The sequence below is a fragment of the Senegalia sp. (in: firmicutes) genome (genome assembly GCF_052088025.1).
Classification (GTDB): domain Bacteria; phylum Bacillota; class Clostridia; order Tissierellales; family SIT17; genus Anaeromonas.
On the sequence record NZ_JBQCYD010000008.1, the window covers coordinates 1 to 57,671 of the forward strand.

Annotated in this window: 49 protein-coding genes, 1 other RNA gene, 1 pseudogene and 1 other annotated feature (1 of these 52 running past the window's edge); of the genes and pseudogenes, 6 read left to right on the top strand and 45 right to left on the bottom strand. The window is 29.3% G+C overall.

Features of this window, described 5'->3' with window-relative positions; all coding sequences use genetic code 11:
- Nucleotides 1-6: 6 nt before the first annotated feature.
- Nucleotides 7-813 carry a GTP pyrophosphokinase gene (locus ACTHUW_RS03220; protein ID WP_442197220.1) on the bottom strand — a complete coding sequence of 269 codons (807 nt, stop codon included), beginning with the start codon at nt 811-813 and terminating at the stop codon, nt 7-9.
- 47 nt (nt 814-860) lie between these two features.
- Entirely contained in the window at nt 861-2,252 is a 1,392-nt protein-coding gene (gene asnS, locus ACTHUW_RS03225) for an asparagine--tRNA ligase (RefSeq protein ID WP_442210692.1), read from the bottom strand.
- Nucleotides 2,253-2,299: 47 nt separating this feature from the next.
- Nucleotides 2,300-2,517, bottom strand: a binding site (T-box leader).
- A gap of 86 nt (nt 2,518-2,603) precedes the next feature.
- On the opposite strand from asnS, the gene ACTHUW_RS03230 reads away from it, so the two are divergent.
- Nucleotides 2,604-3,596, top strand: coding sequence for a lipoate--protein ligase (locus ACTHUW_RS03230; protein WP_442210694.1), 993 nt, complete (start codon nt 2,604-2,606; stop codon nt 3,594-3,596).
- Between the two features lie 28 nt (nt 3,597-3,624).
- On the opposite strand, the gene lpdA is transcribed toward ACTHUW_RS03230, so the two are convergent.
- The 16 genes from lpdA to ACTHUW_RS03310 all read right to left on the bottom strand — a co-directional run bounded on the left by lpdA (nt 3,625) and on the right by ACTHUW_RS03310 (nt 23,291).
- A complete protein-coding gene (lpdA, locus tag ACTHUW_RS03235; RefSeq protein WP_442199226.1) occupies nt 3,625-5,004 on the bottom strand; it encodes a dihydrolipoyl dehydrogenase in 1,380 nt (459 codons plus the stop codon).
- A gap of 11 nt (nt 5,005-5,015) precedes the next feature.
- Nucleotides 5,016-6,350 carry a dihydrolipoamide acetyltransferase family protein gene (locus tag ACTHUW_RS03240; protein ID WP_442199225.1) on the bottom strand — a complete coding sequence of 445 codons (1,335 nt, stop codon included), beginning with the start codon at nt 6,348-6,350 and terminating at the stop codon, nt 5,016-5,018.
- 14 nt (nt 6,351-6,364) lie between these two features.
- Nucleotides 6,365-7,345 carry an alpha-ketoacid dehydrogenase subunit beta gene (locus tag ACTHUW_RS03245; RefSeq protein ID WP_442199224.1) on the bottom strand — a complete coding sequence of 327 codons (981 nt, stop codon included), beginning with the start codon at nt 7,343-7,345 and terminating at the stop codon, nt 6,365-6,367.
- The gene (gene pdhA, locus ACTHUW_RS03250; protein ID WP_442199223.1) at nt 7,345-8,433 is read right to left on the bottom strand and encodes a pyruvate dehydrogenase (acetyl-transferring) E1 component subunit alpha; all 1,089 of its coding nucleotides are present in this window, start codon (nt 8,431-8,433) and stop codon (nt 7,345-7,347) included. The genes ACTHUW_RS03245 and pdhA overlap by 1 nt, the downstream gene beginning before the upstream one ends.
- Before the next feature lie 120 nt (nt 8,434-8,553).
- Nucleotides 8,554-10,278 (bottom strand): phospho-sugar mutase, encoded by a 1,725-nt coding sequence (locus ACTHUW_RS03255; protein WP_442199222.1) that lies wholly within the window; start codon nt 10,276-10,278, stop codon nt 8,554-8,556.
- A gap of 91 nt (nt 10,279-10,369) precedes the next feature.
- Nucleotides 10,370-10,876, bottom strand: a complete 507-nt coding sequence (locus ACTHUW_RS03260) for a DUF2179 domain-containing protein (protein ID WP_442210695.1) — start codon at nt 10,874-10,876, stop codon at nt 10,370-10,372.
- 90 nt (nt 10,877-10,966) lie between these two features.
- Complete coding sequence (locus ACTHUW_RS03265; protein WP_442199220.1) at nt 10,967-11,545, bottom strand: ANTAR domain-containing response regulator; 579 nt, start codon at nt 11,543-11,545, stop codon at nt 10,967-10,969.
- Between the two features lie 60 nt (nt 11,546-11,605).
- On the bottom strand, nt 11,606-12,937 hold the full coding sequence (gene glnA, locus ACTHUW_RS03270) for a type I glutamate--ammonia ligase (RefSeq protein ID WP_442199219.1): 1,332 nt from the start codon (nt 12,935-12,937) through the stop codon (nt 11,606-11,608).
- Nucleotides 12,938-13,079: 142 nt separating this feature from the next.
- The gene (locus ACTHUW_RS03275; RefSeq protein ID WP_442210697.1) at nt 13,080-15,458 is read right to left on the bottom strand and encodes a glycogen/starch/alpha-glucan phosphorylase; all 2,379 of its coding nucleotides are present in this window, start codon (nt 15,456-15,458) and stop codon (nt 13,080-13,082) included.
- Between the two features lie 4 nt (nt 15,459-15,462).
- Nucleotides 15,463-16,947 carry a 4-alpha-glucanotransferase gene (gene malQ, locus ACTHUW_RS03280; RefSeq protein ID WP_442210699.1) on the bottom strand — a complete coding sequence of 495 codons (1,485 nt, stop codon included), beginning with the start codon at nt 16,945-16,947 and terminating at the stop codon, nt 15,463-15,465.
- Between the two features lie 26 nt (nt 16,948-16,973).
- Nucleotides 16,974-17,801 carry a carbohydrate ABC transporter permease gene (locus ACTHUW_RS03285; RefSeq protein WP_442210701.1) on the bottom strand — a complete coding sequence of 276 codons (828 nt, stop codon included), beginning with the start codon at nt 17,799-17,801 and terminating at the stop codon, nt 16,974-16,976.
- Nucleotides 17,801-18,664, bottom strand: coding sequence for a carbohydrate ABC transporter permease (locus ACTHUW_RS03290; protein ID WP_442210703.1), 864 nt, complete (start codon nt 18,662-18,664; stop codon nt 17,801-17,803). The genes ACTHUW_RS03285 and ACTHUW_RS03290 overlap by 1 nt, the downstream gene beginning before the upstream one ends.
- Nucleotides 18,665-18,717: 53 nt before the next feature.
- A complete protein-coding gene (locus tag ACTHUW_RS03295; protein WP_442210705.1) occupies nt 18,718-20,055 on the bottom strand; it encodes an ABC transporter substrate-binding protein in 1,338 nt (445 codons plus the stop codon).
- Between the two features lie 53 nt (nt 20,056-20,108).
- Nucleotides 20,109-21,131, bottom strand: a complete 1,023-nt coding sequence (locus ACTHUW_RS03300) for a LacI family DNA-binding transcriptional regulator (protein WP_442197204.1) — start codon at nt 21,129-21,131, stop codon at nt 20,109-20,111.
- Between the two features lie 106 nt (nt 21,132-21,237).
- On the bottom strand, nt 21,238-22,017 hold the full coding sequence (locus tag ACTHUW_RS03305; RefSeq protein WP_442197203.1) for a DUF975 family protein: 780 nt from the start codon (nt 22,015-22,017) through the stop codon (nt 21,238-21,240).
- Between the two features lie 92 nt (nt 22,018-22,109).
- A complete protein-coding gene (locus tag ACTHUW_RS03310; protein WP_442197202.1) occupies nt 22,110-23,291 on the bottom strand; it encodes a dicarboxylate/amino acid:cation symporter in 1,182 nt (393 codons plus the stop codon).
- A gap of 158 nt (nt 23,292-23,449) precedes the next feature.
- Between ACTHUW_RS03310 and ACTHUW_RS03315 the strand changes: the two genes are divergently transcribed.
- On the top strand, nt 23,450-24,076 hold the full coding sequence (locus ACTHUW_RS03315) for a cell wall hydrolase (protein ID WP_442197201.1): 627 nt from the start codon (nt 23,450-23,452) through the stop codon (nt 24,074-24,076).
- A gap of 45 nt (nt 24,077-24,121) precedes the next feature.
- Here the strand turns inward: ACTHUW_RS03315 and ACTHUW_RS03320 are convergent, their stop codons facing one another.
- On the bottom strand, nt 24,122-25,582 hold the full coding sequence (locus tag ACTHUW_RS03320; RefSeq protein WP_442210459.1) for a 4Fe-4S dicluster domain-containing protein: 1,461 nt from the start codon (nt 25,580-25,582) through the stop codon (nt 24,122-24,124).
- 234 nt (nt 25,583-25,816) lie between these two features.
- Here ACTHUW_RS03320 and ACTHUW_RS03325 point away from each other — a divergent pair, with 234 nt between their 5' ends.
- Both ACTHUW_RS03325 and ACTHUW_RS03330 read left to right on the top strand, forming a co-directional pair.
- Nucleotides 25,817-26,521 carry an alpha/beta hydrolase gene (locus ACTHUW_RS03325; RefSeq protein WP_442199474.1) on the top strand — a complete coding sequence of 235 codons (705 nt, stop codon included), beginning with the start codon at nt 25,817-25,819 and terminating at the stop codon, nt 26,519-26,521.
- A 29-nt stretch (nt 26,522-26,550) separates the two neighbouring features.
- On the top strand, nt 26,551-27,201 hold the full coding sequence (locus ACTHUW_RS03330; RefSeq protein ID WP_442199473.1) for a TraX family protein: 651 nt from the start codon (nt 26,551-26,553) through the stop codon (nt 27,199-27,201).
- Nucleotides 27,202-27,258: 57 nt separating this feature from the next.
- On the opposite strand, the gene ACTHUW_RS03335 is transcribed toward ACTHUW_RS03330, so the two are convergent.
- On the bottom strand, nt 27,259-28,524 hold the full coding sequence (locus ACTHUW_RS03335) for a Glu/Leu/Phe/Val family dehydrogenase (protein WP_442197197.1): 1,266 nt from the start codon (nt 28,522-28,524) through the stop codon (nt 27,259-27,261).
- A gap of 295 nt (nt 28,525-28,819) precedes the next feature.
- Here ACTHUW_RS03335 and ACTHUW_RS03340 point away from each other — a divergent pair, with 295 nt between their 5' ends.
- Both ACTHUW_RS03340 and ACTHUW_RS03345 read left to right on the top strand, forming a co-directional pair.
- Nucleotides 28,820-28,990, top strand: a complete 171-nt coding sequence (locus ACTHUW_RS03340; RefSeq protein WP_442212483.1) for a hypothetical protein — start codon at nt 28,820-28,822, stop codon at nt 28,988-28,990.
- Nucleotides 28,980-29,174 carry a helix-turn-helix transcriptional regulator gene (locus tag ACTHUW_RS03345; protein WP_442197195.1) on the top strand — a complete coding sequence of 65 codons (195 nt, stop codon included), beginning with the start codon at nt 28,980-28,982 and terminating at the stop codon, nt 29,172-29,174. Before ACTHUW_RS03340 ends, ACTHUW_RS03345 begins: the two co-directional genes overlap by 11 nt.
- A gap of 67 nt (nt 29,175-29,241) precedes the next feature.
- Here the strand turns inward: ACTHUW_RS03345 and ACTHUW_RS03350 are convergent, their stop codons facing one another.
- The 25 genes and pseudogenes from ACTHUW_RS03350 to grdD form a co-directional block, all read right to left on the bottom strand.
- The gene (locus ACTHUW_RS03350) at nt 29,242-30,564 is read right to left on the bottom strand and encodes a SulP family inorganic anion transporter (RefSeq protein ID WP_442210467.1); all 1,323 of its coding nucleotides are present in this window, start codon (nt 30,562-30,564) and stop codon (nt 29,242-29,244) included.
- Between the two features lie 205 nt (nt 30,565-30,769).
- Nucleotides 30,770-31,747, bottom strand: a complete 978-nt coding sequence (locus ACTHUW_RS03355; RefSeq protein ID WP_442197193.1) for a DapH/DapD/GlmU-related protein — start codon at nt 31,745-31,747, stop codon at nt 30,770-30,772.
- A 116-nt stretch (nt 31,748-31,863) separates the two neighbouring features.
- Nucleotides 31,864-32,703: an exodeoxyribonuclease III gene (locus ACTHUW_RS03360; RefSeq protein WP_442199471.1), complete on the bottom strand. Its 840-nt coding sequence runs from the start codon at nt 32,701-32,703 to the stop codon at nt 31,864-31,866.
- Nucleotides 32,704-32,844: 141 nt separating this feature from the next.
- Complete coding sequence (locus ACTHUW_RS03365; protein ID WP_442197413.1) at nt 32,845-33,819, bottom strand: aromatic acid exporter family protein; 975 nt, start codon at nt 33,817-33,819, stop codon at nt 32,845-32,847.
- Nucleotides 33,820-33,923: 104 nt separating this feature from the next.
- A pseudogene (locus ACTHUW_RS03370) lies at nt 33,924-34,031 on the bottom strand (M48 metallopeptidase family protein); the annotation flags it as partial.
- A 50-nt stretch (nt 34,032-34,081) separates the two neighbouring features.
- Nucleotides 34,082-35,527, bottom strand: a complete 1,446-nt coding sequence (locus tag ACTHUW_RS03375) for a VanZ family protein (protein WP_442197411.1) — start codon at nt 35,525-35,527, stop codon at nt 34,082-34,084.
- Nucleotides 35,528-35,935: 408 nt separating this feature from the next.
- Nucleotides 35,936-36,264: a transfer-messenger RNA gene (gene ssrA, locus ACTHUW_RS03380) on the bottom strand.
- A gap of 13 nt (nt 36,265-36,277) precedes the next feature.
- Nucleotides 36,278-36,739, bottom strand: a complete 462-nt coding sequence (gene smpB, locus ACTHUW_RS03385) for an SsrA-binding protein SmpB (RefSeq protein ID WP_442197410.1) — start codon at nt 36,737-36,739, stop codon at nt 36,278-36,280.
- A gap of 57 nt (nt 36,740-36,796) precedes the next feature.
- Nucleotides 36,797-37,882, bottom strand: a complete 1,086-nt coding sequence (locus ACTHUW_RS03390) for a GIY-YIG nuclease family protein (protein WP_442210462.1) — start codon at nt 37,880-37,882, stop codon at nt 36,797-36,799.
- 74 nt (nt 37,883-37,956) lie between these two features.
- Nucleotides 37,957-40,092 (bottom strand): ribonuclease R, encoded by a 2,136-nt coding sequence (gene rnr / locus ACTHUW_RS03395; RefSeq protein ID WP_442199115.1) that lies wholly within the window; start codon nt 40,090-40,092, stop codon nt 37,957-37,959.
- Nucleotides 40,093-40,196: 104 nt separating this feature from the next.
- The gene (locus tag ACTHUW_RS03400) at nt 40,197-41,003 is read right to left on the bottom strand and encodes a Mur ligase family protein (RefSeq protein ID WP_442199116.1); all 807 of its coding nucleotides are present in this window, start codon (nt 41,001-41,003) and stop codon (nt 40,197-40,199) included.
- Nucleotides 41,004-41,131: 128 nt separating this feature from the next.
- Entirely contained in the window at nt 41,132-43,141 is a 2,010-nt protein-coding gene (locus ACTHUW_RS03405; RefSeq protein ID WP_442197405.1) for a sodium-translocating pyrophosphatase, read from the bottom strand.
- A 34-nt stretch (nt 43,142-43,175) separates the two neighbouring features.
- Nucleotides 43,176-43,415: a preprotein translocase subunit SecG gene (secG, locus tag ACTHUW_RS03410; protein WP_442197404.1), complete on the bottom strand. Its 240-nt coding sequence runs from the start codon at nt 43,413-43,415 to the stop codon at nt 43,176-43,178.
- 143 nt (nt 43,416-43,558) lie between these two features.
- Nucleotides 43,559-44,848 carry a phosphopyruvate hydratase gene (eno, locus tag ACTHUW_RS03415; RefSeq protein ID WP_442199117.1) on the bottom strand — a complete coding sequence of 430 codons (1,290 nt, stop codon included), beginning with the start codon at nt 44,846-44,848 and terminating at the stop codon, nt 43,559-43,561.
- Between the two features lie 27 nt (nt 44,849-44,875).
- Nucleotides 44,876-46,414 (bottom strand): 2,3-bisphosphoglycerate-independent phosphoglycerate mutase, encoded by a 1,539-nt coding sequence (gene gpmI / locus ACTHUW_RS03420; RefSeq protein WP_442210464.1) that lies wholly within the window; start codon nt 46,412-46,414, stop codon nt 44,876-44,878.
- A 13-nt stretch (nt 46,415-46,427) separates the two neighbouring features.
- Nucleotides 46,428-47,174: a triose-phosphate isomerase gene (gene tpiA / locus ACTHUW_RS03425; protein WP_442197401.1), complete on the bottom strand. Its 747-nt coding sequence runs from the start codon at nt 47,172-47,174 to the stop codon at nt 46,428-46,430.
- A gap of 11 nt (nt 47,175-47,185) precedes the next feature.
- Complete coding sequence (locus tag ACTHUW_RS03430; RefSeq protein ID WP_442197400.1) at nt 47,186-48,379, bottom strand: phosphoglycerate kinase; 1,194 nt, start codon at nt 48,377-48,379, stop codon at nt 47,186-47,188.
- An 80-nt stretch (nt 48,380-48,459) separates the two neighbouring features.
- The gene (gene gap, locus ACTHUW_RS03435; protein ID WP_442197399.1) at nt 48,460-49,467 is read right to left on the bottom strand and encodes a type I glyceraldehyde-3-phosphate dehydrogenase; all 1,008 of its coding nucleotides are present in this window, start codon (nt 49,465-49,467) and stop codon (nt 48,460-48,462) included.
- Nucleotides 49,468-49,510: 43 nt separating this feature from the next.
- Nucleotides 49,511-50,536: a sugar-binding transcriptional regulator gene (locus ACTHUW_RS03440; protein WP_442197398.1), complete on the bottom strand. Its 1,026-nt coding sequence runs from the start codon at nt 50,534-50,536 to the stop codon at nt 49,511-49,513.
- Between the two features lie 157 nt (nt 50,537-50,693).
- Nucleotides 50,694-52,064, bottom strand: coding sequence for an RNA polymerase factor sigma-54 (rpoN, locus tag ACTHUW_RS03445; RefSeq protein WP_442197397.1), 1,371 nt, complete (start codon nt 52,062-52,064; stop codon nt 50,694-50,696).
- Between the two features lie 137 nt (nt 52,065-52,201).
- A complete protein-coding gene (locus ACTHUW_RS03450; RefSeq protein WP_442197396.1) occupies nt 52,202-53,137 on the bottom strand; it encodes an ABC transporter permease in 936 nt (311 codons plus the stop codon).
- On the bottom strand, nt 53,137-54,306 hold the full coding sequence (locus ACTHUW_RS03455) for an ABC transporter permease (protein WP_442197395.1): 1,170 nt from the start codon (nt 54,304-54,306) through the stop codon (nt 53,137-53,139). The genes ACTHUW_RS03450 and ACTHUW_RS03455 overlap by 1 nt, the downstream gene beginning before the upstream one ends.
- Nucleotides 54,296-55,795 carry an ABC transporter ATP-binding protein gene (locus ACTHUW_RS03460; protein ID WP_442197415.1) on the bottom strand — a complete coding sequence of 500 codons (1,500 nt, stop codon included), beginning with the start codon at nt 55,793-55,795 and terminating at the stop codon, nt 54,296-54,298. Before ACTHUW_RS03460 ends, ACTHUW_RS03455 begins: the two co-directional genes overlap by 11 nt.
- A gap of 116 nt (nt 55,796-55,911) precedes the next feature.
- Nucleotides 55,912-56,979: a BMP family lipoprotein gene (locus tag ACTHUW_RS03465; protein ID WP_442197394.1), complete on the bottom strand. Its 1,068-nt coding sequence runs from the start codon at nt 56,977-56,979 to the stop codon at nt 55,912-55,914.
- A 141-nt stretch (nt 56,980-57,120) separates the two neighbouring features.
- Nucleotides 57,121-57,671: the 3' end of a glycine/sarcosine/betaine reductase complex component C subunit alpha gene (gene grdD, locus ACTHUW_RS03470; RefSeq protein WP_442197393.1), read on the bottom strand. 628 nt of this gene lie beyond the right edge of the window; the window shows 551 of its 1,179 coding nt (coding positions 629-1,179); its start codon lies off the right edge, out of view — the gene reads right to left on this strand; it ends in the stop codon at nt 57,121-57,123.

Consider the following 57,671-nt stretch of genomic DNA (forward strand, 5'->3'; position numbering starts at 1 on the left):
GAGTACCTATAATAGTATTTGTATATCATATTGTGATGCTAATTTATCTAATTTCTTTTTAAAATATCTAAGTTCATAGAAATTTCCTCGCTCTTGTATGTTGAAGAATTCTTCTCTATAATCATCTATTTCTTTTACTTTACCTGAGAAATATAGTGTTTGTATTTTATTTAATATCTCTGCAACTAAAGTGCTTTTCACTTGAAACATTTCTTGAGCTTCTACTATTTCTTCTCTTATTTCAGACATTTGTTTATCTAGATTTGATGCTGAAGCTGCTGCATTTCTAAGCTTAATGTTTATATGATCTGGCATATTGCCTTCAAATTTATAATTGAGTGAATGTTCAATAGTTGCCCAAAAATTCATTGCTAAAGTTCTTATTTGTATTTCTGCTAAGATATCCCTTTGGCCAAAAGCAGTATGAACTGGATATCTTATAATGATATGATAAGATTTATAGCCACTTTCTTTCGGATTATTAATATAATCTTTTTCATATTCTACCTTTAAATCTTTTCCATCTCTTTCCTTTATTAAATCTACAACCTTATCAATGTCTTCAACCATCTGACACATTATGCGGATACCTGCTATATCTTCCATCTTTTCAGTTATTTCATCCAATGGAATGTTTAATATTTTAGATTTATCTAATATACTAGATATCTTTTTTACTCTTCCTGTGATAAATTCAATGGGAGAATATTCGTCCATTTTCCTATATTCATTTCTTATACTCTTAAATTTTATCTTCAATTCCTCTACTGCTTGTTCATAAGGTATAAGAACTTGATTCCAATTTTGTATCATTTAAATTGATCCCCCTTTAAGTGGTGGAAAATTAAATCACCTTTAATTTAAAATTCTGCTGATTTTGTTGTTCTAGGGAAAGATATAACATCTCTAATATTAGTCATCCCTGTAAGATACATTATTATTCTTTCAAAACCCAGACCAAATCCTGCATGTTTTGTAGTGCCATATTTCCTTAAATCTAAATACCACCAGTATTCGTCTTTGTCTAAACCAAATTCTTTAATTCTCTCTTCTAACTTTTCTAATCTTTCTTCTCTTTGGCTTCCTCCAATAATCTCTCCTATGGCTGGAACTAATAAATCCATAGCTGCTACAGTTTTTTCATCTTCATTTAATCTCATATAAAATGCTTTTATATCTTTTGGATAATCTGTTACAAAAACAGGTTTATTATATACTTTTTCTGTTATATATCTTTCATGTTCTGTTTGAAGGTCAATTCCCCATTCTACCTTATATTCAAAACTTTCCTTTGATTCTTTTAGAATATCAATTGCTTTTGTATAAGTTATTCTTTCAAAGTCAGAATTAGCTACATTTGTAAGTCTTTCTTTAAGCCCTTTGTCTATGAATTTGTTGAAAAATTCTATTTCTTCCTTAGCATTTTCCATAACATATTTTATGATAAATTTCATCATATCTTCAGCTAAATCCATATCATCGCCTAAATCAGCAAATGATATTTCAGGTTCAATCATCCAAAATTCTGCTGCATGTCTTGGTGTATTAGACTTTTCCGCTCTAAATGTAGGTCCAAATGTATATACATTTCTAAATGCTTGAGCATATGTTTCAGCAGCTAATTGGCCACTTACTGTAAGTCCTGTTTCTTTTCCAAAGAAATCAGAGCTAGAATCAATTTTACCCTTTTCATCTCTTTCTATGTTTTCAAGATCTAATGTAGTTACTCTAAACATTTCTCCTGCACCTTCTGCATCACTTGAAGTTATAATTGGAGTATGAGTATATACAAAGTTTCTCTCTTGAAAGAATTTATGTATAGCATAACTTGCAAGAGATCTTACTCTAAATACTGCAGAAAAAGTATTGCTACGAGGACGAAGATGAGCTATAGTTCTTAGGTATTCAAAAGTATGACGCTTTTTTTGTAAAGGATAGTCACTTGGTGCTTCTCCTTCTATCTCTACCCTATTTGCTTGTATTTCAAAAGGTTGTTTTGCATCTGGTGTAAGTATTAATTTACCATGAACAATTATAGCACTGCTTACAGAAAGTTTTGATACTTCTTTAAAGTTTTCTAATTCACTATCAATAACTATTTGAATTCCCTTAAAAAAGCTCCCATCATTTAATTCTATAAAACCAAACTTTTTAGAGCTTCTAGATGTTCTAATCCATCCTGAAACTTTTATATCTTGATCTTTAAAATCTTCTTTTTTCTTATAAATTTCTTTTACTAAAGTATTTTCCATTTTTTACCCTCCTGTTTTTTTGCAAAATAAAAAATCTAATCTCCCTATAAAGGGACGAAAAGATTTCGCGGTACCACCCTAGTTATCATATATTAATTATGATCACTCTAACAAATAACGGTTTGGATCCGTCTAAGCCTACTTTCAAATGATTTCGGTTAGAAACTCAAGGATGTTCTTCAATATAAAATACATGTTGAACTTTCACCATAATCAACTCGCTAAAATGAATTTTTATATTTACTCTTCCTATCATTGTCTATTGAATATATTATGCTCTTATTGTATTATAGTTATTATAATATATATAAAAAAATAAGTAAAGTATATAATAAAAAAGGAGAGAATAATATGATTTATATTGAAAATAACAACTTAGATCCTCATTACAATTTAGCTTTGGAAGAGTATGCTGTAAAGGGATTGGATGTAGATGAAGACATACTTATATTATGGCAAAATGAACCATCAGTAATTATAGGTAGAAATCAAAATACCATAGAAGAAATAAATAAAAATTATATAGAAGAAAAAGATATTAATGTAGTTAGAAGACTTTCTGGTGGAGGAGCAGTTTATCATGATTTAGGTAACTTAAACTTTTCATTTGTAACTAAGAACTTTCATTCAAATGTCAATAACTTCAAAATATTTACACAGCCCGTTATAGATGCCCTAGCTAAGTTAGGAGTAAATGCTGTTTTTCATGGTAGAAATGATATTGTAGTAGATGGCAAAAAGGTTTCAGGAAATGCACAGTATTTCTATAAAAACAAAATGCTTCATCATGGTACTATTCTTTTTGATTCTACCTTAGAAGATATAGTTGAGGTTTTAAATGTAGGTGATGAAAAAATTAAATCTAAAGGTATAAAATCTATAAAAAGTAGAGTTACAAATATTGCTCCTCATTTAGAAAAACAAGTGCCTATGGATGAATTTAAAGAAATACTTTTAAAATTCATATTAGATACAGATAGCCCACAAGAAAAAGAATATAAATTAAATGATAAAGAATTAAAAGAAATTGAAGAACTTAAGAATTCTAGATATGATAAATGGGAATGGAATTTTGGAGAAAGTCCAGAATTTGAAATTCAAAAGACAAAAAGAGCCGAAGGTGGATTACTAGATATAAGATTTAGCGTTAAAAATGGCAAGATTAAAGATCTTAAAATTTATGGTGACTTTTTTGGGGACAAAGATGTTAGCTCTTTAGAAGATCAATTAATAGGTAAATCATACAGAAAAGAAGATATAGAAAAGACACTTGAAAATATTGAAATCGAAAAGTATTTTTATAATATCAATAAAGAAGACATATTAGATTGTCTATTCAAATAAAAAATAGCAGCCATATGGCTGCTATTTTTTATTTGAATATGTGAATTGGTTTGTCTATGATTCCTTGAGCTGCTTCCATCACTATCTCTGATAGTGTAGGATGTGGATGTATAGCTTTTGCAAGCTCATATGCTGTACCTTCAAGCTCCATAGTAGTAACAGCTTCTGCAATCATATCTGTTGCATTAGGAGCTAATATATGAACTCCTAGTATTTCCTTATATTTTTCATCTGAGACTATCTTTATGAATCCATCTGTTTCACCTTCAGCAAGTGATTTTCCATTTGCTGCAAGTGGGAAGGTGCTAGTTATTACATCATATCCTTTTTCTTTAGCTTCTTCTTCTGTTAAACCAGCAACTCCTATTTCTGGGAAACTATATATGCATGATGGTACAGTATTGTAATTTATAGTAGATTTTTCACCTAATATATTTTCTACTGCTGAAATTCCTTCTGCACTAGCTACATGGGCTAACATGTATTTCCCGTTAACATCACCTATAGCATAAATGTTTTCTATATTTGTTCTCATATTTTCATCTGTTAAAATACCTTTTTTATATTTTTTGATATCAATATTTTCAAGTCCCTTCATATTTGGAACCCTACCTATACTTGTAAGTATCTTATCAGCTTCATATATTTTTTCTTTATCTTTAACTATGGCAGTAATTTTTCCATTTTCTATTTTCTTAATATCACAATTATATATTATTTTCACGCCATCTTTTTTGAGAATTCTAGTCATCTTTTTGCTTATGTCATTATCTATACTTCTTAATATTTTTTCAGAGCGATGTAAAATTGTAACTTCTACTCCAAGTGCATTGTATAAAGTTGCAAACTCTACAGCTATAACTCCTCCACCTAATATCACAAGTTTTTTAGGTAATTCATCTAAATCTATTACACCTTTACTTGTAACAATAAACCCATTATCCATAGATTCTTTAAATCCTTCTATATTAGGTATCCTAGGAGAAGAACCTGTTGATATGATTATATTTTTTGCACTGATCTTTTCATCATTTATCTCTATAGTATTTTTATCTACTATATTAGCAAACCCATCATATATGTCTACACCATTTTTTTTAAGAAGAGTTTCTACTCCTCCAGTTAATTGATTTACTACTTGATCTTTCCTAGATTTCATGTTTTCCCAATTTATTTTCACATTGGATTTGTCTTCTAAATCTATCCCATATTTCTCTGAATTCATCATATATTTATACACTTTAGCACTTTTAAGCAGTGTTTTAGTTGGTATACAACCCCAGTTTAAGCATACTCCACCTATATTTCCATCTTCTATTATAGCTGTTTTTGCTCCCATCTGAGCTGCCTTTATAGCAGCTACATATCCTCCAGGCCCTCCACCAATTACTGCAATATCATAACTCATATTTTCCACTCCTAACTTAGTAATAATAGCATAGGATCTTGCAAGAATTCTTTTACTTTATTTAAAAATCTACCTGCATCTGCTCCATCTACTATTCTATGATCTATACTTAATGAAATAGGTACTAGATCTCTTATAACTATCTCTCCATCAATAACTACTGGTTTTTTCGTTATTCTACCAATACCAATTATTGCTGCTTCTGGATATTTTATAACAGGTACCCCATAACTAGATCCAACTGCACCATAATTTGTTATAGAAAAAGTTCCTCCTCGCAAATCATCTAATGATATTTTTCTATCTTGAGATCTTTCTATTAAATCATTCATCTCCTTTGATATTTCTAAGATGCCTTTTTTATCTGCATCTTTAACTACTGGTACCATGAGTCCTTCAGGAGTATCTACTGCTATTCCTATATTATAATATTTCTTATATACTATCTCTTCATTTTCCATGTCATAACTAGCATTTAATACAGGGTATTCCTTTAGGGCAAGTGTTACTGCCTTAATTACAAATGGCATGTATGTTAGTTTGATATCTTGTTTTTCTGCTATCATTTTTTGTTCTTTTCTAAGTTTTACTAGCTCAGTTACATCAAAATCATCCATTGAAGTAGCATGTGGGATTACTGATTTTGAAAGAATCATGTTTTCTGCTATAGTTTTTCTCATTTTAGATACTTTAACTCTTTCTACTTCACCATCTATTTTAATCTCAGGTATATCTATATTACTCTTATAAGATTTATTATCTGATTCTTTTTTAGTATCTTTTATATTATCTTCTTTTTTATTTGATTTTTCTTTGTCACTAGCTTTATATATGTCATCTTTCATAACCCTACCATTTGCTCCACTACCTGTTAGAGTATTAATATCTATTCCTAAATCTTTTGCAAGTTTTCTAGCTACAGGTGTTGCAAGTATTTTCTTTTTGGAATTACTATCTTCTTTTTGATCTTTTTCATCACTTGAGTCTATTACATCTTCTCCTACTTCTAATGCACCTACAACTCCAGCCATATCTTTGCCTTCATCTACTGTTTCTGTTTTAGTAGTTTCTTTTTCTTCCTTTTTATCTTCTTTTGTGTTTTCATTTTCTCCACCATCATCTATTTCTATAACTACATCACCAACATGAATTGTATCTCCTTCTTCAGCTAGTAATTTACTTACTACTCCATCAACAGGAGATGGTATTTCTGCATTTACTTTATCTGTTTCTACTAAAAATAATGTATCTCCATCTTTTACCTTATCTCCTTCTTCAAACATCCATTTAAGGAGTTTACCTTCATGTATTCCTTCTCCAATATCTGCAAATTTAAATTTATACATTTATAATCACCTCTCTAATACTTAATTAGTTCTTTTATTTTATCTATTATTCTTCTTTCATCAACCATAAAGAAATGTTCAGACTTAGGTAGTGGTACTGTCACATCAAGCCCTGTAACTCTAGATGGAGGTGCTTCTAAATAAAGAAATGCTCCTTCATTTACTATGGAAATTAATTCTGCACCAGGTCCAAATGATTTAACTGCCTCATGAACAACTAAAAACCTACCTGTTTTTTTAACTGATTCTATTATAGTTTCTTTATCTATTGGTGATATTGTACGTAAATCTATTAACTCTACTGATATATCTTCCTTCTCTTCTAATGTTTTAATAGCCTTTTGTGTTTCACGAACCAAAGCTCCCCAAGCTACAACTGTAATATCTTCACCTTTTTTTACTACCTTTGCTTTTCCAATAGGTATAGTATAGTCTTCTTCTGGTACTTCTTGCTTAAATGCCCTATAAATTCTCTTTGGTTCCATAAATATTACAGGATCCTCATCTCTTATTGCAGAAAGCATGAGTCCCTTACTATCATATGGAGTTGAAGGGATAACTACCTTAAGTCCTGGAATATGTGCAAATAATGTTTCAGGACTTTCTGAATGATGCTCAGGGGATCTTACTCCACCTCCATAAGGCATTCTAATTACCATAGGTAGATTATATCTTGAACGAGATCTATTTCTCATTCTTGCCACATGAGCTACTATTTGATTATATGCTGGAAGCATAAAACCAGAAAATTGAATTTCAACTACAGGTTTTAGTCCATTTATAGCCATACCTACAGCTGAACCTACAATTCCTGCTTCAGCTAAAGGTGTATCAAATACTCTTTTTTCACCGAACTTTTCTTGCAAGCCTTTGGTTGCTCTAAATACTCCACCTTCAAGTCCTGCATCTTCTCCATATACTACTATAGATTTATCTCTTTCCATTTCTTGTTCAAGTGCATATGTCAGTGCACTTATATTATTTAGTAATGGCATTATTTTTCGCCTCCTTCAAAATATTTCTTTTGACTTTCATATTGTTCCTCTAAATTAGGTGTCATTTCCTTATATGTGTGTTTAAATATATTTTCTAGCTCAGTATCAGAACCAATTTTTTCTACTTTTTTAAATGTCTTAGTTATTTCATCAGAATATTCTTCTCTTAACTTTTCATCTTCTTCTTTTGACCATATTCCTTTATCTATTAAATATTTTTGAAAACGTGTGATTGGATCTTTTAATGCCCATTCCTCAACCTCTTCATCTTTTCTATATATAGTTGGGTCATCAGATGTAGTATGAGCACCAAGTCTATATGTTACTGCTTCAATAAGGGTAGGACCCTTACCATCTCTTGCTCTTTCAACTGCTTCTTTAGTTACAGCATACATTGCTAGGATATCGTTTCCATCAACTTGAATACCTGGTATTCCATATGCAATAGCTTTTTGAGCTAATGTTTTAGATGCAGTTTGTTTGTGACGAGGAAGTGATATTGCCCATCCATTATTTTGAATTACAAACACATTTGGCGTATTAAATACTCCTGCAAAGTTTAAAGCCTCATGGAACTCTCCTTCACTTGTTCCACCATCACCAACATATGCAAGAGTTACATCTTTTTCACCCTTTATATTTGAAGCCATACCAATTCCTACAGCATGAGGTAGTTGACTAGCTATAGGTACAACCATAGGTAATATTCTTTCATCTTCAGAAAATCCACTTCCCTCTTCATTTCCATACCAATAAAGGTAAAATTTCTCAAGTGAAGCTCCCTTATATAACCATGCACCTAATTCTCTAAATGCTGGTACTAACCAATCTTCTTTTTTTGTTGCTGCAACTGAACCTATTTGAGCTGCTTCTTGACCTTTATTTGGTGCATAGGTAAGCATTCTTCCTTGCCTTTGATATTGAAGAGCTTTTGAATCTGCAATCCTTGTGAGTAACATAGTTTTATACATGTCTATTAATTTATTATCTTCTATTTCTGGAAGAATATCTTCCCTTATTATATTTCCTTCCTTATCTAATACACTTATCATTTCATCCTCTAAAGGATTAAATTTATCTATTATCATGGATTTAAACCTCCTTATTATATTCTAATTATAAAATACCCTATTACTTATAGTTTTAACAATATATTTAATTACATTAACGTAAAAAAGGAATAGATCAATTGATCTACTCCTTTCTTACTATTTTATACTGTTTAATTTATCTAATACATTTTCTTTTATATTTTCTACTTTCTTTTCTGCATCTTTTTTATCTTCACCTTTAGCATAAATATATATTTTAATCTTTGGCTCTGTTCCTGATGGTCTTATTGCATACCATGAACCATTATCCATTTCATATTTTAATGCATTAGTTTTTTCCATATCTATTTTTTCTTCGCTTTTATTTATTAAATCTTTTTTAATAGAATTTTCATAATCAGTAATATTTACTAATTTTGCTCCTTCTATTTCCTTTAGATATTCAGTTTGATATACATCCATCATTCTATTAATTCTCTCTTTTCCCTCTATGCCTTCTAGAACGAGTGAAAAAAGATCTTCACTATAGTAGCCATATTCTTCATAAATATCATCTAAAACTTCTAATAAATTCTTGCCATTTTTATTATAATATGCAGCAGCTTCTGCAAATAACATTGCTGCTACTACTCCATCCTTATCTCTTACATAAGTATCATAAACATAACCTATACTTTCTTCATATCCAAATATAAATGTTTTTTCTCCAGTTTTTTCAAACTCATTTGCCTTAGCACAAATGTTTTTAAATCCTGTAAGAGTATTTAAAGTTTCTACGCCTAAAGACTCAGCTATAGCTTTACCTAGATCTCCAGTAACTATTGATTTTACAATTACTCCATCAGAAGGTAATTTATCATTTTCTTTTAATCCCTCTAAAATATATTTTATAAGTATTGCACCAGTTTGATTTCCATTTATAGCGATGTATTCACCGCCATTATCCTTTATCATAGCAGCCATTCTATCACAATCTGGATCTGTTGCTATCAATATATCTGCATTTTTTTCTTTTCCTAATTTTATAGCTAATTTAAATGCTTTAGTATCTTCAGGATTTGGATAGCCGACAGTTGCAAATGTTGGATCTGGCTTAGCTTGTTCTTCTACTACATATACATTTTTAAAACCACATTCATCTAATACACGTGTTACTGGAACGTATCCTGTACCATTAAGTGGAGTATATACTATTTTTATATCTTTATTTACATCACTTCTTATAGAAGAATCTTTTACGTTTCCAATATATTCATCATCCACATCTTTACCTATAATTTGAAGTAATCCTTTTTCCTTAGCTTCATTTTCATCCATTGTTTTTATAGCTGCAATATCATCAATTTCCGCAATTTTTTCAGTTACTCTTTTAGCTATATCTGATAATATCTGACTTCCCTCTTCCCAGTAGACCTTATATCCATTATATTCTTTTGGGTTATGACTTGCTGTTACTACTATACCTGCTTGAGTTTTAAACTTTCTAACAGCATATGAAAGTTCAGGTGTAGGTCTAATTCCTTCAAATAGATATGCCTTTACTCCATTTTCTGCAAGTACAAGGGATGCAATTTTTGCAAATTCATCGGATTTATGTCTTACATCATATGCAATTGCAACACCTTTTCTGCAAGCTTCACTCCCCTCTTCTTTTATTACTTCTGCAAGAGCTTTTGTTGTAAGTGCTATCACATATTTATTCATTCTATTTGTACCTGCACCCATTTTCCCGCGTAATCCTGCTGTACCAAATGCAAGGTCAGTATAAAATCTTTCTTCTATTTCTTCTTTATCATTCTCTATGCTTCTTAATTCTTTTTTAGTTTCTTCATCAATATTTTCATTTTCAAGCCACTCATTATACTTATTTAAATATTCCATTTCCTCACCTTCCTATATGTATTTATACTTATTCTAATTTTACCCTATTATTCATAATTAATCAAAAAAATAACTACAATCATTGTTGTAGTTATTTTCTTATTCCAAATCCTCCATATATAACCTTAGTATCATTTACTGAAATCACAGCAGGTATATTTGTTTCATCTATAAGTTTTAAAATTTCACCTCTTCTTCTTCTTTTAGCATGAATTATAAGTAAATTTTTTTCCTTTTCAATTCCTTCTGCATCTATTACAGTTACACCTATCTTTTTATTTCTCAAAATATCTGCAAGTTTTCTACCATTATCTCCTGTAGCTATGATATTTATAGTCATAAGTCCTATAGCTAGTTTTTCCTCTATAAAAGATCCAAGATAGTTTCCACATGCAAAACCTAATGAATAAGCAACCATTCTAAGGGGATCGTCTTGTATTCCATCTAATACATTTCCAATTAGAAAAAGCCAAATTACTACTTCAATAAAGCCTATTATCGAACCATATATTTTTTCACCCTTAGTTATAAAAACAACCCTAAGTGTCATAAATGCCACTTCAATAATCTTAGCAAAAAATATAAATAAATAATACATTTATTATCTCCTTTATATAAATTTTTTTGAAACTACCATTATTGAATTATATCACTCTAATTAAATAAATCAATATAAATTATTTGAATTTTATATTGATTTAGAATTTTTCTCAATTATTTCTTGAGCTACTTTTTCTATGCTTATGCATCTATTCATACTTTCTCTTCTAATTATACTATATGATTCTTCTTCTGTTATATTTAATTTTTTCATTAACATTCTTTTTGCCTTATCTATATTTTTGCGAGAGTTGATTTCAATCTCTAAATCATTTACTTTCCTTTTTAAATTATTTATCTTATTTGAATTAATAAGAGCAAAATCTATTATTTGATATAAATTTTCACCTATTATAGGTTTTTTTATATAGGCATATAATTTCATTTTTTCTATTTCATTTAAAAAAACTGCATCTACCTTACTTGTCATATAAATAACCGTAGAAATATTATCTTTTTCTATTATTTTACCTACTTCAATGCTATTCATTCCCCATAAATTTAAATCTAAAATAACAAGTTCTGGATAAATACTTCTAGCAAGTCTTAGTGCTTCTAATCCATTAGTAGCTTCATAAACTTGAAAACTTCTTTTTAAAAGAAGTTTTTTTATATTTGTCCTAATATATTCACTACTATCACATATTAAAATGCGACCTTTAGACATCTAATCACTCCAGAAAATTAAGTATGTACTCATTATATTTACAAAATATATTTTTTACAACTAAAATTTTCTTAAATATCTTGAAACTTCCCAAGTTGATACAAATTTAGAATACTCATTCCATTCATATATTCCTGCATCAATTACTCTTTTATATAAATGATTTCCTAAAGCCTCTTTCATATAATCATCCTTAGCAAATTCAATCAGAGCTTCTTTTAGATTTGTAGGTAATCTATCTATACCCTGATCTTTTAAATCTTTTTCTTTCATATCATATAAATTATTTTTTATTCCATTGCTAGGTTTTATATTATCTTTTATTCCATCTAGTCCTGATTTTAATGTGACAGCTAATGCTAGATATGGATTAGCTGATGGGTCTGGACTTCTAAGCTCTATTCTGGTTGAATCACCCTTTTTTGAAGGTATTCTTATAAGCGGACTTCTATTTCCTTCAGCCCAAGCTATCATAACAGGTGCTTCATATCCTGGTACTAATCTCTTATATGAGTTTACTGTGGGATTAGTTATGGCTGTAAAAGCTTTGGCATGTTTTATAAGTCCACCTAAAAAATTATATGCTATAGTTTTAAATTTCATCTTATCATCTTTATCATAAAAAGCATTTTTCCCATCTAAATGAGCCAAAGAAATATTTAAATGCATTCCAGAACCTGCCATATTACTTTTAGGTTTAGGCATAAAAGTAGCATGAAGTCCATGTCTTTGAGCTACAATCCTTACTACCATTTTAAAGGTCATTATATTATCAGCAGTAGTTATGGCATCTGCATATTCAAAATCTATTTCATGCTGTCCTGGAGCATTTTCATGATGTGAAGCTTCTATATTAAATCCCATCTTTTTAAGAGTTATAATCATATCTTTTCTAGCATTTCCACCTAAATCTGCTGGAGCTAAGTCAAAATATCCTGCATTATCATGAGTATTTAAAGATGGTTCACCCTTTTCGTCTGTATGAAACAAGAAAAATTCACATTCAGGACCGACATTCATAGTATATCCTATTTCTTTAGCTTCATTTACTATTTTCTTTAATCTATTTCTAGGACAACCTTCAAATGGTCTACCATCTGAATTATATACATCACATATAAATCTTGCTTCCTTGTGTTCTCCTGACCATGGAAATATTCTAAAGGTATCTAAATCCGGTCTTAAGTACATATCAGATTCTTCAATTCTCACAAAACCATCTATGGAAGATCCATCAAACATTATTTCATTATCAAGTGCTTTTTCAAGTTGCTCTGAAGTAATAGAAATATTTTTCATGACTCCCATTATATCTGTAAATTGTAAATGAATAAATTCTACTTCTTCTTTTTCCACTTCCTCTAATAATTGTTCCTTGGTATACTTTGACAAATAAACTCCTCCTATTTTAGCAATAAAAAATGCGTCCAAATTATAAGGGTTATATACCCCTAATAATTTGGACGCCATTGCCCTTTTTTATTTTTTTCTAAATATATTATAAAACTAAATATTTAATTTTGCAAGAAGTTTATTATATTTTTTTAGAATCTATATTCCATATTTCTTTTGCATATTGACTAATAGTTCTATCACTATTAAACTTTCCTGCATTGATCATATTCATCCAACATTTTTTTGCCCAATTTCTTTTATCCTTATAAGCTTTATCTACGTGTTCTTGAGCTCTTCTATAATCATCAAAATCCTTAAATATAAAGTAGTTGTCTGGTCTTTCCCAACCATTTGTATTTAATAAAGAATCATAAATATTTCTAAACATTCCTGTAGAATTATCATCAAATGTCCCATCTATCAATGTATCTACTACTCTTTTTAATCCTTTTACATTTTCATAATATTCTCTTGGATTATAACTATCATTTTTTTTCATTTCTTCAATTTCTTCTGAATGAGCTCCAAATATGAAGTTGTTTTCCATACCTGCTTCTTCTACAATTTCAACATTAGCTCCATCTAATGTTCCTATTGTTGGTGTTGCATTTAGCATGAATTTCATATTCCCAGTTCCTGAAGCTTCTTTACCTGCAGTAGAAATTTGCTCAGATAGATCTGCTGCAGGAAATAATTTTTCTCCATAAGATACATTGTAATTATGAACAAAAACAACCTTTATTTTACCCTTTATTTCTTCATCATTATTGATTAGTTTTGCAATTTCATTGATATATTTTATTATAGCTTTTGCTCTAAAATATCCTGGAGCTGCTTTAGCTCCAAATATAAACGTTCTTTTTTCTATATTCATGCTAGGATTTTCTTTTAATCTATAATATAAATCTAAAATATGAAAAGCATTTAGTAATTGTCTTTTATATTCATGTAATCTTTTAATTTGAATATCAAAAATTGAATTTTCATCTATTTCTATCGACTCTTGAATTTTTATATATTCTTTTAATTGTAATTTTTTTTCTTTTTTAATTTCTAAAAGTTTATTTAGTTTTTCTTCATCATCTATGAACTTTTCTAGTTTTTTAAGTATATCCAAATCTTTAATGAAGTCTTTAGTGCCTAATAACTCTTCTAAAAAATTTGTAAGTTCAGGATTTGAAAGTGCAAGCCATCTTCTAGGTGTTATTCCATTAGTTTTATTTTGAAATTTTTCAGGATATAATTCATACCAATTATTTAATTCTTGATTTTTTAATATCTCAGTGTGAAGTGCTGCAACACCATTTACAGTATGACAAGCATAAATTGCAAGCCAAGCCATATGAATTAAATCATGATTTATTATTTTCATATTATTAACTTTATCTTCACTTAATTCATTATGTTTTAATTCATCAATTAGTTTTTCACTTATTATAGTTATTATTTCATATATCCTAGGTAAAACTTCTCTAAATAAAGGAACATACCATTTTTCAAGTGCCTCTTGAAGGATTGTATGGTTGGTATATGAAAAAGTTTGTTTACATATATTCCAAGCAGTATCAAAATCAGTACCTTCTTCATCTATAAGTATTCTTATAAGTTCCGGTATAGCAACCACTGGATGTGTATCATTTAATTGAATTTTATTATATTGTGGGAAATTTGATATATCTATATTTTTATTTTTAAATTTCCTAATTAAATCCTTTAAAGAGGCTGAAGCTAAAAGATATTGTTGTTCAAGCCTTAATATTTTACCCTTTTCTGTAGAATCATTAGGATAAAGAACCCTTGTTATATCTTCTGCTCTATTTTTCTTTTCTACAGCTTTGTCATATTCTTGATCATTAAATAAAGAAAAATCAAAATCTTCTATTGGATGAGCTTCCCAAAGTCTTAATGTGTTTGTGTTTTTTGTATCATATCCTATTATAGGTGTATCATATGGAACTGCCCTTATTGTTTTATTATTAAGATTTACTATCACAGTTTCATCTTCTTTTTTTATAGACCATGGATCATCATTTTTCAACCAATCATTAGCTTTTTCTAATTGAAATCCATCTCCAAATGCTTGTTCAAATATACCATAATTATACCTAAGTCCATAACCTGTAAGAGGTAAATTTAAAGTGGCACTAGAATCCATAAAGCATGCAGCAAGTCTACCAAGACCACCATTACCAAGACCTGCATCTTCTTCTTTTGATTCAATATCATTTAAATCTATATTTAATTCAGATAATACTTCTTTGATCTCATCATAGATACCTAAGTTTATTAAATTATTTCCTAAAGCTCTTCCCATTAAATATTCAGCAGAAAAATAGTAAGCTTCCTTTCCTTTATTATATTTATTTTTAGTTTTATTCCAATCATCTATTAGAATATTCATTATAGCTTTAGATATAGCATAAAATTTTTCTTCTTCTAATGCATTTTCTAACTTATTACCATATTTAATCTTTAATATTAATTCTATATCTTCTTTAAAATTTTTTTTATTAAACATTATATTACAACCTCCCATAAAGTTTAGTCATATTTCTTATTTTGTATGCTAAACTTTCAGTTAAACTTTCCTTTTTCATTCGCCATTTCCAATTACCTCCAAGTGTCGAAGGAGTATTCATTCTAGCCCAAGATTCAAGTGCTAAAAAATCTTGCATTTGGGCTATTGCTAAATTACTTACAGAGCTCCAAGCGCCTCTTATAAATCCCCAATTATATCCCTCTTCTTTTGTAAGTTTTAAATAATCTATAGAAAGTTTTACATCTTCTTTGGCTGCATTTAAAAACCATCCATTTATAGTATCATTGTCGTGAGTTCCAGTATATACTACAGAATATTTATTGTAATTATGAGGTAAATAGTCACTTTCCTCCCTTGTATCAAAAGCAAATTGTAATACTTTCATTCCAGGATAACCTGAATCTTCTTTTAACCTTATAGTTTCTCTTGTAAGATATCCTAAATCTTCAGCAATTATTTCTATATGACCTAATTCTTTCTTTAAAGCATTAAAAAACTTCATTCCAGGACCCTTAACCCATTTCCCATTTAAAGCTGTTTTATCACCATATGGAATAGACCAAAAAGATTCAAATCCTCTAAAATGATCAATCCTTATCATATCATATAAATTTATATTACCCTTAATTCTTTTAATCCACCAATCATAGTTTTGTTTCTCTAATAAATCCCAATTATATAAGGGATTGCCCCAAAGCTGACCTGTTTCAGAAAATGCATCTGGAGGACATCCTGCAACTTTTTTAGGATTGTTTTTATTATCAAGCAAAAATATCTCGCTATTTGCCCAGGTATCTGAACTATCAGCTGCTACATATATAGGAATATCCCCTATTATCTTTATATCTTTATCATTTGCATATTTTTTTAATTTTTTCCATTCATTAAAAAATTCATACTGTATAAAGATATGGTAATTTATTTCATTTTCTAGTTTTCTTCTATAAAATTTTAAAGCTTCTTCTTCTCTAAGCTTTATATCTTCATCCCATTCTTGCCATGGCTTTAATTTAAATTCATCTTTAAGGGCCATATATAATGAGTAATCATCTATCCAATCCTTGTTTTCTTCCTTGAATTGTAATATCTCATTCTTATATTTACTTCTTGCATTATTATATGCAATTCTTAGTATTTTTGTTTTTTTATCAAAAATCTTTTCATAATCAACCTCTTCTATATTATCACCAAAGTCTTCATTTATATAATCTTTTTTAGATATCAGTTCTTTTTTATTTAATATATCAAGATCAATAAAATATGGATTGCCAGCAAAAGATGAAAATGACATATATGGTGAATCACCAAAACTAGTTGGACCTATAGGAAGTATTTGCCAGTTTTTTTGACCTGACTTTTCTAAAAAATCTACAAATTCATATGCTTCTTTTCCAAAGGTGCCTATTCCATAAGGTGATGGGATAGATGTTATATGGAAAAGTATGCCACTATTTCTATTTTCTAACATGATTTCTCCCTCATTTATATATTTAATTATTTTATTGATCCATCTGTAATACCTTTAATAATATGCTTTTGTGCAAATAGATAAAATATTACTATTGGAATCATAGATATTACAAGTCCTGCTAATGCTAGATGCCATTTCTTTGAATATTGTCCAAAGAAATAAAACATCTTAAGCGGTATAGTCTGCCATTCAGGTCTATTTATTACAAGTTGTGGCAGTAAAAAATCATTCCATATCCACATTATATTTAATATACTAACTGTTACAGTTATAGGTTTAAGTAGTGGAAATATTATATAAAAGAATACTTGAAAAGTATTGCATCCATCTATTATAGCTGCCTCTTCTAATTCTATAGGAATATTTTTAATAAATCCATGATAAAGTATTATTGATAAACTAGAACCAAATCCTAGATACATAAATATCAACCCTAATGGATTTAAAAATCCTATTCTTCCCATCAAATTTACTAAAGGAAGCATTACTGCTTGAAAGGGTATTAGCATAGCTATTGCAAACAAAAAATATAAAAATCCACTTAATTTTGTTTTAGTTCTCACTAGCATCCATGCTGCCATTGATGCAAATATTATTATAAATAATGTGCTCCCTACTGATATAAATAAGGAATTAAAGAATGAACGAATAAAATCTAATTGTTCAAATGCTTGTGGATAATTTTCAAGAGTTAAAAATTCTCCAAAAGGTAGTCCCATTAAATCTAAAAATATTCCTTTTTGAGTTTTAAATGAATTAGTTACAACTATATATAATGGTAATATAAAAATCAGTGCTAATATTATACCAATAATTGGTGCTATTATCTTTTTGCCTTTTTTCTCTACCATTACATTTCCACCTCTTTTTTCTTGCTAAAATATAGTTGAGTTACTGTTATAACAGCTACTAAAAGTAAGAATAATACTGCCTTAGCTTGTGCAAGTCCTAAATTATTAAGTGTAAATGCTGTCTTATAAATATTTAATGCGAGCATTTGCGTTGAATTAGCAGGTCCTCCACCAGTTAAGGCTAAGTTTTGATCAAATAATTTAAATGCATTTGAAAGTGATAAAAATATTCCTACAGTAAATGCTGGTGCTACTAGAGGCAATATTATATGTCTTAATTTTTGAAAACTATTTGCACCATCAATTTGTGATGCTTCTATTAATGAATCTGGTATACCTTGAATAGCTGCAATATATATTATCATCATATATCCTGACATTTGCCAACTCATAAGTATTACAAGTCCCCAAAATCCTGTTGCAGTGCTTGCGAGCCATCCATCGAAAAATTCAACACCTAATATACTTCCTATAGACTCAAATCCTTTTGTAAATATAAATTGCCATACAAAACCTAGAATTATACCACCTATAAGGTTTGGCATAAAAAATACTCCTCTTAATAAATTGCTAATCTTCATTTTTTTAGTAACTAGTAGGGCCAATGAAAATCCCATTATATTTATAGTAAAAACTGATACTATAGCAAATAGTGCAGTGAATTTAAATGCATCTTTAAATCCTTGTTCACTAAAGGCTTCTATATAATTATCCATGCCTAGAAATTTTGGAGTATTAGATATTCCATTCCAATCAGTAAATGAAAAATAAATTCCAACAATCATAGGTATAATAACTACAACTATAAAAGCAAATAATATAGGGCCTACGAATATTGGAAACCATTTTTTTGAATTACGCATTTTCATTCCTCCTATATAAAAATTTGGGGAAGATTAATCTCCCCCAAAAACATTTATCTCATTTCTTTCCATTTTACTTCAGTATTTTCTACTAATTCTTCCCAAGTTACGTCTCCTGCAAAATACTTTTGAATTTCCACACCAAGAGCTTCTTGTCCCCATCCTGTAGGATAACCCATAAATACCCAAGGAATTGTTTTACCTTCTTCAGAATATTTCTTTACTGCTTGACCTAGTGGATCTTTAGCTTCTAGTTCTTCATATCCTTTTAAAGGTGGTAAGAATAAAAATTCATTTACTATATAATCTTTACCTTTTTCTGAAGTATATAGCCAGTTTAAAAAGTCTTTTGCAGCTTCTTTGTCTGCATCTGAACTGTTTTTGTTTATTGCCCAGTGCATAGGAACACCTACTGGGATAGAATCTTCAACTCCACCTTTTATTGGCATTGGTAAAATATCAAGTTTCCCAGCTACATCTTCATCGATATCAGCTATTCCACCATATACCCAGTTTCCTTGTTGAATTATTGCTACTCTTTCAAGTGATATACCTTCATCTACTTGTGTTGCATAATCAACAGCATTTAATTTTCCTTTTGAATCAGCATAAGGAGAATAATCAGCCTGTAAATCAATTATTGATTTTAAACCATCACTATATTTAAATTCTACTTCTTCTGCATTATATGAATCTAGGGCACTATCAAATTGTTGCCCAAAAGCAGCATTTGAAGTGTGTAGTCCACTTACCCAAGTTTCTTTTGCAGGGTATGAAAATACAGACTCAAGTAATGGGTAATTTTCTTTTAAATCACCATCTTTTATTTTTTTGTCTAAATCTTTTACAGCAGACTCTAAACTTGCAAAGTCTTTTATTGAACTAGCATCTATTTCTGCTGCTTCAAATATTTCAGTATTGTATATAAAACCATATCCTTCTATAGCAAAAGGAAGTGCATATACTTTATCTTCAACTGTAGCTCCTGCAAGTATCCCATCTAGAGCTTCATCAACCCAAGGTTGATCTGATAAATCTTCTAATTTGTCCATCCAATCTTCAACATCCTGAGGACCACCTACATTATATATTACTGGTTCTTGTCCTGATTGAAACTTAGCTCTTAAAGCAGCACCATAGTCATCTCCTCCACCAACTGTTTCAATATTAACTTTTACATTTGGATTTTCAGATTCAAACTCTTTTGCTGCTTCTCTTAATTTTTCAGCAACCTCTACTTTAAATTGAAAGATATTTACTTCTGCTTTTTCATCTGAATCTGAACTACCATCACTACTTCCTCCATCATCATTTGAACAAGCTCCTAAAAATAATGTGGATACTAATAATAAAACTATTGATAAAGATAATACTTTACTCCATTTTTTCATTGTGAAACCTCCTATAATATATTTTATTTAAAAACAAACTTTTATAAATTTTTTTAAATATGTTTACATGATTTTCTTTTTAATAACTTTGTATCTAGAACAATATGTTGATGTTCTATTTTTTTATCAATTAAATCAATAAGTATGTCTATGCTTTTATGTGCAAACTGTTCTTTAGGTTGCTCTATGGTAGAAATAGAAGGATGAAAATAATGAGAATACTCAATACCATCAAATGCTATAATAGATATGTCTTCTGGTATTTTTAAACCTCTTTTAAGTATTGCCTTGGCAGCACCAATAGCCATAATATCAGATACTGAAAAAACCGCACTAATATCTCTTCTATCATCTAACAACTTATTCATTTCTCTAAATCCTGATTCAAAAGTGAAATCTCCAACTTTTATATAATCTTCTAAAATTTCAATATCATTTTCTTTTAAAGCTCTTTTATATCCATTGAGTCTAAGCTCGCCTATACTATTTCCTTTTATTTCTGCAGCAATCACACCTATATCTTTGTGTCCTAATTCTATGAGGTAATTTACGGCATCATAAGCTGATTCTTCGTTTTCGATGACAATAGATGAGAATGTTTTCCTATAAACTTCTTCAATAATATTAGGTGAAGTTATAACTATAGGCGTATCAATATATTTAAGTTGTTCATCATCTTCATGATTAAAATCACCACCTAAATAAATTAATCCTTTGAGCCTTTTTTCTTTTATAAATTGTATGGCTGAACCTATATCATTTATATCACTATATTTGTAATGAATTATCATAGAATATCCAGCTTCATTGATGCGATTTTCTATGATTTGCACTATTTCAGAGAAAAAAGGATTATATATACCTTTTACAAGTAAGCCTATATTATTTGTTTCAGTTTTTTTGAGATTTCTTGCACTATTATTTGGTATATAGTTATATTCTTTTATTACTTTTAGAATTTTTTCTCTAGTTTTATCAGATACATCGGGATGATTGTTTATCACACGTGAAACTGTACTTACTCCAAAACCTGAAATTTTAGCAATGTTTTTTATATTAAAACTTTTCTTTTTCATAAAGCACCTCATCTAGAATCTCTAGAAACGTTACTGGTAACGTTTCCAACTTTAAATATATTTTATCACATAATTTTTAAAAAAGAAAGAGTAAATTTAAAAAAATTTACTCTTTCTCTATATTTTCTATATTAAGTTCTTCATAAGTAGTATAATCTTTGCTTATAGCAAGCTCTCTTAATGACTCATAAAGCTCTGCTTGCGTAGCATTTATATAAGGGAGTACAAAAAATATACCTATTCCAAATAATAAAAGACCTAATAGTTCCCAACCTATAAATGATAAGTCCAAAATAAACATATTAAATTTATGGCCGCTAGTCATATCTTCACTAAGTTTTATTGCTCTTTTAGGTCCAATATTTGGATTATCACCCAGGATAAATGGTACCATTCTATAAGAATAAGCTTTAATTACACCAGGTATTATTAATAATAAGTACCAAAGAAAATTATATATACCTTTTAAAAGCATAGTTTTTATAGTATCTACATATATTCCCTTCTCAAATGAATAGCCTAGATAATTCATATTAAATTCATAATCAGTAGATCTTACAAAATATTTTTTCCCTCCTACTTCTAGAGGATATCCTAGAAATATTCTAAAAGCTAAAAATATAGCTAAAATTGATAAAAATATTGATATTGATATAAGTAATACTTGTGGGAAAAAATCATTTGAAACAATGTCATCAAATATATTCGAATTATAATCTGAATTCATATTGTCATTATTAAAGCTATTTCTACCTCCACCAGTGAACCCGCTTCCACTTTGGCTTCCTCCAATAAAAGATAATATAAAGCTTACTATCAAAGCCTTCCAATAAGATTTTTTAAGTGTTGATTTTGCCCTTGTCTTTAAATCTCCTCTATTCCACACATCATTTGCCCCTTTCTTATATATATATCTATTTACTTATTATTATATTCGAAAAAAAATAATTTGGCAATTGCCAAATTATTTTTTAACTATCATGCTACTTTATCTTTTCCTATTTTTGTTTTTGCAAATTTATTTATTATAATTGCTATAGCTCCATCACCTGTAACATTTGTTGCAGTACCAAAACTATCCTGTGCAAAGTGAAGTGCTATCATTAGAGCTTGTTTTTGAGCTCCAAAACCAAGCATAGTTTCAAGTAGTCCAAGTGCTGCAACTACTCCTCCCCCAGGTATACCAGGAGCTGCAACCATTGTAACACCAAGTGCTAATACAAATGGAAACATTACTGCAAATGTAGGAGTATTACCATTCATGAGCATTACACCCATTGAAGCAAGAACTAGAGTTATTGTATCTCCAGCCAAGTGAATTGTAGCTCCAAGTGGTATTACAAAATCTACAATATCTTCTTCTAAATCATTTTTACGAGCACACTCTAATGTAACTGGTATCGTTGCTGCTGATGATTGAGTACCAAGAGCTGTAAAATAAGCAGGAAGCATATTTTTTATGCTTTTAACAGGGTTTTTTCCTGTATATAAAAATGCTATTGTATATTGTACTATTATATATATTATTTGTAATGTTATTAAAAGTATAAAAACGGATGAAAAAGTTTTAATTGTATTGAAAATTTCACCTGTTGCAGTAATTTTAGAAAATATACTTGCTATATATGGAGGAATAAGTGGGATTAAAACATATTTTATTACTCCTTGGATAATAGACTGAAAATCTTGCATAACTTCAAGTAATTTTTGCCTTTTAATATAAGCCATACCAAGACCTAAAACAAATGCTGTTACAAGTGCTGTCATAACTCCCATCATAGGATCTATTATTACTTCAAAATACGGTGTTACATTTACTTTGCTAACTTCTGTTAAATCTGCTGTAGTTATAACATTAGGTAATATAAATGACCCTATAAAAAATGCCATAACACCTGCTACAACTGCAGAAACATATGCAAATAATGCTGTTATACCAAGTAACTTACCTGCTCCTCTACCTAGTTCTGCAATACCTGGAGCTACGAAACCTATTATTACTAAGGGAATAATAAAGTTAAGAAAATTACTAAATAAACTACCAAATGTACTTAAAATACGTACTACTAAATAATTATCAAATTGTTTAGAAATAAGTCCAATAACTATACCTAATATAATTCCTATAATAAGCTTAGGCAACAATCCAATCTTTTTCATCATTTCACTTCCTTTTTTTATATATTTTGAAAATTCTTATTCTAATTATATTTTATTAAAGTAAAATTTGCAAGAAAAACTTTTAAAAAAACTTAACAAGGGTATAATTTATACTACTTGGTAAAATATGTACTATATTTAAAAAGAGGTGAAAATAAATGAAAAATAAATTATTTATCATTATCCTACTAATTACTATTTTATTTTCTAATTATACATTCGCACAAAATTTTACATTAAATCACAATAAAGTTAAAGATAGTTTAACTTATTTCTATGACAATAAGTCCATAAAATATAAAAATGTTAATGGAAAAATATATCCTTTTGGCGTACTTGGAGTTTATGAAACAAACAATAAAAATTTATATAGTTCTCGATCAGTAAATAGTATTAGTTTAATAAATAAAAATTATTCATATGATGATTTCTATTGGTTATCTAGAATTATACATGCAGAATCAGAAGGTGAATCATATACAGGTAAGGTTGCAGTAGGAAGTGTAGTAATAAATCGTATAAACTCAAGGCATTTTCCAAATACAATGAAAGGAGTTATATTTGAAAAAAATAAAACTCTGGCACAATTTACTCCTATATCTACAGGTTCTATAATAAATACACCATCAGAAGAAAGTATGAGTGCGGCAATAGATGTTTTAAAAGGTTCAAGACCTGTTGGCAATGCATTGTTTTTCTTAAATCCAGCTACTGCAAGCTCTAATTGGATAATAAATAATAGAAATCTTATAAAAAAAATAGACAATCATATGTTTTATGATTAATATAAAAAAAGGTTTAGATATTGAGCTCAATATCTAAACCTTTTTTTATATTTTTCTTGTAAGACTGATGCTTTCTTTATCAAATATACTAATAGATTTTTTAGCTTTACCTTCTCTTGCAAGTTTACCATAATTATCTACCTCACGTCTGTCTTTAGGTCCATGACTAAGGGATGCAGCTCCCCCTATACATCCTCCTTTACAAGCCATTCCTTCTATAAATGTTTTATCTATTTTTTTGAATTTAGTAAGCTTAAGAGCTTTATCACATTCTTCTATGCCATCACAACTTATAGGTCTAAAATCTACCTCTATTGCTTCTTCATTTAAAATGTGTTCTATAGCTTGGGCCAGGCCTCCAGTTCTAGCAAATATTCTACCAAAAAATGAAGCATTATTTAAAAGACCATCTTCACATTTTTCTAAATCAATATCTGCGGCATCAAGCATTGATACAAGTTCTTCAAATGTAATTACATAATCAGTATCATTTTTTAAATCTTCTTTTTTAATTTCCATTTTCTTAGCTGTACAAGGACCTATAAATACAACCTTCGCTTTATCATCTATCTTTTTAATGATTCTTGATATGGCTATCATTGGTGATACAGTAGTTGATACTTTATCCTTCAATTTAGGATAATTAGTTTCTACATATGAAACAAAGGCTGGACAACAAGAACTTGTTATAGTACCTTTTTCTCCTATATTTTCTGCATATTCTTCTGCCTCATGTAGTGTAACCATATCAGCACCTAGTGCTACTTCAATAACATCCTTAAATCCTAATTTTTTTATTCCACTCACAACTTGCTCTATATTTACATAAGTAAATTGACTAGATATTGCAGGAGCTATTATAGCATATACATTTAAATCAGGATTGTTTTGTGACTTTTTCAATAAATTTAAAGTATCTACAATATATGATTTATCCATTATTGCACCAAAAGGACATTGATATACACATGCGCCACATTGTATACATTTTTCATTATTAATTTCTGCTTTTTTATTTTCATTTATTGAAAGTGCTCCTGCATTACATGCACGTCTACAAGGTCTCATGACATCCGAAATAGCATTATATGGACAGGCATTTTTGCATTTTCCACATTCAATACATTTATTTTGATCAATATATGCTCTATGATTTATAAAATGAATTGCATTCCTTGGACAAACATCAGTACATCTATGAGCAAGACACCCACGACAAGCCTCAGTTACTACAAACCTATCAATAGGACATTCTTCACATGCCTCATCTAATACCTCTATTACATTTTCGTTTTCCTTATCTCCACCTAAAGCTAATCTCACACGTTCCACAGTTATTGCTCTTTCTTTGTGTATACAGCATCTAGTTCTTGGTTCTGGACCTGGATCTATTACTTCTGGAATATTATCTATTTGTTCTTCAAGTTCACCATTTATTGTAAGTCTTGATACTTCTCTTAAAACTTCATATTTTATCTCTTGAACATAATTTTCAAATCTTCTCATATTTTCACCCCATCATTAGAAATAATTTACCTTTATTTATTTCATTATCTTTATTATTAAATCCCTATATTCTATTATACTTAAAGTATAAGATATTGTTATTTTTTTGTCAATAAAAATATTCAATATTCTTGTTAAGAAATTGTAATTTATTTAACAAGCGTTTTGAATTGTGTGAAATTTAAAAGTAAGGGTAAAATATATGTATTATAAAAATGGATTAGAGGTGATTTTTTGAAAAAAATAAGCAAAAAAATAATATTAATATCTATCATAGTTTTTCTTATTGCCATAGTTAGTGGTATAGTGGTATATTTAAATGACTCTTATGAAGCTGATAAAGAAGCCTTAAATATTTTAAAAAATGAAAATATAGATTTTTATGAAGATGAAAAAATCATTGTATTTAAAGCAAATAAAGAAAAAAATTTAGATAAAGGGTTCATATTTTATCCTGGAGGAAAAGTTGAATATAGGTCATATGCCCCTTTGTTAAATAAATTAGCAGAGGAAGGTTTGACTTCTGTTATAGTTAAAATGCCATTTAATCTAGCAGTATTTGATATAGATGGTGCACTAGATGTATTTTCTTTAGTTCCTGAAATAGAAAATTGGTATATAGGAGGTCATTCATTAGGTGGGGCTATGGCAAGCAGTCTTATTGCAGAAAATGAAAATAATTTACAAGGCTTGATATTGCTAGCAGCCTATCCTACAGAAAAAATAGACAAACCTATTATAAGTATTTATGGAACTAATGATAAAGTACTAGATAAGTCTATGATTGATGAAGATTATGAAGTGATTAAAATTCAAGGTGGAAATCATGCTTATTTTGGGAATTATGATGAACAAAAAGGAGATGGTAAATCTTCAATTTCAAGAGAAGAACAACAAGATATAGCAGTTGATGCTATTATTGAATTTGTTAAACAATAAATAATTTTAACTAATAAATGGGGAATATTATGAATGTATTTGTATTAAAATTAATAGCACTTATAACAATGATAATTGATCACTATGGGGCTATTTTTCATCATAATGAAATAACATTTAGAATTATAGGAAGAATAGCCTTTCCAATATATGCATTTTTAATAGTAGAAGGTTTTATACATACTTCTGATATAAAAAAATATGCTAAAAGACTTTTGATATTTGCATTTTTATCTGAAATTCCATTTGATTATGCTATTTTTGGTGAAATAAACTTTGCTCATCAAAATATATTTTTTGAATTATTTATAGGTATTGTAGCTCTTTATTATATAGAAAAAAAAGAAATATTATCACAACAAATTTCAATAATATTTATTGCTGGTTTAATATCTACTTTATTGATGTTTGATTATAATTTGTTGGGAATAATATATATTTGTACTTTTTATTTGACAAAGGATTTATCTAAAAATAAGAGATTTTCATTTGTTTTAGTTACAATTTTTATATCTAATCTTTTAATATCATCATCTCTTCAACAATATTCTTTAATTTCCATTTTATTTATATATATATATAACAATGAAATAGGACCAAAGAATAAGGTTATACAATTTTTATTTTATCTATCATATCCTCTTCATTTAATTATATTTGCTATAATGAGATTTTATTAAAGCCTTGATTTCAATTGAAATCAAGGCTTTAATATATAAACTTAATTTTATTCTATTTTAGTACCAGCCTCTTAAACTCATAACATCTGCTACCTTTTTAACTGAAATCATGTAAGCTGCATCTCTAATACTTACATTGTATTCTTCACTTAAATCCCATATGTCATTAAATGCATTTACCATTTTAGTTTCTTGCTTTTCTTCTACTTCTTTTTCTGACCAATAGTATCCATATCTATTTTGAACCCACTCAAAGTAAGATACAGTAACTCCACCAGCATTTGCAAGTATATCTGGAGCAACTACTACTCCTTTTTCTTTAAGAATTGCATCTGCAGCTGGTGTAATAGGACCATTTGCAGCTTCACAAACTAATTTAGCTTTTATTACTTTAGCTTCTTTTTCTTGAATTGCATTTTCAAGAGCAGCAGGCATGAATATATCTACTTCTAATTCCCAGAATTCTTCTAATGAGATTTTCTTTGCCTTAGGAAAATCAATAAGATTTTTATTTGCATCCATGTACTCTGCCATCTCATTAAAATCTAATCCATCAGCATTATATATTGCATATGTTCCAACAGAAGGAGCCCATTCAGCTATAGCAACAATGTTTGCACCTTGTCTTTCCACATTTTTAACAGTATATCTACCAACATTTCCAAAACCTTGAATTGCAACATTAGCTTTTTTCATATCTATTCCTAATTTTTTTGCAGCTTCTCTAGCTACTATACTTACACCAAATCCAGTAGCTTCATTTCTTCCTTGAGAACCTCCCCATGAAACTGGTTTACCTGTAAGTACACCCATATTGTTTTGTCCAGTTAATTTTATATATTCATCTACCATCCATGCCATTACTTGACCATTACTTCCAACATCAGGAGCTGGAACATCTATCTTTTCCCCTAAATATTTGTATAGTCCTTGTACATATCCTCTAGATAATTTTTCAAGTTCATTCTTTGATAATGTAGCAGGATCTACTGTGATACCGCCTTTTCCACCACCATAAGGAACGTCCATTACTCCACATTTGAATGTCATCCATACAGATAGAGCTTTTACTTCATCTGGATTAACTCCTGGATGGAATCTGATTCCTCCCTTTCCTGGACCTATAGCATCATTATGTAATGATCTGTATCCTTTAAATGATTTAATACTACCATCATCCATTTTTACAGGAATTGATATTTCTATAATTCTTTTTGGTTCTTTTAATAATTCATACACATTTTCTCCAAGCTTTAATACTTCACATGCTTTTTTCACTTGCAGTTGAGCACTTTCTAACGGATTTAGATTTTCTTTTGACATCAAATAAAACCTCCATTTAAAATGATTTTTATATATCATGTTTAATAAGATTTTAGCATACTAAAAAGGTTTTGTAAACGCTTTCAACAAAATCTTAATAATATTAAATCTTTTTACTAATATTATTAAGATTTTAATAATCTTTAAATGTAATACATGTTTGACATCTCAATATTCTAATGTTATTATAAAAATGTAAAAAAGGTTTTACTTTTGAATTCTTGAAAGGAGTTTTGAAATTGAAAAAGGCTTTAGAAAAATCGACGAAATGGAAATGCAAATCAGTTTAGTATCGATGAAATGGGCATGGTTTTATACTGTAATCTTTTTATTTGTTTGGACAATTGTAGATTATATAAATACTGGTGAAATGGGCTTAGCATTTTTTCTATTTATCACTCAAAATCTTGTTCATTTAGGTATTCAAACTTATATGAAATGGAAACTTGGAAAAGATGAAAAATAATATAAAAAAATTAAGAAAAGAACTTAAACTTAGACAAGAAGATGTAGCAAGTTCAGTAGGTGTAACAAGGCAAACAATTAATGCTATTGAAAATGATAAATATGATCCATCACTAGAACTCGCAATGAAACTTGCCATACTACTTAATACTAAAGTTGAAGAATTATTTATACTTGAAAAATAGCATTATAAAAGCCTTGATTTTCAATTGAAAATCAAGGCTTTTATAAATTATATTGTATTTTATGAAATCAACCTTTATACTGACCAGCTATAATAGTAGACTTATCTATATTAACACATGTGATATCTTTAGCATTTTCAAAAAGTTTATTATAATCTTCACTAAGACGTATTAAAGTCATTTTCTTTCCTTCATTATGATATTTTTCTGCTATTTTATCAATTCCTTCAATAGCAGAGTGATCCATTACCTTAGCATATTTAAAATCAACTATAACATTTTCAGGATCATTATTAATATCAAATAACTCCTTATAATTTAATACAGATCCAAAAAATATAGATCCATTAATTTTATATGTTTTAGAACCATCTTCATTATTTTCTATATTTACATATATAACTTTTCCCTTTTCCCAAGCAAACATTAGTGCTGATAATATAACTCCTACAATTACCGCTGTTGCTAAATCTGCAAATATTGTAATTATACTAACTACTATTATAACTAAAATATCCTGTATAGGCACTTTTTTTCTATATCTTAAACTTTGCCATTCAAATGTTCCAACTACAACCATGAACATTACTCCAACTAAAGATGCTAGTGGAATTGTATTTATAATTCTAGAACCAAACATTATAAACATTAATAATGAAAAAGATGCTACTAATCCAGATAATCTAGTTCTACCACCAGATTTTATATTAATAATAGATTGACCTATCATAGCATCTCCACCCATTCCACCAAAAAAACCATTTACTGTATTTGCTATCCCTTGAGCAATACACTCCTTATTACTCTTACCTCTAGTATCTGTCATTTCATCAATAACTCTAAGGGTCAGAACCGCTTCGGTTAAACCTACAAGAGATCCAACTATAGCATATGGAAAAATTATTCTAAGCATATCTATAGTAATTTTTACTTGGGGTATATAAAACTTAGGTAATCCGCCTTTGATCTCCATTCCTGCAAAGTCTTGTACATTCCTTAAGTGATATCCATTTTTATCTAAAATAACTGCAACAATTGTCATTATAATAATAGCTATTAGACTTGATGGAACAGCTTTTGTATATTTAGGAATAAAATGAATAATTGCCATAGTGATTACTACAAATAAAAGCATTATTATAATATCTGTTGAAGGAATCCAAGCTTTACTTACAGTTTCAACACCATTTACCATAACTGTCTTATCTACCTTAAATAGAGCCCATTGTGATATAAATATTAATATAGATAGTCCATTAAGAAAACCTAACATAACTGGATAAGGTATTATCCTTGCATACTTACCTAATCCTAATAATCCTATTGATATTTGAATAATTCCCATCAAAACTACAGTGGCAAAAAGATACTCTAAACCATGTTGAGCTATTAATGATGCAAAAAATCTCCTCGTTTCTTATTCTTATTATCTAAAAAAATGCTAGCCCTGATATCTTCCCAGAGATAGCATTTTTATTTTTTTATTGAGCAATTAATCTTATATATACTTTTAAATGAATGTAAAAGCGTGTTATACTATGAAACAACCTTTCATAGTATAACACACTTTTGTATAAGTAGCTATTAATATAAATTTATAATTTTCTTATTGCCCAATTAGGCTTTCCTAGTTGTCCTTCATTTTTTCCAATTGATTTTCCAGGAAATCCTTCTATAATATTATTTTCTTCAAATTCATCTCTTTGCTTTACTAATGAACCAGCTTTAATTAAACTATTTTTTCCTATTATACTATAGTCACATACTATAGAGCCAGCTTCAACGATACTATTGCTACCAATAATTGTTCCATGAATGGTAGAGTTAGGTCCAATTGTAACATTATCATGTATGATTAATTCATTATCAGGTAACAAATGTAGGACTGAGTTTTCTAATATTATAACATTATCACCTATTTTAATTGGTCCATGAGAATTACCAATTATTCTAACTCCTGAAGCTATATAGGAATTAGCTCCTATTACAACATCCCCAGTAATTTCTGCTTGATTATCAATATAGACAGAATCATCCACCTCAGGTAGTTTTCCATTAAATTCATATAGATTAGTCATAGTACTTTCTCCTCTCTCATATTGAAATATGTTCTCTACAAATTCATCAAGTAAAATATTATTATCTCTCATTTTTTTAATCATTTTTTTATCCTCGTCATTTAAAGTTCTAATGACTCTAGCTGGCCTTCCTACAACTACAGAATTTGATGGAATCACCATACCTTTAGCTACTATAGTCCCTTCACCAAATATGCACATATTCCCAATTTTTGAACCTGGCAAGAATATAGTATTATTTCCAATCTCGCATAAATCTCCAATTTCAGCTCCAATTGCAACAGTTTTATGACCAAAAACAGTTTTACTACCTACCTTTATTGGATTTTGTTCTGTGCCTATAAGTACTGAATTTTCCAGTACCCAAGATGAATTTCCTATAGTTACAGAATCATTATGAGATCTAATGATAGTACCTTGAGCAATATAGGCATCTTTTCCAAATCTAACCTTTCCAATAACCTTTGAAGAATCATCAATTCTTATATTATTCATATTTACCTCCCAAGTAACTATATAGAACTTTTTTGTATTTTTAAATATTAGTTATCTTTTTTTCATTATAAATATAAACCCCCTTGAAATCAAGAGGGTTTAAGTATAGTAGAAATTTATTTTTCTACTTCTAAATCTATTTCCAATAAAATTGGTGTATGATCTTGTCTTGTGCCAGAATCTATCATCTCAGATTTTATTATTTTATTATTTAGCCTATCACTAACTAACCAATAATCAATTCTCCATCCTGAGTTGTTAATTTTGCTTGTTTTTGCTCTTTGTGCCCACCAGGAATATACATCCTTAACATCACCGTGAACATGCCTGAAGGTATCTGTAAAACCTTTGTTTAATAGATTTGTAAAGCCCTCACGTTCCTCATCTGTAAAACCTGCTGATCCTCTGTTGTTTTGTGGATGTGCTAAGTCTATCTCCTTGTGAGCTACATTATAGTCTCCTGTTGCTAAAACTGGTTTTTCTTTATCTAGACTCTGAAGATATTCAGCATACTTTTCATCCCAAATTTGTCTTTCTTCCAATCTCTTTAGACCATCTCCTGCATTAGGAGTATAAACTTGGGTTAGATAAAATTCTCCAAAATCTAAAGTAATAATTCTTCCTTCTAAATCCATAGTATCTGGAACTTGAATATCAGGATAAAAAACTTTTGGAGAGTATTTATCCTTATATAAAAACATAGTCCCCGCATAACTTTTTCTAGCTGGCTGCTGAGAACTTCTCCATACATAAGAGTATCCTTTAAAATACTCAGCTAGATGTTTGATGTGCTTCTTGCTTGGTCCATTAGCTGGTAATTTAGTTTCTTGCAGAGCAATTGCATCTGCATCCATCTCAATAATTGTATCAATTACGTCTCTTGATAGCACAGCCCTATTTGAATCACTTGTTAAAGCTGCATTTAATGAATCAATATTCCATGAAATAAGTCTCAAATTATTCCTCCTATATTATAACTTTATTTATATATTATTTATACTTTTACTATCATACTAAAATTACTTCTGATACTGTAACACCTATTTTAACATCTCCACCCTAAAATCGCAACTTTCCTTGACATACTTATCATTAACCTAGTAACAATACTTTATTTCCCCATATTCTCTCATAAAATTTAATTTAACTTCAATAAAATATATTAAATCATTGAAATATTGATATAAAACAGCTCTATTTTCAAACTCTTTTCTCGTACTAGGCAGCCTAGTATTCTCATAATAATTCTTTAATTTATCTGCTTGTTTTAAGAGATCTTCTCCCGTATTACATTCATCTAATTCTTTAGATAGTCTTTCAGTAAGATCGCTTAATGGTTTAGCTTTTTCAACAGTTATAAATTCTTCTTTAATATTTTTCTGCATATTCACTAGGATGTGATACTGTTGTCTTCTCATATTAAAGTATTTTATGAAATAACTATTATCTTTTAAGATGAAGTCATTATTAAAATTAATAGCATATTCCATACCTTCTGCTAAAGCCTCATCTAGTCTTTCCAAACTATTATCTTGTAATTCTATAGAACATTGATTTAATAATTCTAATTTCATATTATATAGTATAGTCCTTATTAGACTTTCTACTTCAAATTGTTTATTTCTTATTTCATTTTCCCTATTAGGCATATGAATGTTCATAACCCATCCTACTAAAATTCCAATTAGTAATATTCCTATTTCATTTATCATGACACTCCAACTCAATGTATTAATATCATAAATATGGGTTACCAAAACTGTACTAACTGTCATTGCTTCTGTACTTTTTAAAATAGTTAGTATAGGTATAAATATAATTAAAAACACACCTAATACAATCAGATTGTGTCCACCTACTCTAAATAGAATAGTAGCTAATACTATTGCTATTAATGATGTCATAAGTCTTTTAATCCCTACAATATAGGTCTGAGTTCTTGTATCCAAAATACTAAGCATACATATTACTCCTGCTGTTGCAGCATATTTAAGTCCAATAATATTTGCTATAAAAATAGATAATATAACACCGATAGCTATCTTTATTGCTTTATATAATAAATTTTTCATATATGGTCATCCTTTCTTTAACATATATATATTATCCATTTATTTTTATCTAAATCAAAAGTTTCAAAGGTTTATGAATCCATTCTAATACCATAATTCTTTAACTATTCTTTTCCATCTCTATAATCATGCATTATTCTTTCAACTAAATTCCAAAAATCTTTTGAATGATTAAAATAAATCATATGACACATCTCATGGACTACTATATAATAAAAAACCACTCTAACCCATCATTGAAGTAAGGAGTGTATATCATATTTTATAAGGCTGGGATTGATATAACTATATCTTCTCCATCTATTTTTGAGTCAAAATTATATATTGGTTGATAGAACCCTTTAGTGTCTAGCATATATGAAAGACTTATATCTTGTATTTCTATTTTGCTTATATCATTTGAAGTATATATTAGTCTAAATTTACCCTTTTTAAATTCTTCATAAGCTTCTTCTTTACTTTTAATAGATACATCTCTTATTTTATTATATTTTACTATGTTGTTACGTATAACTTTTATAGTATCATCATTATAATATTCAACAGATAATCCACCATTTGTTATATAATTTTCATTTATAACATTTTCTATATTCCACCTAAATACTCCAACTTGATTTACATCATCAGATTTACTAAAAACTGCTGATTGTGGTATGTAAACATCAAATTCTTTTAATTTTTTTAATACAGTTTTTTTATCTGTATCAAATTTTTCTATTCCTTCATCAAAACTAGAAAAATCCCTATAATCATAACCTCCACCATTATAATAAAACGACATATTATAACCTTTATCTCTGAACCAATATATTGCCATATCATTATATGGATCTACTTCTATTTCTTCATCAATATCTTTATGTTTTAAAAAATCTCTAAAAAACTTTTTGCCATAGCCTTGGCCATAAATTTCAGCTTTATATATGGGAACTTTATCTGTACTATACTTATTATTATCATTTAAAAATACCTCTTTAGCACCATTATGTATTTCAGTATTCAAACTTAAATCTATATTTTTCATGTCAAATCTATAGTTATAAGCTATAGAAAGATTTCCAAATTCTTTACCATTATATACGCTAACTATTGCTATAGATGTAGCTATAGCGAGTATCAAGGGAGTAAGATAGATTGCTGATTTTCTAAACTTATTTTTCCTGTTTTCTATAGCAGTTATAATTGTCATAACTATTCCATATCCAATAATAGCTCCTACTACATTATTAAATATATCATCTAAATCAAATATCCCATATCCTGTTATAAGCTGAATTGTTTCTATTACTAATGTCATTAGAAAAGAAGCTCCAACTAGCCATGGAAATTTACGAAATCTTCTGCTTAATAATGGAAGTAGTATTCCAAAAGGAACTAACATAAGTATATTTAATATAATAAACCTCCAAGTGGTAGGATTAAAAGAATTCCAAGCTTCTCTGTATGTACTTAAAAAGTAAAGGTTTGAATCACCATGTAAGCTAGCTCCTCTATTCATAAATGTGACTCCGATAACCATAATTATATATCCTATAAAAGAAAACCAAATAAAAACTTTTCTACTATTTAACTTTTTACTTCCCTTTAAAAACTTCTTGTATATTATAAAATATCCAAAAGCTAAAAGTACTGTTAAAATAGCAACTAGTATGAATGCTATATTAAAATTGTTTTGTATTGTACTAAGTATATCTTGTATCCTCATATAAAACTCCTTATCTGTTTTTTAATTTTTATTTCCCTTATAATATATATTTCTATATTGAGCAATTCATGGCATTATAAAAGCCTTGATTTCAAATTGAAATCAAGGCTTTTCATTATGGTGGAGGCGGTGGGACGTTTATTCCTATAGTTTCCTAAAGGCACTGACTATATCTTGAAGTTTAAACTATAAACTCCTCTGGCGTATTATAGAAGCTATTATTTGATTTATTTTTAAATCACTACTTCTATCCTAGTGCTACATATCTCTTGACTTAGTAGCCTATAAGTCGATACAGGGCTGTTAAATTTCTTTACATACCCCTCGGTATTAGCTTAGATTACTCTTTAGCCTTCACCGATAAAGCCAGATTTTCACTGCTAAATCACTTTAGCAGGCGACTCTTTGTGAATCGAACCCACGTCCGAAGGAACTTCATATGGAGTTTCTCCCGAAACAGTTACTTATTTACATTCGCCAATCAAATCGCCAAGTAACAGGCTAGATGATTGACTATCTCTAATGGTACTAACTTAAGGTCAGAGAATCCCTCAAGCAGGGCCCCGCTTAAAATGGCGCTTAATCTCTAATAGGCGGGACTATTAGAGTAAGCGAGCAACATTTATTATGCTGCTAATGCGTAATTTTCGTCTGCGTTTAATTTAAGTTGCCACTTTTTAGGTTGTTCGGCGTCAACCTCCGGCTACTCCATACTCCGTACCCCCGTCGAAGCCAGGTCGCCCCCATAATTTAGTAATTCTTGGGACTCATGTATTTATCCATTCTTCTCTTGGCATCTTTCTTAGCTATATCATGTCTCTTATCATACATTTTTTTACCTTTTGCTATAGCTATTTCTATTTTAACTAATCCATTTTTAAAATATACACTTAAAGGAATAAGTGAATATCCTTGTTGAGAAGTATATCCTATAAGTTTTCTAATTTCTTCTTTATGAAGAAGAAGTTTTCTTTTCCTTAAAGGATCTTTGTTATAGATATTTCCTTGTTCATATGGGCTTATATGCATACCATTTATATAAGCTTGCCCTTTATCAATTGAAGCATAACTTTCTTTGATATTGACCTTACCTGCTCGAATTGATTTAACTTCTGTACCAGATAAAGCAATACCTGCTTCATATACTTCTTCAATAAAGTATTCATATCTTGCTTTTTTATTTTTTGATACAATCTTAATATTTTTAGCCATATAATCCTCCATAGAACTTTAGTCCATCTATTATATTACCATGAAAAAGCTATTTTGTCAAATTGATACTGGTTTGTCCTCACCCTTTGATGTTTGTAAAATCTTACTATGAAGTAATTTTATCAAGTCATTTATATCCATGCTTTCTTCAATTTCTATATATTGTATTTCATTGTGATTTACCCATGACTCTATTATTTGTGCCTCATCTATTTCTTCCTGTGGCAATATTTTATTGTGTGTTTTTAACTTTGTTAATAGAGGAATCAAAAAAGTTTTTAATTTTAATTTATCTATTTTTTCTTCTTTATATAATATAAAAGTATCTAGTATTCTGCCCCCTCTTATATAATAGATTTTAATGTTTTCTTTTATAGTTTTCTCTATAATAATCAGTTCTTCTTCTGATAAGGCTTTTGTAATTATTCTTTGCTTATATATTAATATTTCAAATTTATTTATTTTATTTCTATAATCAGCTGCTTTTTCATAATTTAATGATTTTGAATGATATGTCATTTTTGCATTTAATTCTTTTAATAAATATTCTCCATTTCCTTTTAAAATATCTATTATTTCATTTATCATTTCTTGATATTCTTCTTTTACATAATTTGATTTATTACAAGGAGCTAAACATTTACCTAAATGATAATAAAGACAAGTTTCACTTTTTATTTTAATTCCACATTTTCTAATAGGAAATAATTCATTTATATATTTCACTATTTCATATACTAGCCTTTTTTTATTATAAGGCCCAAAATACAAGGCATTATCATCTTTTATTTTATATGCAGAAGTTATCATAGGATAATCTTCATTTGTGATTTTTATATAGGGATATGCCTTGAAGTTTTTAAGCAATGAATTATATTTAGGTTTATATTTTTTAATCATTCTACTTTCAAGTACCAAGGCCTCAAGTTCTGTATCTGTTATAATATATTCTAAATCAAATATATTAAATTTCAATTTTTGAATTTTAGTAGAATCATTCTTCGATTTATAGAAATATTGTTTTACTCTTTTTTTAAGACATTTTGATTTGCCTATATATATTATATTGTTATATTTATCTTTGAAAAAATATACTCCTGGAAGTTCAGGTAATTTTTTTATCTTTAATTTTATATTATCCATAAATATATTATATCAGATATATATTATATTTAAAAATAGATTAGATCTAGCATATGCTAGATCTAATCATTAAATCATTCTTCTTTTTCTTCATTTTCAATTAATAAAAAATCTATTTCTCTCTTAGATATATTAGTGTTTGCTACTTTAACTTTTACGATATCGCCTATTCTATATGACTTCTTCGTTCTTTCTTCTACAAGAGAATAATTCTTTTCATCATAATTATAGTATCCATCAGTTAAAGTACTTATATGAACTAATCCTTCTATTGTATTGTCTAATTCTACAAATAGACCAAAGGATGTTACTCCTGATATTACACCTTCATATTCTTCTCCGATTCGCTTAGACATGTATTCTACCATTTTAAGCTCATCTGTTTCTCTTTCTGCTCCATCTGCAATTCTTTCTGCTGCTGATGAATGTTGTGCTATTTGTGGTAATTTTTTCTCTAATTTAGATTTCTTTTTGGCATCTATCTCATTATTTATAAACCATTTAATTATTCTATGAATAGTTAAATCTGGATACCTTCTTATTGGAGATGTAAAATGAGTATAGAATTTTGAAGCTAAGCCAAAATGGGTTTTTCTCTCAGCTAAATACTCTGCTTTTTTAAGTGATCTTAGCATTATAGTATTTATAACTGTTTCTTCTTTTTTGCCTTCTACTTGTTTAAGTAAAGATTGTAATTGCTTTGGATGTATCTCTTCATCGCTTCCTTTAAGTTTATATCCAAAATTATATATGAATTTTCTAAAGTCTTCTATTTTGTCTTCATCTGGGTCTTCATGAACCCTATAAAGGAAAGGTGTTTCAGTCCAATACATATATTCTGCTATTGTTTCATTTGCTGCTAGCATAAATTCTTCTATAATTCTATTAGATATTCTTCTTTCATATTTCTTTATATTTATAGGTTCTCCTTCTTCATTTAAAATAATCTTTGCTTCATCAAAATCAAAATCTATAGTTCCCCTTTTTTCTCTCTTTGCCCTAAGGGTTTTACTAAGCTCTTCCATTAATTTAAATTCATCCATCAAATCACTATATTTTTCTATCAATTCTTCATTGTTGTTTTCCAATATATCTGATACATCTTTGTAATTTAAACGAGCTTTAGAATTTATAATTGTTTCTTTAATCTTTTGATCTTTAACATTACCATCCTTATCTATAGTCATAAATACGGATAAGGTAAGTCTATCTACATCTGGGTTTAAACTACACACTCCATTGGATAATTTTCTAGGTAACATTGGTATTACCCTATCTACTAGATATACACTTGTTCCTCTTTTATATGCTTCATTATCTATTTCTGAATTTTCTTTTACATAATAAGTAACATCTGCTATATGAACACCTAATTGATAGTTACCATCATCTAGTTTTTCAATAGATACACCATCATCTAAATCTTTTGCATCTATCCCATCAATAGTGAATATAGTTTTATCTCTTAAATCTAATCTTCTTTTTATTTCTTTTTCAGGTATTTCTTCACTAATATTTTCTGCTTCTCTTAAAACTTCTTCTGGAAATGTTTCTGATAAGTTATATTTTCTTTCAATAGATAATATATCTGTTCCTACCTCATCTACGTTTCCCAGCACTTCTATTACTTTACCTTCGGGATTCCTTCTACCTTCAGGCCATTTTGTGATTTCAACTACAACCTTATCATCATTTCTTGCATTTTCACTTTCTGATTTTGGTATAAATACATCTACACTTACTTTTTCATCATCAGGAACTACAAATCCAAAACTTTTACTCTTTTGAAAAATACCTACTATATTTTTGTTTCCTCTTTCTATTATTCTAATTACTTCTCCTTCTGGTCTTTTATCACCATCAGCTTTTTTATACAATCTCACTAACACTCTATCATTATGTAATGCACCATTTAGATTGTTAGAAGATAAAAATACATCTCTGTCTTCTTTATCATCAGGAAGTAAAAAACCAAATCCACGAGCATTACCTTGTATCTTACCAAATACTAGATTCATTTTTTCAGGCACACCATAAGTATCTTCTCTAGTTTTCACTACAGAACATTCCTTTTCCATTTCATCTAATATGCTATAAAACTCTTTTAAATCACCTTTTTGAATATCAAAAATATTTGCAAGTTCCTTTTTATTCATTGGTTTATATGCTTGTTCTTTAATAAATTTCAATATTTTATCTTTTATATTCATAATTTCCCTCCACAACTTTGTTTACTTATATGTTTACCCTTATGTATGATTTTTATTTATAATTATAAAAATTAATAATATAAAAAGGCACATTTGACTTGTGCCTAAATTTCTATTGTTTTTTCTAAGCTTTTAGATGTCTTTTTTAAATTAATACCTAATACACTACAAACAGTCACCGCACCTAATATATCTATAAGATATTCTTTGTTTTCAATTTTAGTGTTGAATTCTACTTTTTCTTTATTATTATTAATATTAAATTTTAAGTTTTTTTCATCTTCTCGTATATTATCTATATAATAATCTAACTCTTCATTTTCTATTCCATACAATACTTTTTCTTTAAATGTTTTATCGGCTAATTTTTTTATATATTTATCATCATAATTAAATATTGCTATTCCTTCAGGTGGTAAGACCTCTATTATTTCATATTTTGATTTTAATATGTTTTCTGTATTTTCTGTATCTAAAACTTTTGATTCTATATCAGTCATTATTCCTATTTGCGGATTTAAGAGGTCTGATATTTCAGATATTTTCCCTATTTCATTACAGTTTGTATTCATAAAAATAATACTATTATCTAAATTATCATTTTTATTTATTTCTCTGGAAATATCATAAATTGTATTAATATTTTCTTTTATTTCAACAGTATTATCACTATCAAAAAATTTACAAGCTAACATTTTAGTTTTATTGTCGTCTGAATTGCATGCAAATGATATTGTTTTTAAATTTTCAGTAGCTCTAACTTTATCATAAGCCATGTTTATTTCTTTTTTTATATTTCTTTTTTTTATTTCTTTTAATATTATTGCTTTTATTTTTTCATATCTAAATAATAGCAATATCACTATAACTACAATAACAAATAGTATTATAGTTAAATAATCAGTAATCATAATATAATCTCCTTATTTAAATTTATTCATATATTAAATCTATGTCCCATAATAATAATATATGAATAAATTCCTTTTTAAACAAAAAGGACAATCATATGACTGTCCTTTTTTTATTTAAAAAATTATTATATAAATAATGGTGCAAATACTAATGCTACTATAGTCATAAGCTTTATAAGAATATTTATTGAAGGTCCTGAAGTATCCTTAAATGGATCTCCTACAGTATCTCCAACAACTGCTGCTTTATGAGCTTCACTACCTTTTCCACCATGATTTCCTTCTTCAATAAACTTCTTAGCATTGTCCCATGCTCCACCAGCATTAGCCATGAATATAGCCATAAGAACACCTGTAACTAGTGCTCCAGCAAGTAGACCACCTAATGCTTCTACTCCTAAAGTAAGTCCTGTTACAACTGGCGCTAAAACTGCTAAAAGTCCTGGTATAACCATTTCTTTAAGTGCTGCTGTTGTACTTATATCAACACATTTATTATACTCTGGTTTTGCTGTACCTTCCATAATTCCAGGTATAGTTTTAAATTGTCTTCTAACTTCTTCTATCATAGAAAATGCAGCTTTTCCTACTGCTTTCATAGTTATAGCTGAGAATAAAAATGGTAGCATACCACCTATTAAAAGACCTGCAATAACTGTTGGTTCTGTAAGGTTTATTGATTCTAAGTTTACAGCTTTTGTATATGATGCAAACAATGCTAATGATGTAAGAGCTGCTGAACCTATAGCAAAACCTTTACCTATAGCTGCTGTAGTATTTCCTACAGAATCTAATTTATCTGTTATGTCACGAACTCCACTTGGTAGTTCACACATTTCTGCAATACCACCAGCATTATCAGCTATTGGTCCATATGCATCAACTGCTACTGTCATTCCTGCAGTAGAAAGCATGCCAACTGCTGCTAGTGCTATACCATATAAACCTGCTACTTCATAAGCTACTAAAATACCTGCTGAAATAACAAGTATTGGTAAAGCTGTAGATTGCATACCTACTGATAAACCACTTATGATTGTTGTAGATGCTCCTGTTTCTGACTCATCTGCAATTCTTTTAACTGGAGCATATTCAGTTGAAGTATAATATTCAGTAATTTTTGCTACTATAATTCCAACTAATAATCCAGTAACTATTGCAAAAAATGGATTATAACTTTCAAGTAATGAATTACTTAAGAAAAATGCTGCTATAACTGTTAAAACACCACTTACTAGGGTTCCTGTATTAAGCGATTTCTGTGGATCAGAATTTTCTCCTGCACGCACAAAAAATGTTCCTATTATAGATGCTATTATTCCTATGCCTGCTAATAATAATGGAAATAAGGCTGCATTCATAGCCATATCAAAATTATCAGCATATGCAACAAGTCCGAGTGTTATAGCTGATATGATTGAACCAACATATGATTCAAATAAGTCTGCACCCATTCCAGCAACATCTCCAACATTGTCCCCAACATTGTCTGCTATAACTGCAGGATTTCTTGGATCATCTTCTGGTATTCCTGCTTCTACTTTACCTACTAAGTCAGCTCCAACATCAGCTGCTTTTGTATAAATACCTCCACCTACACGGCCAAATAAGGCTATAGAAGAAGCACCTAATCCAAAACCAGTTATGTAACTAGCTGCATCTTGTGCATCTTGTAATACGGTTGCATCTTTAGAAAAGAAATAATATAATGACCCAATTCCAAGTAAGCCTAAACCTACTACACTCATTCCCATTACTGCTCCACCAGAAAATGCCACTGATAAAGCTTTATTCATTCCTTTTTCCATTGCTGCATTTGCTGTTCTAACATTTGCTTTTGTAGCTACTCGCATACCGAAAAAACCTGCAAGTGCTGAAAAAACTGCACCAATTATAAACGATATCGCTGTAAACCAATTTATTCCAATTCCTAAAATAACAAAAAGAACTACTACAAAGATTGCTAGGTATTTATATTCACGTGATAAAAAGGCCATAGCCCCCTCTTGAATATAAGATGCAATTTCTTTCATTCTCTCATTGCCTGGATTTACTTTGTTTATTAAACTAGATTTATAAAAAGCAAATATCAGGGCTATTACACCAACTATTGGTGCTAATAAAATAAAATTCAATTTAATATCCTCCTTCTTTATTCAGTTTTCCTTATTATTGTACTGCTGTTAATGCTAATGATGATAATATAAATATTACAGCAGAAACTGTAGTTAGTTTGCTAAGAATAGCTTCATAACTTCTTCCCTGTTTTTTCCCCCAGATACTTTCTGCTCCTCCGGCTATACTACCTGATAGACCAGCACTTTTACCTGACTGTAACAATATACTTGCAATTAATACTAAACTTGCTATAAGTAATAATACGGTAAATATAATTGCTGCTGTACTCATAAATCCACCCCCTATTTATATACGATTAACAAACCTATTTTAACATGTATTTTATATAAAAGCAATCAAATATTCTTAAAATAGGTAAATGATAAGAATATATATCCTTATCATTTACCTTAGTATTTATTTTATATATTTATTTATTTTAAATTATAAAATACTTCCATTCCATCATATTTTGAAGTATCAGATAAGAAGTCTTCAAGTCTTAATAACTGATTGTATTTAGATACTCTATCAGATCTTGAAGGAGCACCTGTTTTAATCTGACCTGCATTAGTTGCTACTACTAAATCTGCTATTGTGTTGTCTGATGTTTCCCCAGATCTATGAGAAATAACAGCAGTAAATCCTGCTCTTTTTGCCATTTCTATAGCATCTAATGTTTCAGTTATAGTACCTATTTGATTTAACTTAACTAAAATAGAGTTAGCTGATTTTTCTTTAATTCCTTTAGATAACCTCTTTGTGTTAGTTACAAATAAATCATCTCCAACTATTTGTATCTTCTTACCTAGTTTTTCAGTCATCATCTTCCATCCATCCCAATCTTCTTCATCTAATCCATCTTCAATTGAGATTATTGGATATTTATCTACTAGATTACTGTAAAAATCAACCATTTCTTCAGCTGTTAAAGTTTTACCTTCTGCTGCTAAAGTATATACTTTCTTTTCTTTATCATAAATTTCAGTTGCAGCTACATCAAGTGCAAGTCTTACTTCATCAAATGGTTTGTAACCTGCTTTTTCTATAGCTTCTACTATAGTAGATAATGCTTCTTCATTTGATGATAAGTTTGGAGCAAATCCACCTTCATCACCTACTGAAGTATTAAGTCCTTTTGATTTTAGTACTGCTTTAAGGCTATGGAATATCTCTGCTCCCATTCTAAGTCCTTCTTTAAATGATTTAGCACCAACTGGCATAACCATGAACTCTTGAATGTCTACGTTATTATCAGCATGCTCTCCACCATTTAAAATATTCATCATAGGCACAGGTAATATTTTAGCATTTACTCCCCCTAAATATTGGAATAACTCAAGACCTAATGAATCAGCTGCAGCGCGTGCTACTGCCATTGATACACCAAGTATTGCATTAGCACCAAATTTACCTTTATTATCAGTACCATCTAAATCTATCATAGTCATATCTATTCCAACTTGATCTGTTATGTCAAAGCCAATAAGCTCAGGAGCTATTTTTTCATTTACATTTTCAACAGCCTTACTAACACCTTTTCCTAAATATCTATCCTTATCTCCATCTCTTAATTCAACTGCTTCAAATGCTCCAGTTGATGCTCCAGATGGAACTGCTGCCCTTCCAAATGCTCCACTTTCTGTTGCTACCTCAACTTCTACTGTAGGATTACCTCTTGAGTCTAATATTTCTCTTGCATAAACTTCTACTATCATATCCATATTACAATTTCCTCCTCTAATTTTTATCTATTTTTTTATTAATAAAGATGTTCCTGTCATTTCGCTAGGCTTATTTATATCTAGCATGTCTAATATTGTAGGTGAAATATCTGCAAGGATTCCACCTTCTCTTAAATCTAAATTACCTTCACCTAATATTATACACGGTACTTTGTTTGTCGTATGAGCTGTTACTACTGCACCAGTTTCTTCATCTCTCATTTGTTCTGCATTTCCATGATCAGCTGTTATTAAAACACTGGCACCTAATTCTTCTAATTTCTTTACTACTTCTCCTAAACATCTATCTACAGTTTCAACAGCTTTAATTGCTGCATCAATATCACCTGTATGTCCTACCATATCTGGATTTGCAAAGTTTAGTACCATCAAGCTATAATCCTTTTCATTTAAACTTTCTATAGCTTTATTTTTCACTTCTTCTGCACTCATTTCAGGTTGAAGGTCATATGTTGAAACTTTTGGTGATGGAATTAATACTCTATCTTCATCTATATTAGGTTGCTCTACTCCTCCATTAAAGAAGAATGTAACATGAGCATATTTTTCAGTCTCTGCTATTCTTAGTTGTTTTTTATCTAAATTACTTATATATTCACCTAATGTGTTTTTATAAGTTTGAGGATTAAATGCAACTTTTACATTTTCTATTGTCTTATCATATTCTGTCATAGTTATATATTCTGTCTTCACTTCTTTTTCTCTATTAAAACCTTCAAAATCCACATCTACTAATGCTCTTGTTAACTGTCTTGCTCTATCTGGTCTGAAATTATAAAATATAATTGAATCATTATCATCTATTGTAGCAACAGGTTTAGAGTCTTTCATTATAACTGTTGGAACTACAAATTCATCACTTACATCTTCATCATAAGAATTTTGAACTGCTTCTTCTGGTGAATTTGCTTCTAAACCTTTACCTAGAGTTAATGCATTATATGCTTTTTCTGTTCTATCCCATCTTTTATCCCTATCCATTGAATAATAACGACCTGAAACTGTAGCAATTTTACCTACTCCAATTTCTTTTATCTTTTCTTCTAATTCTTTTATATCGGATAATCCAATTGTAGGTGGAACATCCCTACCATCTAAAAATGGATGAATATATACATCATTAAAATCTTTTTTTGCTGCAAGTTCAAGTAAGGCATATACATGAGAACTATGGCTATGAACACCTCCATGAGAAAAGAGCCCTAATAGATGAAGTTTTGTGCCGTTTTTTTTAGCCCTATCTATAGCTTGATTAAATTCTTCTTTTTCAAAGAAATCTCCATCTTTTATAGATTTATTTATTCTAGTAAATTCTTGATAAATAATTCTACCAGCACCTATATTTAAATGGCCTACTTCTGAGTTTCCCATTTGTCCATCTGGAAGTCCTACAGCTTCACCACTTGCTATTAGTTTGGTATATGGATTGTTTGCTTTTAGTCTGTCAAAGTTTGGAGTATTAGCAAGTAAAGTTGCATTACCTTTGTAGTCTTTGCCAAGTCCCCAACCATCTAATATGACTATTGCTGCTAATTTTTCTTTCATATTTTTCACTCCTTTAAAACCTTACTAATTCTGTGAAGTCATCTTTTTTAAGACTTGCTCCTCCAACTAAGGCTCCATCAATATCTGGCTCGTTCATTATTTCTGTAACATTGTTAGGTTTTACGCTTCCACCATATTGAATTCTAACTTCTTCTGATATTTCTTCATCATATTTATCTCTTATTAAGTTTCTTATATAACTAATCATTTCATTTGCATCTTCACTAGAAGCTGTTTTTCCTGTTCCTATTGCCCAGATAGGTTCATAAGCTAAAACAATATTCTTCATATCATCTTTACTTACATCTTCTAAAGCTTTTGTTATTTGAGTTTTTATTTTTTCCTTTGCACTATTATCTTCTCTTTCTTCTAATGTTTCACCTACACATACAATAGGTTTAATATCATGAGCTAAACTTGATTTTACTTTTTTATTTACAGTTTCATTTGTCTCATTAAAATATTCTCTTCTTTCAGAATGGCCTATAATAGCATAATCTACTCCGATTTCTTTTAACATTAATGGAGATATTTCACCAGTATAAGCACCATTTTCTTCAAAATGAATGTTTTGAGCTCCTAATTTAATATTGCTAGCTTCAAGTTCTTTTTTAACACTTAAAAGAGACACAAATGGTACACATACTACTACTTCTACATCTGTATTATCTCCAAGGTGTTTTATTTCTTTTACAAAATCTACACCTTCTGAGATAGTTTTATTCATTTTCCAGTTACCAGCAATTATTGGTCTACGCAAAATTATCACTCCTATTTATCTTCTATAGCTTCTATTCCAGGTAATTTTTTACCTTCAAATAATTCCAGAGAAGCTCCACCACCAGTAGAAATATGAGTCATTTTATCATTTAATCCTGTTTTTTCTACTGCAGCTGCACTATCTCCTCCACCTATAATAGTTATAGCATCAGATTCTGCCAAAGACTTAGCTATTTCATTTGTACCTTTTGCAAAGTTTTCCATTTCAAATACTCCCATAGGCCCATTCCAAATTATAGTATTAGATTTTTCAATTTCTTTTTCAAATAATTCTATTGTTGCATCACCTATGTCAACACCCATCATATCTTCTGGAATGCTATCAGCATCAACTGTTTTATAATCCGTATCATTTTTAAATTCTTTTGCTACAACAGTATCAACAGGTAATAAAAGATTAACATTCTTCCCTTTTGCCTTTTTCATTAAATCTTTTGCTAAATCTATTTTATCTTCTTCTAGTAAAGATGTACCAACTTCATATCCTTTGGCTTTTAAAAATGTATAAGCCATACCTCCACCTATTATTAGTGAATCTACTTTATCTAATAAGTTTTCTATTACACCTATTTTATCTGATACTTTAGCTCCACCAAGTATTGCAAGAAAAGGTCTTTTTGGATTTGAAATAGCACCTGCCATTACATCTAATTCACGTGCTACAAGATTACCCATAACAGTAGGTAAGAATTTGCTAACTCCTACATTTGAAGCATGTGCTCTATGTGCTGTACCAAATGCATCATTTACAAATGCATCAGCAAGTGATGCTAAATCTTTTGCAAATCCTTCATCATTTTTTTTCTCTTCTTTTCTAAACCTAGTATTTTGAAGTAAAACTATATCTCCATTTTGCATCTCGGAAACAGCTTTTTTTGCACTTTCACCTACTACTTCATCATCATCAGCAAATATAACTTCTCTACCTAATAAATCAGCCAGTCTTTTTGCAACTGGTTCCAAAGTAAATTCTTTTTTTACTTCACCTTTTGGTCTTCCTAAATGAGACATTAATATAACTTTACCATCATTTTCTAATATATATTTTATTGTAGGTAAAGCACTTTTTATCCTTCTGTCATCAGTAATATTTCCATCCTTATCCATAGGAACATTAAAGTCACATCTAACTAGTACTTTTTTTCCTTTAATATTTATATCTTCAATAGTTTTTTTGTTTTGCATATTTTCACTCCTTTAATATATCAACAACTCTTATTAGTGAAACCGGTTATATAGAATCTATATAACCGGTCACCTTTTTATTAAAGTCCTTTTTCTGATATAAGTTTAGCTAAATCTACTACTCTTGCAGAATAACCCCATTCGTTATCATACCATGATACAACTTTTACCATATTATCTCCTATTGACATAGTTGATAATCCATCTATGATTGAAGAACGTGGATCTTTTCTGTAATCCATAGAAACTAATGGTTCATCAGAATAACCTAAAATCCCTTTTAATTCTCCATCTGCTGCTTCTTTGAATGCCTTATTAACATCTTCTGCTGATGCATTTTTTTCTAATTCAAATACTATATCAACTACAGAAACTGTAGGTGTTGGTACTCTCATTGCCATCCCATCTAATTTACCTTCTAATTCTGGAATTACAAGTGATACTGCTTTTGTTGCTCCTGTAGTAGTTGGTATAATACTTTCTGCAGCTGCTCTTGCTCTTCTTAGATCTTTATGAGAACCATCTAATATTTGTTGGTCATTTGTATATGAATGAACTGTAGTCATAAGTCCATGCTTAATGCCAAAATTGTCTAATACTACTTTAGTAAATGGTGCTAAACAGTTTGTAGTACAAGATGCATTTGATATTATATTATGATTATCCTTATCATAATCTTGTTCATTTACTCCCATAACTATTGTAATATCTTCGTCCTTAGCTGGCGCTGTAATCAATACCTTTTTAGCCCCTGCATTAATGTGCTTTTGTGCACCTTCTCTATCTCTAAATACACCAGTAGATTCAATTACTAGGTCTACACCAAGTTCTTTCCAAGGTAATTTTTCAGGATCTCTTTCATTTACTTTTTTAATTTTATTTCCATTTGCTATTATATAATCGCCTTCTGTTGAAATTTCACCTTCAAATTTACCAAAAAGAGAGTCATATTTAAATAAATGAGCTGCATCTTCTACACTTCCTGATTTGTTAATAGCTACAAATTCTAAGCCTTCTATTTTATTTTCTAAAGCATACCTTAATACATTTCTTCCTATTCTTCCAAAACCATTAATTGCTACTTTCATCAATAAAAACCTCCTACATTATTTTTATATTTTAAAACTAAAATTATTTAACTTTTTTAAGTATTGCTTTTGCTGCTCCTTCATCAATTATAAGCGTTATATCATTTCTAAGCGCTGTAATAGCAAGTATAGCATCAGCTTTCTTTGATCCTGCTGCAATACCTATAACATTTTTGATGTTTTTGAAATCATCAAGATTAAGACCAACTGTATTAGACTCTCTTACTATATTTCCAGATATATCAAAATAATATCCAAAAGCTTCAGATACAGCTTTCTTTTTTTCTATTGAGTTTATTATATCCTTTGATAGATTCCTTCTAATAGCCATAGTATCAGCTCTTCCTATTCCAAAAACTAAGACATCTATTTTTTTAATAGAATCTATTAAAGATTTTATTTCATCAAATTTCATCAGAGTATCTAATGCTTCTTTTCCTATATTATCTGGTATATGAAGTAATTTGTAATTTCCATTAATCCTTGTTGCTATTTTAGCTGCTATATTATTGGATTGTGTTTCAAGGTCCTTACCTATGCTGCCTCTTGCTGGTAATACCAATATATTTTTCAGGCTATTAATCTCAGGCATTTTATTTGCTACCTCTGCCATAGTAGTTCCTCCCGTTATACCTACAATATTATCATCTTCTATTATGTTCAATATTTGCTTTGATGATTCACTTCCTATATCAGATAATATGTATTTATCATAATCAAAATCTCCAGGAACTACATGGATATCTTTTAAACCTAATATTTTTTTTAATTTTTCTTCTAAATTTGATAATCCTCTTAAAGAATAGATGAAATCTTTTAGGTCCTCAATTATATTAATACCTTCTTCTGTAACATTCATACCCATAGATTTGATTTCTAATAACCCTTGTTTTTTTAAAACTTCAACTTCAGTTCTAATTGTTCTTTCTCCAAGTTCTAATGAATTTGCAAGAGTCCTTCTTCCTATGGATGGATTGTGATATATATTTCTTAGTATATTATATCTTTTATTTAATAATTCTAACATTTCAGGCATAATTTTTTTTTGAAGATTTATTATATCTTTCATAATTTACACTCCTAACTAATACATGGATCTAAAAAGTCCCATCGCATTATTATTAGTCCCACTATTTCTAAAAAAATATCGCCTTCATCTCTATTATAATTTAAAGTCTGAAAAAATACAAGTAAAAAGAAGAAGATATGAGAAAAATTAATTTCATCTAATATCTTCTTCTTTTAGAAGATGATGGGATATTAAGTTCATCTCTATATTTTGCTATTGTTCTTCTAGATATATTTATATCCTTTTCTTTAAAAATATTTGAAATTTTTTGATCACTAAGTGGTTTTTTTATATTTTCATTTTCTATTAAATCTTTTAACATAGACTTTACTCCAGTTGATGCAATATCTCCAGAGTCTCCCTTTATACTACTTGAAAAAAAGTACTTAAGCTCAAATAGTCCTCTTGGAGTTTGAACATATTTTCCATTAGTTGCTCTACTTACTGTAGATTCATGCATGTCTATATCATCTGCTATTTCTTTTAATGTTAAAGGAATTAAATATTTTTGTCCTTTATCAAAAAAACTTTTTTGATAAAGGACAATTGAAGTAACGACCTTAAATATAGTCATTCTCCTTTGTTCAATACTTTTAATAAGCCACATAGCAGAGTTCAATTTATTATTGATAAACTTTGAAGCATTATTATGCTCATTATGCTTGTTTAACATATCCTTATAAAAATCATTTATAATAAGTCTAGGAGCAGTTGTATCATTTACCCTAATGATATATTCTCCATCAATTTCTTCTAAAATTACATCTGGTTTCACATATTTAATGTCATCATCATCGCTTGGAAAGCCTCTTCCTGGCTTTGGCTCTAAGCTTTTTATTATATCACATATATCTTGAACTCTTTTTATAGATATATCTAGTTCTTTAGATATATTATTTAATCTATTAGATGCTACATCTTCTAAATGATTATCTATAATAGCTAATATGTCTTCATTATCTTTTTTTTCGTTTTTTAATTGTATTTTTAGGCATTCCTTTAAATCTCTTGCGCCTACACCTATGGGATCAAAGGTTTGAATTACTTCTAATACATTCATTACTCTTCCTTCATCTACATTTAAATAACTAACTATATCCTCTATTGATGATTTAAGATAACCATTGCTATCTATGCTCTCAATTATAATTGTACCTATTAATTTATCCTTGTCATTAAAAAGAGTTAGATCAAGTTGGAAAATCAAATGTTCCTTTAGCGATTCTTCTTTAGTTATAAAATTTTCATAATTATATTCATCTTTATCTTTATTGATTTTTTTATAACTTATATCATCATATTGATTTGAATATTCTTTCCAATCTATATCATCTTTTTCATTTAATGATACTTCTTCTTTATCTTTTTTTATTTCTCTTTCTATTAAAGGATTCGATTCCATTTGAGTTTCTAAATATTCATTAAGCTCATAACTGTTGAATTGTAAGAGTTTAATGGCCTGTCTTAATTCTGGAGTCATGACTAATTTTTGGGTTTGTTTTAAAGCTAGTTCAAATCCCATCCTCATAAATTTCACCTCAACCTTTTTTATCTATAGTATAAATATATGTTCTACTATTTATATTATACCAAATATACATGATTACTTAAAGTTAAAGATATATTCATATGATTAAATAAAAAAAGTGATCATATGATCACTTTTTATCTCTCACCTTTTTGATATGGATCTCCACTGGCTGCAGGAGCAGTTGCTCTTCCTACAAAGCCTGTAAGTATTATTAGAGTAAGTACATAAGGTAACATAGCAAGTAATTGAGAAGAAATGTTTACAGCATCTACACCACCTAAGTATACTGTTAATCCTTGAGCTGCTCCAAATAATAAACATGCCCACATAGCTCCTTGTGGTTTCCATTTTCCAAATATTACAGCTGCAAGGGCAATAAAGCCTTGTCCTGATATAAGAGTAGGTCTAAAGTTAGAAACTACTGCAATACTCATAGCAGCTCCACCAAAACCTGCAAAAATACCAGATAATACTACAGATAAGTATCTTATTTTAACTACACTAACACCTAATGTGTCTGCTGCTGCAGGATGTTCTCCTACAGATCTTATCCTAAGTCCTAATTTTGTTTTATATAATACAAACCATACTATAAATACCAATATAAATGCCATATAAACTGTAGCATATTGGTTAAATAATAAATCTAAAAATGAATTTGATTCAAATACTCCATTAAATGGTCTAGGCATTTTTGCTGAAAAATCTATTGATTTTGTCATTGTAGAGTTATTAAACAATAATCTGCTCATAAATAAGGCTATACCAGGCCCTAAAAAGTTTATAGCTATACCAGAAACTACCTGATCTGCATGAAATGTTACTGCAGCTATAGCATGAAGAAGTCCAAATACACCTGCAGCAAGTCCAGCGCAGATAAAAGCAAGCCATGGATTTCCCGAGAAATACCCTACTGCAGCTCCTGTAAATGCACCTACTGACATCATACCCTCAAGACCTATATTAACAACACCTGAGTTTTCAGATATAACTCCACCTAGAGCTGTAAATAAAAGTGGTGCTGCATACATTAGCGAAGTTCCAATTATAAATCCTAAATCACCTAGCATTACTTTTCACCTCGTTTCTTGTTCTTTATATTTATCATCATTTTAAATAATTTTGGTATTGCTATAAAGAACACTATAGTACCTATCATTATATTAACCACTTCAGATGGGGCTCCAAGTGGTGGCTGAATCTTTGGTCCACCATATTTAAGGGCACCAAATAATAATCCTGAAAATATATTTCCTATTGCCATATTACCTGCAATAAGAGATACTGCCATTCCATCAAAGCCATAGCCTTCCATAAGTGGTAAAACTATAACAGATTTAGTTACACCCATAACTTGTATTGCTCCTGCAAGTCCTGCAAGTGCACCTGATATCATCATTGATGTTATTATACTTTTCTTAACCTTAATTCCACCATATTCTGCTGCAAGTTTATTATATCCAACTGCGCGAAGTTCATATCCAAGTGTAGTTTTATTTAAAATATACCATACAATTATTGCAAGAATTATAGCAAATACAACACCTAAATTTGCTGGTGCAGATAAAAAATCCTTTATATATGGATGTGATGATAGCCATTCTCTTCCTACATCAGTATATTTCCATTTTTCCAAAATTGTAATGCTTGCACTATCTAAAACTTCTTTTGAAGTTTCACTTTCTGGTCTTCTAAAAAATGGTTGCATTATAATATAATTATTAAAATATAAAGCTATCCAGTTTAACATTATAGTTGCAATAACTTCATGAACACCAAATTTGGCTTTTAGAAAACCTGCTATTCCTCCCCATAATCCTGCAGCTATTGCAGCTCCTATTATTATTACAAGTACATGGAGTACTAGGGGAAGTTCTAAGAAATGTCCTATGAGTCCAGCTACAAGAGATCCGATTATGAATTGTCCTTCTGCTCCTATATTGAAAAGACCTGTTCTAAATGCAAAGGTTACAGAAAGTCCCGTTATTATAAGTGGTGTGGCATATATGATGGTATAAGATAAATATTTAGTTCTGCTAAATATACCTTCTATCATTATTCTATAAGCATCAATTGGATTAAATCCTGCAATTAAAAGAACTACAGCTCCTACTAGAAAACCTACTATAATAGATAAAAGTGTAAAAGTTAAACCACTAGAAAACAATCTTTCTTTTACTGAGTAGGCATTATCTTTCTTTGAACTTTTAGGCTCATTATCTTTATTCTTATCTGCCATCACTTCCACCTCCTGCCATCATAAGTCCTAATTTATTTTCATCTGCATCTCTTGCATCAATTATATCTACTATTTTTCCTTCATATATTACTGCTATTCTATCAGAAACATTTAAAACCTCGTCTAATTCAAGAGATACAAGAAGTACTGCTTTCCCACTGTCTCTTTGATTTACTAGAGATTTATGAACATATTCTATTGCTCCTACATCTAGTCCTCTGGTAGGTTGAGCTGCTATTAATACATCTGGGTCATTTGTAACTTCACGTGCAATTATTACTTTTTGTTGATTTCCTCCTGATAATGATTTTGCTTTTATTTTTTCATTAGTAGGTCTTACATCGAATTTTTGAATTAAATCTCTTGCAAATTTTTCTATATTTTCATAACTTAGTACACCATTTTTAGAAAATGGCTTTTTGTTATAATTTTCTAAAACCATGTTTTCTGCCATAGTAAAATCAAGCACTAATCCTCTTTTTTGTCTATCTTCAGGAATTATACCAACCTTACTATTAAATATTTCTTTTGGTGATTTATTTGTTACATCTTTACCGTTCATAAATATTTTTCCTGATTCTACTTTTCTAAGACCATTTAAGGCTTCAATTAGTTCTGACTGTCCATTACCATCTATACCTGCTAGTCCTAATATTTCTCCTTTTTTAACTTCCAAACTAAATCCATTCACTGCGTTTATCTTTCTATTATCTTTTACTATTAAATTCTCTATTTTTAAAGCTACTTCTCCAGCTTCTTTGTCTTCTTTATGAACATTAAAACTAACTTCTCTACCTACCATTTTAGATGCTAAATCATCCTGAGAAGTTTCAGATACCTTTACTGTATCTATTCCTTTACCTCTTCTAATTATTGTACAATAATCTGCTATCATTTTTATTTCTTTTAACTTATGAGTTATAATTATTATAGTTTTTCCTTGTTTAGTTAAGCCTCTCATTATTTCCATTAAATCCACGATTTCTTGAGGGGTTAATACTGCAGTTGGTTCATCTAATATAAGTATTTCTGCTCCCCTATATAATGCCTTTAATATCTCAACTCTTTGCTGCATGCCCACAGATATATCTTCTATTTTAGCATCAGCATCTACATAAAGACCATATTTATCTGATAGTTCTTTTACATCTTTTCTTGCTTTTTTCATATCTAAACTAATGCCTTTTGTAGTTTCCATTCCTAAAATAATATTTTCAGTAACTGTAAATGGTTGAACAAGCATAAAATGTTGATGCACCATACCTATTCCATTTTTAATTGCAATATTAGGATCAGATATATTTGTCTTTTTTTCTCTAATATATATATCACCAGAAGTTTGTTGATATAAGCCATACAATATATTCATAAGTGTAGTTTTACCTGCTCCATTTTCGCCAAGCAAAGCATGCACTTCTCCCTTATGAACAGTCAGATCTATATTATCATTTGCTGTGAAATTTCCAAACTTTTTAGTGATATTCTTCATTTCTACAACTTTATGATTAAAATCAATGTTGCTCAATATTCTTCCTCCTATTCTAAAATACCTAAAAGCTCAGACCTTACGCCTGAGCTATTAGTATTCAATTTTTTAGAATTTATTTATTTGCTTTCTTTCCATTCTTCATAAGTATCATTATCAAATGGTACTTCTATTTCACCATCAATAACTTTTTGTTTTACATCTTCAACTTCATTTAATATATCTTCTGGTACATTTTTATCTGATGTAGGAGCAATTCCAACTCCACCATCTTCTAAACTATATCTTATAGTTTCTCCACCAGGATAATTATCATTTTTAACTGCTTCTGCAACATTAACTACTGCTTGATCAATTCTCTTCATAGCTGAAGTTAATACATTATCAGGAGCTAAATCATTTTGATCTCTATCTACACCAATAGCCCATTTATCTTGTTCTTTAGCTGCCTCTATAACTCCATCGCCTACTCCACCTGCTGCATGGAATACTATGTCAGCACCATCTTGATACATTGAATTTGCTATAGCTTTTCCTTTTGCTGCATCTGTAAATGATTCAGCATATTGACTTAATATTTCTGCATCTGGATTAGCATATTCTACTCCTGCTTTAAATCCATTTTCAAATCTAGATATAACAGCACCTTCTATTCCACCAACAAATCCAACTTTATTAGTTTCAGTCATTTTACCTGCTATATAACCAACTAAGAATGAACTTTGCTCATCTTGGAATAATACTCCAACTACATTGTCAGGAGTTTCTTCATATGCAGAATCTATTATTGCATATTTTTGATCAGGATTTTTCTTAGCAGCTTCAGCTATTGCATCAGCCATTTTATATCCTATACCCCATATAAGATCATTACCTTCATCTAAAAGAGTTTCAAGGTTTGGACCGTAATCAGAATCTTTACTAGATTCTTTATAAGATACTTTAATTCCCATATCTTTTTCTACTTCTTGATGACCTTCCCAAGCAGATTGGTTAAATGATGCATCACTAATACCTCCTGTATCAGTTACCATTGCCATTTTAAGATCACTCTCTGTACCTTCAGAATCAGAACCACTGTCAGTTCCTTCATCATTTCCATCATCAGTACCAGGTGTAGAACAACCAACAACTACTGCAAATACTAAAGTTAATACTAGCATTAAAGATAAAATTTTCTTTAACATAAATACCCTCCTCATTTTGTTTTTTAAAATATTTTACTATTAAAAAACCTTTCTATATATAAAGTTTTTTAAAAAGTATGAAATGCTTTTTCTCTTTCATTATAGCACAATATAAAAAAAACCCCAAGAAAAATTTGGGGTTTAACATGGATCACTTTCTTCTGTTGCATAACCGGCTTTTTTAAGAACTTCTATTGCCTTTTCTACCTTTGATTCGCTTATCATTACTATAGGACCAGTACAACCCATCCCACTTTCAGCATATATATTGTTTTTCCATAACTCAACTACTGCATCTTCAAGTTCCATTATATCTATTCCTGAAATTGAGCCTGTAACTATCTCTTTTTCAGGAGCTTTAATTTCTTCTTGTGATTCAGTTGATTTCTTTTCTTTAGTTAAGTTTTGTAAAATATCATTATATTTAGCTTTTTTAGCATCATCATGTTCTCTTTTAGAAATCTCAATGATATTTCCTCTAGCAGTTTCTGCAGCATATTTGATTGCATTTGAAACAACAGGAATACCTGAAGCTCTTGAAAGAATTAAAATATTTCTTTTATATCCTTCCCCAACTCCTGGACCATATCCATAACCTAAAGATTCATAGCTTCCACCTGTGCTAAATGATGAAAATACTTTCATTAGAATATTACCAGTTAAACTATCTGTTATCATAACATCTGGTGTGC

Excerpts from the sequence above, each read along its gene's own strand:
- ACTHUW_RS03465 (WP_442197394.1), bottom strand. The coding sequence starts at position 56,979 with ATGTTAAAGAAAATTTTATCTTTAATGCTAGTATTAACTTTAGTATTT.
- ACTHUW_RS03255 (WP_442199222.1), bottom strand. The coding sequence starts at position 10,278 with ATGGAATATTTAAATAAGTATAATGAGTGGCTTGAAAATGAAAATATT.
- ACTHUW_RS03240 (WP_442199225.1), bottom strand. The coding sequence starts at position 6,350 with ATGTATAAATTTAAATTTGCAGATATTGGAGAAGGAATACATGAAGGT.
- ACTHUW_RS03355 (WP_442197193.1), bottom strand. The coding sequence starts at position 31,747 with ATGAATAATATAAGAATTGATGATTCTTCAAAGGTTATTGGAAAGGTT.
- ACTHUW_RS03230 (WP_442210694.1), top strand. The coding sequence starts at position 2,604 with ATGATTTATATTGAAAATAACAACTTAGATCCTCATTACAATTTAGCT.
- ACTHUW_RS03460 (WP_442197415.1), bottom strand. The coding sequence starts at position 55,795 with ATGAAGAATATCACTAAAAAGTTTGGAAATTTCACAGCAAATGATAAT.
- ACTHUW_RS03310 (WP_442197202.1), bottom strand. The coding sequence starts at position 23,291 with ATGAAAAAGATTGGATTGTTGCCTAAGCTTATTATAGGAATTATATTA.
- ACTHUW_RS03275 (WP_442210697.1), bottom strand. The coding sequence starts at position 15,458 with ATGTTTAATAAAAAAAATTTTAAAGAAGATATAGAATTAATATTAAAG.
- ACTHUW_RS03330 (WP_442199473.1), top strand. The coding sequence starts at position 26,551 with ATGAATGTATTTGTATTAAAATTAATAGCACTTATAACAATGATAATT.
- ACTHUW_RS03290 (WP_442210703.1), bottom strand. The coding sequence starts at position 18,664 with ATGCGTAATTCAAAAAAATGGTTTCCAATATTCGTAGGCCCTATATTA.
- ACTHUW_RS03245 (WP_442199224.1), bottom strand. The coding sequence starts at position 7,345 with ATGCCATTACTAAATAATATAAGTGCACTGACATATGCACTTGAACAA.
- ACTHUW_RS03285 (WP_442210701.1), bottom strand. The coding sequence starts at position 17,801 with ATGGTAGAGAAAAAAGGCAAAAAGATAATAGCACCAATTATTGGTATA.
- ACTHUW_RS03260 (WP_442210695.1), bottom strand. The coding sequence starts at position 10,876 with ATGTATTATTTATTTATATTTTTTGCTAAGATTATTGAAGTGGCATTT.
- gpmI (WP_442210464.1), bottom strand. The coding sequence starts at position 46,414 with ATGAAAGAAAAATTAGCAGCAATAGTCATATTAGATGGTTGGGGACTT.
- ACTHUW_RS03340 (WP_442212483.1), top strand. The coding sequence starts at position 28,820 with ATGAAATGGGCATGGTTTTATACTGTAATCTTTTTATTTGTTTGGACA.
- eno (WP_442199117.1), bottom strand. The coding sequence starts at position 44,848 with ATGGATATGATAGTAGAAGTTTATGCAAGAGAAATATTAGACTCAAGA.
- ACTHUW_RS03440 (WP_442197398.1), bottom strand. The coding sequence starts at position 50,536 with ATGAAAGATATAATAAATCTTCAAAAAAAAATTATGCCTGAAATGTTA.
- ACTHUW_RS03265 (WP_442199220.1), bottom strand. The coding sequence starts at position 11,545 with ATGTCTAAAGGTCGCATTTTAATATGTGATAGTAGTGAATATATTAGG.
- lpdA (WP_442199226.1), bottom strand. The coding sequence starts at position 5,004 with ATGAGTTATGATATTGCAGTAATTGGTGGAGGGCCTGGAGGATATGTA.
- pdhA (WP_442199223.1), bottom strand. The coding sequence starts at position 8,433 with ATGATAATAGATAAATTTAATCCTTTAGAGGATGAAATGATAAGTGTA.
- ACTHUW_RS03220 (WP_442197220.1), bottom strand. The coding sequence starts at position 813 with ATGATACAAAATTGGAATCAAGTTCTTATACCTTATGAACAAGCAGTA.
- ACTHUW_RS03390 (WP_442210462.1), bottom strand. The coding sequence starts at position 37,882 with ATGGATAATATAAAATTAAAGATAAAAAAATTACCTGAACTTCCAGGA.
- ACTHUW_RS03450 (WP_442197396.1), bottom strand. The coding sequence starts at position 53,137 with ATGCTAGGTGATTTAGGATTTATAATTGGAACTTCGCTAATGTATGCA.
- ACTHUW_RS03300 (WP_442197204.1), bottom strand. The coding sequence starts at position 21,131 with ATGAAAAAGAAAAGTTTTAATATAAAAAACATTGCTAAAATTTCAGGT.
- rpoN (WP_442197397.1), bottom strand. The coding sequence starts at position 52,064 with ATGAGGATGGGATTTGAACTAGCTTTAAAACAAACCCAAAAATTAGTC.
- asnS (WP_442210692.1), bottom strand. The coding sequence starts at position 2,252 with ATGGAAAATACTTTAGTAAAAGAAATTTATAAGAAAAAAGAAGATTTT.
- rnr (WP_442199115.1), bottom strand. The coding sequence starts at position 40,092 with ATGAATATAAAAGATAAAATATTGAAATTTATTAAAGAACAAGCATAT.
- ACTHUW_RS03455 (WP_442197395.1), bottom strand. The coding sequence starts at position 54,306 with ATGGCAGATAAGAATAAAGATAATGAGCCTAAAAGTTCAAAGAAAGAT.
- malQ (WP_442210699.1), bottom strand. The coding sequence starts at position 16,947 with ATGTTAGAAAATAGAAATAGTGGCATACTTTTCCATATAACATCTATC.
- ACTHUW_RS03295 (WP_442210705.1), bottom strand. The coding sequence starts at position 20,055 with ATGAAAAAATGGAGTAAAGTATTATCTTTATCAATAGTTTTATTATTA.
- ACTHUW_RS03315 (WP_442197201.1), top strand. The coding sequence starts at position 23,450 with ATGAAAAATAAATTATTTATCATTATCCTACTAATTACTATTTTATTT.
- ACTHUW_RS03400 (WP_442199116.1), bottom strand. The coding sequence starts at position 41,003 with ATGATTACTGATTATTTAACTATAATACTATTTGTTATTGTAGTTATA.
- gap (WP_442197399.1), bottom strand. The coding sequence starts at position 49,467 with ATGAAAGTAGCAATTAATGGTTTTGGAAGAATAGGAAGAAATGTATTA.
- smpB (WP_442197410.1), bottom strand. The coding sequence starts at position 36,739 with ATGGCTAAAAATATTAAGATTGTATCAAAAAATAAAAAAGCAAGATAT.
- ACTHUW_RS03365 (WP_442197413.1), bottom strand. The coding sequence starts at position 33,819 with ATGAAAAATTTATTATATAAAGCAATAAAGATAGCTATCGGTGTTATA.
- ACTHUW_RS03375 (WP_442197411.1), bottom strand. The coding sequence starts at position 35,527 with ATGAGGATACAAGATATACTTAGTACAATACAAAACAATTTTAATATA.
- secG (WP_442197404.1), bottom strand. The coding sequence starts at position 43,415 with ATGAGTACAGCAGCAATTATATTTACCGTATTATTACTTATAGCAAGT.
- ACTHUW_RS03335 (WP_442197197.1), bottom strand. The coding sequence starts at position 28,524 with ATGTCAAAAGAAAATCTAAATCCGTTAGAAAGTGCTCAACTGCAAGTG.
- ACTHUW_RS03430 (WP_442197400.1), bottom strand. The coding sequence starts at position 48,379 with ATGCAAAACAAAAAAACTATTGAAGATATAAATATTAAAGGAAAAAAA.
- ACTHUW_RS03345 (WP_442197195.1), top strand. The coding sequence starts at position 28,980 with ATGAAAAATAATATAAAAAAATTAAGAAAAGAACTTAAACTTAGACAA.
- ACTHUW_RS03320 (WP_442210459.1), bottom strand. The coding sequence starts at position 25,582 with ATGAGAAGATTTGAAAATTATGTTCAAGAGATAAAATATGAAGTTTTA.